Source organism: Bacteroides rodentium JCM 16496, from assembly GCF_000614125.1.
GTDB classification, from domain to species: domain Bacteria; phylum Bacteroidota; class Bacteroidia; order Bacteroidales; family Bacteroidaceae; genus Bacteroides; species Bacteroides rodentium.
The window spans coordinates 1-57,671 of the sequence record NZ_BAKJ01000002.1; the positions used below are offsets into that span (position 1 = coordinate 1).

The following is a 57,671-nucleotide window of genomic DNA, read 5'->3' on the forward strand; positions in this document are numbered from 1 at the left end:
CCCGAAGGGGAGGTGGTAGCGATACATATAGCATTGTTTTTTCATTACTTTGTATTCCCCTACCACCCCGCCCGTTGGGCACCCCTCCTCCTCGGAGGAGGGGAATTAAGTTACTCTCTATTTCACCTCTTTTCTTCGCAAGTCATTTCTGTTTGACTATAAAAGCCTGTTTAGTGATGATTAAAAATAAGTTGGTACAGATAAATGGGAATTTATACATTTATAATTAGGTGTTCGGAATGACAGCGCAGCTAAATTGTACATTGTACATTGTCTAATTGTAAATGAGCTGAATTATTATTTCCGTTCCAAGTTATTTTTTCATCGTTACTTAGCATTGCTTGGCGTTTCGTATATATTCACCCCCATAATCTTGCCGTGAAGCACTTGTCGAGGTATATTTTGGCTTTATAATTGCATTCTTAGAAAAGATTGTTTCATTGTTTTATATTCTAATGAAATAATTTTGCCTCGGGAAAAAATAGAAATTCGTTTAATGTTTAAATCTAATAGTAAGCCTATGATATAAAAAAGAACGATTTAATCAGCTTAAATTGCTTGTCGAGAAATTTTGCTTGCGAGACACAGTATTAATAAAAATGCGGAAGAGTAATCTTCCCTAATATTTCTAATCTAATATATAAAAACATGTCTAAGAAAATCTTATTTTTATTTTTTTGCGTGTTTGCACTTGCCGTACATTCTCAGAATGTAGTGATAAAAGGTAGTGTGACAGATGTGAATCAAGAGCCTCTGTTGGGTGTAAACATTAAAGTAAAGGGAACCACTACGGGAACCATTACCGATATTGACGGTAACTTTTCGATAAACGGGCCGAAAGGGGCTACGCTTGTCGTCTCTTACATCGGTATGGTGACTCAGGAAGTGCAGTACAAGGGACAACCGCTGAAGATTGTGTTGAAAGACGATGCACAGGCTTTGGAAGAAGTGGTGGTCGTAGGTTACGGTACGATGCGTAAGAAAGACTTACGGGTTCTGTGGTGCAGGTTCGTCCGGACAAGATTGCTAACGATAATCCTAAAACTGTACAGGATGTCTTGCGCGGTACACCGGGTTTGACTGTAGGATACGGTGAAGGTGATGCCGGTGCTAAAGGTGGTGGTGCAATGAAGATTCGTGGTCAACGTTCAGTTTATACCGACGGTGGACACAATGATCCGTTGCTTATTCTTGATGGAATGTTTTTCTATGGTGAGCTTTCTGAAATCAACCCAGATGACATTGCACAGATTGACGTTTTGAAGGATGCTTCTGCTGCTGCTGTTTATGGTGCACGTGCTGCGAATGGTGTTATCATTATCTCTACCAAAAAAGGAAAACAGGGTAAACCGACAATCAATTTTACAGCTAGTATCGGATTGACTCAAAAAGCAGCTTATCGTGACAGATGGCAGAACCCGGAGGACTATTTGCAACATTATGTAGACTGGAAAGAAAAGAATACATATGGTGTAAATGCTGAAACCGGTGAATATGCCGCTTACTCAAGACCGGGTAATGAATATACTTCAAAACCGGGTTATTTCCGTAATCCTAATGATTTGGACGGTGTGTCTTTGGAAACATGGAGAGCTTATACTACTAATGCTGAAGGGGAATCAGACCTGAGTATCTGGGCTAGACGTTTGGGCTTTAGAGCTAATACAGCTTTGATGGATAACCTCTTGGCGGGTAAAACAATGGATTGGCAGGATAAGGCATTCCGTTTGGGTTTCAACCAAGATTATAATGCTAGTATCAGTGGGGCAGGTGAAAAGATTGACTATTATATGTCACTAGGTTACTTGCGTAACGAAGGTGCTTTTGTAGATGATACCTATCGTTCTATCCGTGGTAATTTCAAATTGAATGCGAAGGTGACTGATTGGCTTGAATTGGGTGCTAATCTTAATTTCCAGGATCGTTCAGATGGTGAAATTGGTATGGATAAAGGTGGTTTCATGGAAAACAGCCCTTATGCAGTATTTAAGGATGAAGAGGGTAATTATGTACAAGACCCTTTGATGTTCCAGTATGACCGTAATAACTTGACAAACTGGTATTACGAAAAACAATATTTGGAGTTACAGAAAGGATATACCATATTCAATACGATTTTTAATGCGAAATTGAAATTGCCGTTTGGCATTACTTATACATTCAATGCTGCTCCGCGTTTTCAGTATTTCCATGACCGTTACTTCATGTCTGCTGAACGACCGAACTCTAAGCCGACTGACCGTGGTGTGAACCGTGAACAAGCTAAACGCTTCGACTGGTCTTTGAATAATACTATTACTTGGGATCATATTTTTGCCGATAAGCACCATGTTGTTTTGACGCTGGCGCAAGAAGCAGAAGAACGTCAGTATTGGTCAGATCGTATCGAAGCCCGTAATATCTTGCCATCTGATGTACTTGGATTCCACAATACGCAAAATGGTGATAAGTCGGCAAGTTCGTTTAGAAGTGATGACTCACATCAGACCGCCGATGGTTTAATGGCTCGTGTATTCTATTCTTATGATGACCGCTACATGGCTACTTTCACTATGCGTCGTGATGGTTACTCAGCTTTTGGTTCTTCTAATCCTTACGCTTACTTCCCGTCTGGTGGTTTGGCATGGACTTTCTCTAATGAAGAGTTCTTCCAGCCGTATTCTCACATAATGAGTACCGGTAAGTTGCGTGTATCTTTCGGTAAGAACGGTAACCGTTCGTTGTCTAATCCTTATGAAGCTCTTGCCAACCTTTATCCTGGTGGTGGAAAGATGCAGGGATATCTTACATCTTCCGGTGATTTGTATTTGCTGCGTTATTTGATGGCTCAGCGTATGGAAAATCCGCGCCTGCAGTGGGAGAAGACACAGTCTTGGAACTTTGCTTTGGACTTCGGCTTCTTGAATGACCGCATAACCGGTACATTGGAGTATTACCGCATGAGTACTAAAGATATGATTATGACACAGCGTTTACCAAACTTTACTGGTTTTGAAGGTATTACGACTAATTTGGGACAAGTTGATAACAACGGCCTTGAAATCGCTTTGAACACATTGAATATTGATAATAAAAATTTCCAATGGAATACAACATTCAGTCTCTCATATAATAAGAACCGTATAAAGCATCTGTATGGTGATTATGAAGATGTATTGGATGCTTCAGGCAATGTGATTGGTAAAAAAGAGGCTGACTACGTGGGTAATGGCTGGTTTATAGATAGACCTATCAGTGCAATCTGGGATTATAAAGTGACTGGTATTTGGCAGAAAGATGAAGTAGAGGAAGCAAAGAAATACGGTCAGGTTCCGGGTGATCCGAAGGTATGGAACAATCCAGCCAACGATGAATACGATGCCGATGGAAATTTGAAGAAGGTTATTTATAATAATGATGATAAAGTATTTCAAGGACAAACGGCAGCTCCTGTAACTTGGGCATTGCGTAATGACTTTACTCTGTGGAAAGATTTGACATTGTCTATCAATATATATTCTCGTATGGGTCATAAGAGCCTTGAAAGTATGTATCTGAACAATGACGATGATGGTGGTGGTATGACTTACCGTTTGGTGAATAAACCTGCTAAAGAGTATTGGACAGTAGATAATCCGAGCAATAAATATGCGCGTATTGAAGCACAAGGCCCTGAAGGCGCCAAAGGAGCTCGCAGACTTTATAACCGCTCTTTTGTTCGTTTGGAAAATATTTCAATAGGTTATACATTGCCCAGACAATGGACAAAGAAAGTAGATGTTGAACGTGCTAAGGTATATGCTACAGTTCGGAATGCGGCTGTATGGGGTTCTAAGGACTGGGAATATTATGGTGACCCGGAAACCGGTAATTATGCTTCTCGTATTTGGACACTGGGACTTAACTTAACATTCTAAATCTTTTAACTCAAGAATAAATATGAAAAACTATATTCAAAAATTTGTTTGCAAGGGATTTATCCTGATGGCCGGAGCTCAATGGTACTGACCGGTTGTAAAGAAAGCTTTTTGGAGCCTGATCCACAGACCATGTTCAAACCTAGCGAAGTGTTTACTACAGAAGCTGGTCTTAGGTCTGTACTGGCTATCTGTGATCGTCAATTGAAAAGAAACTATGTGAGTGAAGATTCTCGTGAGATGATGGCGTTACCTACAGAGTACACTTTCTCTGATTTGATGGTACCTGCTGCGACCGATAAATCGGGATTCCTTGATAACGTAGATAATATGCTACGTTCGAATAGCGATCAAAGTACAGAAAAAAACTTAGGTCGTACAAATAGTATATATTTCTTTTGGAGACAAGGTTATGAAGGTATTCGAAATGCTAATACATTGCTTTCGTTTATAGATGATGTCCCTATGGATGAGACTTTGAAGAAAGAGTATATTGGTCGTGCCTATTTCCATCGTGCTTATCGATATTATGCGTTGGTATTCCAGTTTGGACACGTACCTTTGCTTACCCAATTAACTTCTTCACCTAAATTGAATTATCGTTCTACTCATAGGGATGCAATTCTGGAAAAGATGGCTCTTGATATGGAGTATGCTGTTCAGTGGGTACCTGAACAGAAGGATATGCAATACGTTGGTATGGTGAATAAGGGAGCTTGCCGTATGTTGCTTTCCAAACTATATTTGGCTCTTGGCAAGTATGAGGATGCAAAGGCACAACTGGATATTTTGATTAATCAGTCAGGTTATTCGTTGATGACTAATACTTTCGGTACTTTCTTTGAAGGTGGCGAACCTGCTTCTTGGCCTATTACACGTAACGTGATTTGGGATTTACACCGTCCTGAAAACAAATTGATTGCGGCTAACAAGGAAGTTATTATGGGTATGCCTAATCGTGGTGCTGCAGCTGAGTCGTTTATCCCGATGCTGACTATGCGTATCATGTATCCTTTCTTCTTTGATGGTAGAATCAAGATGCCTGATGGCAAACAAGCGTTGTTTAATCTTGACCGTACTAATGGCAAATACCGTTTGGAATATGACTACATGCGTGGTTTGGGGCGTGGTATTGCTACTTTCCGTACCAGTACTTTTTATCAGGATGGATTGTGGGCTGTAAATGGCAAAATGGACAAAACGGATTTACGGCATAGTTCAGAAACTGGAAACTGGATGCACATGGAAAATTTGCGTTGTAATAATGTAGACTCCGAATTTTACGGGCAAAACATTATGCTTCATTCTGACAGAGATTTTTGGGGCAAAGATAAAGATGGAAACCCTGTGTTGGTTACAGCAAAAGGGCAATTACTGTGTTCCGATACAATCCGTCGCTGGTTTGATGTGCCTCATTACATCTTCTGCATGGATGATGTAGTCAACCAAGCTTTGATTAAAAACAATGGTCTTGAAGGAGCTACTGAAGGTAGTGTCGCAGACTGGTATCTTTATCGTTTGGCAGAAGCTTATTTGCTTCGTGCTGAAGCTAAATTCTACATTAATCCGAACGATCCGACTATCAAGGATGACCTGAATATCATCAGAGGACGTGCGCAATGCTCTGAGCTTTATACTGGCAATGTGACTATCGGCGATATCATGGATGAGCGTGCACGCGAACTTTTCTATGAAGAGTGGCGAAATGTAGAGTTGACTCGTGTATCTCTTTGTTTGGCTCGCAGTGGAAGACCTGATGAATGGGGAAATACCTATAATGTGGAAACTTTTGACACACAAACCGGCACAGATATGGAAGGAGGTAGCTATTGGTACCAACGTTGTGTACGCAAAGGTATGTACAACAAGGTATAACAATTCATGTTGATGCCACTAAGACAGACATCAATTTTATTATGGGTAAGCACAATATTTATTGGCCGATTCCTTATAATGCCATTGAGGCTAATAAAAATGCTAAGCTGTGGCAGAATATAGGTTATACAGAGTATGACCCTGCTACTCCTATTTGGAAAACTTGGCAAGAAGCCGTAGAAGATGAAGGCAAGTTGAACTAATCCACTGCTTTTGTCGCTGACATAAACCTTTATGGAGGTATATTTGGAGCAATATGAAAAAATATGCAGAATATACCTCCATTTTTCTATAAAAATGATTTGCTTTGCCGAAAAAAGTATAGACGTATGAAAAAAATAATGATTGCATTGACAGGACTGTTGCTGTGCGTATCGTCCTGTACTACGCAGCCGGTGGAGGAGAAAACGCTCTCCGGACTGAATCCGGCAGACTTTCGCACAGAGGTAAACGGCAAACAGACAGACCTGTTTGTCTTGAAAAACAAGAACGGTATGGAGGTGTGTATCACCAACTACGGCGGTCGCATTGTGTCGGTGATGGTGCCGGATAAAGATGGCAAGATGCGAGATGTGGTGTTAGGTTTTGACTCCATCCAAGACTACCTGAACATCCCCACCAACTTTGGTGCTACCATCGGTCGCTACGGAAACCGCATCAACCAAGGCAAGATTACGGTGGACGGCGTGGACTACCAGTTACCGCGCAACAACCACGGTCACTGCCTGCATGGCGGTCCGCAAGGGTTCGATGTACAGATGTTCGATGCCCGCCGGCTGAGCGAACAGGTTGTGGAGATGACCTATTTTTCGAAAGACGGTGAAGCCGGATTCCCCGGTAACCTGACTTGTAAGGTGACCTTCTCGTTGACTGATGACAATGCCCTGGACCTGCGCTACAGCGCCGAGACAGACCGCACTACGGTTGTCAACCTGACCAACCACTCTTATTTCAACCTGGATGGTGACGACTCTCCGAAGAATGCAGACCACCTGCTGACCATTAATGCCGATGGCTATACACCTGTGACAGTACCTTGATGACAACCGGTGAGATAGCTCCAGTGGAAGGAACTGTGATGGACTTCCGCCAACCCACCGCCATCGGTGCGCGCATCAACAACGACTTCATCCAGCTGCAATATGGCAAGGGATACGACCACAACTGGGTACTCAATACCCAGGGTGACATTTCGAAGGTGTGCACCACACTGGAATCGCCGAAGACAGGTATCGTGCTCGATGTATATACCAACGAACCGGGCATACAATTCTATGCAGGAAACTTCTTGGACGGCACCGTGAAAGGAAAGCGGGGCGTGGTGTACGGGCACCGTGCTTCCGTCTGCCTGGAGACACAGAAATACCCCGACACCCCGAACAAACCGGAGTGGCCCTCGGTGTTGCTGAAGCCGGGCGAGAAGTATGACAGCCACTGTATCTACAAGTTCTCTGTGAAGAAATAATCCGGAGTGCTTGGGCTGAAGATTGATAACAACTGAAAAACAAACAACCATGAAACAGAATTTACGTTCTCTTTGTATGTCGCTGATTGCCGCATTCGCCCTGGCGGGTACGGTCGTGGCACAAGACTATTTTGCAAATTTCCCCATAAAGGCAGACCCGAAGATTGTGGGCAAGCGTGTGAGCAGCCGCCTGCTGGAGACCAAACACCAGCTCTACGGCGACCGCGGCATCCACTATGCCGAAGTGTGCACCTGGTATGGCGCGCTCCGCTTTGCGAGATGACGAACGACCAGGATTTGATTAAGAAGCTGCGCAACCGCTTCGAACTCTTGTTCCATCTGGAGAAAGAGTTGCTTCCCCCGCCCATCCACGTGGACCAGAACATGTTTGGCTGCCTGCCCCTGAAGCTCTATCGCATGACGAAGGACGAACGCTACAAGGAGCTGGGCTTGCCCTATGCCGACACGCAATGGACCCTTCCGGAAAATGCCAAGGAGGGCGAGCGCAAATGGCACAAGAAGGGATACTCCTGGCAGACCCGCCTCTGGATTGACGACATGTATATGATTACCATCGTGCAGTCTGAAGCCTACAAGGTGACCGGAGATACCAAATACATCAACCGCGCCGCCAAGGAGATGGTGCTCTATCTGGACGAGCTGCAACACGACAACGGCCTCTTCTATCACGCACCCGACGTGCCCTACTATTGGGGACGTGGCGACGGCTGGATGGCTGTGGGCATGACAGAGCTGCTCTTCAACCTGCCGCAGAACGACCCGAACCGCGACCGCATCTTGAAGGGCTACCGCCTGATGATGACCAACCTGAAGAAGTATGTGAACGAAGACGGCCTGTGGAACCAGCTGATTACCGAAAAGGATTGCTGGACGGAGACTTCGGGCTCGGCCATGTTTGCCTATGCCATGATTCTTGGCGTGAAGAACGGCTGGCTGGACAAGGACGAATTCGGCCCCGTGGCCCGCAGAGCTTGGCTTGGCCTGTGCAACTACCTGGACGACAACAACGACTTGGTGGACGTCTGCATCGGTACCGGCAAGAAGAACAGCCACCAGTATTACCTGGATCGTCCCCGCATCACGGGCGACTATCATGGACAAGCTCCGATTATCTGGTGTGCATACGCACTGTTGAATGAATAAATAATTGAAAGAGGAGGGTGTGCCAAAACTCTTTTCACCACAGGGTAACACAGAGTATCTCAGAGTTTTTTGTTGATAATCAAGAGTTAAAAGTTATCTCTGTGTTACTCTGTGTCCTCTGTGGTGAATTATGACACACCCTCTCCTGTTTCCCACTTAAAAAGAAGTTATCCCATGAATATCAGCAGCCGTTGGGCAAATGCCCTAACCTTTGCTATCCTGTTGCTCGTAGCCACGGCAACAGCAGCCGGACAGATGCCGGTCAATGACGTCAGAGCTTCCGAACATATCTGGCTCGACTCGGATATCACCCACCAAGGAGGTTATCAATGGAAAATGAAGAAGGCAGGCGACGTGGCCGATGCCGGCGAGCAACTCTCCTTGCCCGACTACCCCACCACCGACTGGATGCCCGCTATTGTGCCCGGAACGGTGCTGAACTCTCTGGTTTACAATAAAATGTATCCAGAACCTTATTATGGAATCAACAACAAAATCGAATCCCACTTGATTCCCGACATTTCGGAAATCGGTCGCGACTTCTACACCTACTGGTTTAGGACAGAGTTTGAAGTGCCGGAATCGTTCAAAGGAAAACATATCTGGCTACAGCTGGACGGCATCAACTACCGTGCCGATGTGTGGGTGAACGGCTACCTGCTTAGCTCGATGAAGGGCATGTTCCTGCAAGACTACATCGACGTGACCAGCTTTGTGAAGATTGGCGGAAACAATGCACTGGCCATCAAGGTCTATCCGGTGGACGTGCCGGGCAGCACCAAGCCGAAGTCTTGGGGCGCGGTGGGCGAGTTCCACAACGGTGGAAACGGCAACATCGGGTGGAACACCACCATGTTGATGACTGTGGGATGGGATTTTACCTTTATGGACGGCATCCGCGACCGCAACACGGTATATGGAAAAACATTTCGCTCTATGCCACCGGCAAACTGGCCTTGCGCCATCCCTTCGTGAAATCGGAACTGCGGAAGCCCGGCTACGACCAGGCACGCGAATCGGTGTCGGTAGAGGTAGTGAATCCTACCACCGGATTCAACCCCATCCGCTGCACAGTAAAAGGGGAGATTGTGGGCGAAAACATCACGTTCGAAAAAGAACTGAAAGTCTTGCGTGGAGAAGAAAAACTTGTGACCTTCTCCCCGGAAGAGTTCCCGCAACTGGTGATGGACAATCCTCGCTTGTGGTGGCCTGTGAACAAAGGTCCCCAAAACCTGTATGAACTGAAACTGACCGTGGCCGTGGATGGAGTAGTGTGTGACTCGGTGAAGACGAAATTCGGCATTCGCGAGATTACTTCGGACACGAACACGCCTGATAAGTCGCGCGTCTTCTATGTCAATGGCAAACGCCTTTTTATCCGTGGAACGAACTGGATACCGGAGGCCATGCTGCGTACGTCTGACGAACGTACGTATGCCGAATTGAGGTATAGCCTTCAGTCCGGTGTCAATCTGTTGCGTATGTGGGGTGGCGGAATAGCCGAATCGGACTACTTCTTCCAACTTTGCGACGAGATGGGTCTGTTGGTGTGGCAGGAATTCTGGATGACGGGCGATACGCGTCACCCGCATGACAAGGGCAATTACCTGGACAACGTGGCTTCTACCGTGAAGCGCATCCGCAACCATCCTTCTCTGGCTTACTACGTCGCCTCCAACGAGAGTACGGAAGTGACCGGAACCCCTGAATTGCTGAACCGGTTGGACGGTACGCGCGGTTACCAGATGCAGTCGGAATGTGCCGGCGTGCACGACGGCAGCCCCTACAAGCAGGTGAACCCGATGCAGCACTACGAGAACACCGCTTCTCCGCGCGGAAGCCGTGTCGACGGTTTCAATCCGGAGTATGGTGCTCCTACGCTTCCCACAGTGGAAATCCTCCGTGAGATGATGGACGAGAAAGACCTTTGGCCCATCAACAAGGAGGTGTGGGACTATTTGGACGGTAACGGTTTCCACCTGATGACTACCATGTACACCGATTTGGTGAACAACTATGGGAAGTCGTCTTCGATTGACGAGTTTGCACAGAAAGGACAATTGTTGGGGGCTATCAACTCCAAGAGCATATGGGAGGTATGGAACTATAACAAACTGGACTATGGCGACCGCTTCTGTTCCGGTCTTCTGTTCTGGTATCACAACTGCTCCATGCGGCAGGTCTCTTCCCGCATGTGGGACTGGTCTTTGGAACCCACAGCCTCGCTGTATCATACCGCCAATTCGCTGGAACCGCTGCACGTGCAGTTCGATTATCTGAAGAATACGGTATCGGTAGTGAACGATTATTACCGGACTTTTACCGGTTATAAGGTAACTGCTCAAGTATACGATATCCATAGCAGGAAGGTTTTTGAGGCCGCTACTACCATCGACCTGCCCGAAGATGGTGTAGTGAACGACGTGCTGACCATCCGTTTCCCTGAAGACATCTCTCAAGTGCACTTCATCAAGTTGTGGCTGAAAGATGAAAAGGGCAAGGATGTCTCTTCCAATTTCTATTGGCGTTCAAACGATAAGTATGAAGGCAGCAAGACACTGACCGGGCCTGCTTCATCGGGCTTCGAGACGCTGAACCGGCTGAAAGCGGCCCAAGTGAAGCTCTCCTACAAGACGCGCCGCGCAAATGGTCGCTACTTCGTGGACATCGACCTGAAGAACGCTTCGCGCGAGATAGCCTTCTTCCAGCAGTTGCAACTGCTCGACTATCGGATGAGCCCGATACGTCCGTCGTTCTATTCGGACAACTTCTTCTCCCTGATTCCGGGCGAGAGGAAAACGGTGACCATAGAAACCGGTGAGGAGAAGCTGGGTGAGGAAACCGTTCTGGTGCTGAAAGGTTGGAACACGGATGCTAAGAAGTATAAACTAAAATAAGACTATAGCGTGAAAAGAATCTGCACTTTTACAACTCTTTTGCTACTTGCTTGGGGAGCATTTGCCCAACAGCATTTCGATGTGGTGATAGTGGGCGGTAATCCCGGAGGCATCATGGCAGCTATTGCGGCAGCCCGGCAGGGAAAGACTTCTGTGATTTTGGAACGTACCCGGCACATCGGTGGATTGCCTGCTAACGGGCTGGGAGCCACGGATATTGCCACCCGCCAGGCAACGACCGGCCTTTTCCTGGAATTTACTTCCAGGGTCAGGCAATATTATGCAGACCGTTATGGAGCAAATTCCCGCCAAGTGACGGATTGCAGCGACGGGTTCCACTTCGAACCCTCTGTGGCGGCAACTGTCTACCAAGATATGCTGGACGAGCACAAAGATAAGATAACAGTACTCCTGATGCGGCAATTTGATGCCGAACTTCCCAATATATCCGTCCGTTCTGGACGGATTGAAAGCATCCGCATCCTGAACCGTGAAAATGGAGAGCAGGAAACCTATCGGGGAAATGTTTTTGTAGACGCTACCTATGAAGGCGATTTGGGAGCTGCCGCCGGTGTGCCTTTCCGTATAGGGCGGGAAGGGAAGGCAGAGTTTGACGAACCCGGAGCCGGGCGCACCTACGAATACTGGAAAAGCCTGCCAGCCGAAGGCAGTACCGGTGAAGCGGACAATGCTGTTCAGGCATACAATTATCGCTTTGCCTGACCAACGACCCTGACAACCGCCTCCTTTTCCCGAAGCCGGTGTCTTATAATAGGGATGAGTATGTCTCGCTGATAGAAGACGTCTGGACCGGAAAGAATACTCAGCGCGCCATGCTGCAAGTGACAGAGGAGATGATGGAAGAGAACCGCTGCCACATTGCCGCCGGACATCCTACCCGGTTGGCCGGAGACAGCTGGGGAATCGGAAAGCTGAGCAACATGGTGAAACTGCCCAACCGGAAGACCGACGGCAACAACCAGCACGCTGCATTTATTTCCACCGATTTACCCGAAGAAAATTGGCCCTGGCCCACCTCGTCGTGGGAGTGGAGAGACCGGTTTGCCCAACGCCTGAAAGACTATACGCTTGGACTGTTCTGGTTTGCCCAGAACGATTCGGAGCTGCCGGAACACTTCCGCAAGGCCATGCTGGAGTGGGGGCTGGCAAAAGATGAATATCAGGATAACGGAAATTTTCCCCGGCAGGTTTATGTGCGCGAGGGAAGGCGTTTCGAGGGCGTTTACTTTTTTACAGCCAAGGATGCGCTGCCCACAGCACCAGGCAAACGCCCGCCTTTGCATGCCCATAGCGTGACATCCAGTCATTATGCACTCGATTCGCATGCTGCCAGAAAGAGGGAGACTGGACGAGCACACTTGGATGGTTTTGTCAGCTATCCTACAGCTGTCTATACGGTGCCATTGGGCGTGATGTTGCCCCGGAATGTAAAGAACCTGCTGTTGCCGGTTCCCGTATCCGGTTCGCACATCGGTTTTTCCACCTTGCGCATGGAGCCTTGCTGGATGGCGCTGGGGCAGGCGGCGGGCATTGCGGCTTCGCTGGCCATCGACAGCCAAGTGCCAGTGCAGGATGTAGACCTGTACAGGTTGCAAGATCTGTTGATAGGACAGAAGGCGACACTTGTCTATTATCGCGATGTGCGACCGGACGATACTCACTTCCGTTTGGTGCAGTACATGGGTCTTCGGGGATATCTGCCCGAGTGGAACGCCGATTTGCAAGGGACGGTCGATGAAGAGACGCTACACTGCTGGAGCGCATTGTGCGGTTTCTCCCTCAAAGCCATTCCCGGCAAGACATCACGGCTGGAAGTGCTGAGCATGATTTATGAGCGCTTTTGTAAATGAAACGATATTAATCATATGAAAGCAATGAATAGAATAAAACTTATGATAGGACTGGTGGGGGGACTGTTGCTCGGAAGCCTGCCTGCCTCGTCTTCTTCGGGCGATACGGATAAGAAGCAGCCTGAGGGTTGGGTAATAGGTCCCTTCCGGCGCCCCGAGGGTGTGAATCCGGTGTTGGTGCCGCAGCCTACCGCCTTCCATTGCCCCATGCGGAAAGAACAAGTGAAGTGGGAGGAGAGCGATGTCTTCAATCCGGCTGCCACCGTAAAGGACGGGAAGATAGTCGTCCTCTATCGTGCCGAAGACAATTCGGCACAAGGCATAGGCAAACGGACCTCCCGCATCGGTTATGCCGAGAGCAAGGATGGCATGACAATGAAGCGGATGGACAGTCCGGTGCTGTTTCCCGGCGGAGATGAATTTGAAGGCATCGAATGTCCGGGTGGGTGCGAAGACCCGCGCGTGGCAATGACCGAAGAGGGGCTCTACGTGATGCTCTACACGGCGTGGAATCGGAAGACACCCCGCTTGGCTGTGGCTACCTCGCGCGACCTGAAACACTGGACCAAACACGGCCTGGCGTTTGAGAAGGCATATGGCGGGAGGTTTGCCCGCATAGCCACGAAGTCGGCTTCCGTCCTGACAAAGGTGCAAGGTGGAAAGCTGGTCATCGACAAGGTGGAAGGCAAATATTTTATGTATTGGGGGGAATACGCCGTGCATGCCGCCATCTCCGACAATCTGACCGACTGGTATCCGGTGTTGGATGCGAACAATGAATTATTGAAGATTGCCCGTCCGCGCAATGGATACTTTGACAGCCAGATGACCGAATGTGGTCCTCCTGCTGTCCGCACCAAGCAAGGTATTGTATTGTTGTATAACGGGAAGAACGACAAGAAGAGAGGTGATGCCCGCTATCCGGCAGGTGCGTATTGTGCAGGCCAGCTGCTGCTCGACTCCAATGATCCCTATAAAGTGTTGGGGCGCCTGGATACTCCCTTCTTCCAACCCGAAGCTCCCTTCGAAAAAAGTGGGCAGTATAAGGACGGGACGGTCTTCATCGAGGGGCTGGTTTATTACAAGAAGAAGCTTTACCTCTATTACGGATGTGCAGACTCGCAGGTGTCGGTGGCCGTGTGCGACGACGTAGAGAAACTGCTGAAAGTGCAACGATAGTATCAAACATCTATTTATGCAATCATTTTAATTTTAAACGGATAGAACCAAATCATTATGTACAAGAAAGTATTTACCCTATTGCTGCTTTGCCTCTCAACCCAATTGTTGACAGCGCAGAAGAGTTTGTTGAAGAACTTCCCCGAAGGATACACCCCCGACGAAATAGGACGGCGCATCGCCTACCGCTTTGTCACCGAAAAACATGCCCTGCATGCCGGCAAGTGGATTGGCTATCCTGAAACCTTCTACTGGAACGGCTCCTTGAAATATGCTGCTGCCGCTAAGGACAAGACGCTCGTCAAGTTGCTGCAAGCCCGCTTCGAGCATCTCTTCACTACCGAGAAGGCTCTGTTGCCCATCAAGAACCACGTGGATTTGAACATGTTCGGCAGCCTGCCCTTGGAACTCTACTGGGTGACGAAGGACGAACGATACAAAGAGTTGGGATTGCCCTATGCCGACACCCAGTGGGAAGTGCCTGCCGATGCCAAACCGATCGAGAAGGAGTGGGCAGGGAAAGGCTACTCTTGGCAGACCCGCCTTTGGATTGACGACATGTATATGATTACCATCGTGCAGACGCATGCCTACAAGGTGACCGGCGACAGTAAGTACATAGACCGTGCTGCCCGCGAGATGACGATGTACCTGGACGAGTTGCAACGCCCCAACGGCCTTTTCTACCATGCGCCCGACGTTCCTTTCTACTGGGGTCGCGGTAATGGCTGGATGGCTGCCGGCATGACCGAACTGCTGCGCTACCTGCCTAAGAACCATAAGGACAGGCCGCGCATCCTGGAAGGCTACCTGACGATGATGAAGAGCCTGAAGGAGTTCCAGAATCCCGAAGGTCTATGGAACCAGCTTTTGGACGACCCTGCCTGCTGGACGGAGACATCGGGCTCGGCTATGTTTACCTTTGCCTTCATCACAGGTGTGAAGAACGGCTGGCTGAATGCCAAAGAGTATGCGCCCGCTGCCCGCAAAGCTTGGCTGGCGCTGGTGAACTATCTGACCGAGAAGAACCAGGTGCGCGAGATTTGCGTAGGCACCAACAAGAAGAACGACAAGCAATACTACTACGACCGTCCGCGCGTACCGGCGATTTCCATGCCCAAGGTCCTTACCTGTGGTGTGTGGCTGCGCTGATGGAATAAGGGCAGTTTTGAATCTATTGTTCTATATTTTGAAATAAAATGTCTATCGGAATTTTTATTAAGCGGATATATTTGCAACTGAAACCGGAAAAAGAGAATCGAACTGTTTATTAAAATTTTTGAAACATAGAAATACAGCATGAACATGAAAAATTATATATGTCTCTTGTTACTTTGCTTCTGTCTGGCTGGATGCGGGGAGAAAGCGAGACCTGTAGTAGTAGAAACCGCTTACTTGCCGATAGCAGACCCCTATGTGATGTCTTACGGAGGCAAGTATTATGCCTACGGCACTGGGGGCACGGTGGAAGGAGAGGGTTTTGCTTGCTTCTCGTCCGATGACTTGATAAACTGGAAGCGCGAAGGCCAGGCGCTGGCGGCTGTCGACTCTTACGGCACGTGGGGCTTTTGGGCTCCCGAAGTGTATTACATCGAGTCGAAGAAGAAGTTCTACCTCTTCTACTCGGTCGAGGAGCATATCTGCGTGGCGACGGCAGACACTCCCCAAGGTCCTTTCCGTCAGGAGGTGAAGCAGCCGATTTGGGACGAAAAGAGCATCGACACTTCTCTTTTCATTGACGATGACGGCACACCTTATCTCTACTTCGTGCGCTTCACCGGAGGAAACGTTATCTGGGTGGCCCGGGTGAACGACGATTTGACCTCCATCCGGCAGGAGACGCTGACGGAGTGTGTCAGGGTAGAGGAGCCTTGGGAACTTTCGCAAGACAAGCCTGCCCGAGTGGCCGAAGGGCCTTCGGTCTTGAAGAAAGACGGTACTTATTACCTCGTCTACTCTGCCAACCACTTTGAAAGCAAGAACTACGGGGTGGGGTATGCCACTGCAAGCAGTCCGATGGGACCGTGGAAGAAGTACGGAGGAAACCCCATCTTGCAGCGGGCAGACGGCTTGACGGGTACCGGACACGGCGCTCCTTTCTGCGGCAAGGATGGCAAGTGGAAGTATATCTTCCATGCACATTGGAATTCCGAGAAGGTGCAACCGCGCACTTCCTACATTAAGGATTTCACTTTTTCCGACTGTGGCACCATTGCCATTGGTGGTAGCTTAATAAGGCCGCAAGTGGTGAAGTAGCGTTCGTCCGGACTTCTGTCGGCTTGAAATCCATAATTCTCAAAAAATAAATAAAACGATATGAAAAAGTTTCTTGTATTATCCATTTCATGCGCTTTGATGGCATGTTCCTCTTCGGTTAAAAAAGAAAGCTTGCCGAACGAACAGTCGAAAAGCACGTACCACAATCCCGTGGTGGACTATAGTCTGCCCGACCCGTCTGTAATAAAAGGGGACGACGGTTACTTCTACTTGTATGCCACCGAAGACATACGCCATCTGCCGATTCACCGCTCCAAGAACCTGGTAGATTGGGAACTCGTGGGCACTGCCTTCACCAAGGAGACCCGCCCCACTTTTGAAAAGAAGGGTGGCTTGTGGGCGCCGGACATCAACAAGATTGGCGACAAGTATGTGCTTTACTACTCTATGTCGGTCTGGGGTGGTGAGTGGACCTGCGGTATCGGTTGCGCTACTGCCGACAAGCCCGAAGGACCTTTCACCGACCACGGGAAGCTGTTTCGCAGCAACGAAATCAATGTGCAGAACTCCATCGACCCCTTCTATATGGAAGACGGGGGGAAGAAGTATCTCTTTTGGGGCAGTTTTCGCGGAATCTATGCCATAGAGCTGGCCGACGACGGTCTTTCGCTGAAGGAGGGTGTCGCGCCGCAGCAGGTGGCAGGAACGGCCTACGAGGGCACTTACATCCACAAGAAGGACGGACACTACTACTTCTTTGCCTCTGTAGGCAGCTGCTGCGAGGGCTTGAAGAGTACTTACACTACCGTGGTGGGACGCTCGGACAAACTTTTCGGTCCCTATCTGGACAAGCAGGGTGGCAGTATGATGGACAATCGGCACGAAGTGCTGATTCATAAAAGCGATGCCTTTGTGGGTACCGGTCACAACTCGGAAATCGTGACGGACAATGCCGGCAACGATTGGTTCTTCTACCATGCGGTCAGCGTGAAGCATCCCGAAGGCCGTGTGTTGATGTTGGATAAAATCTGTTGGGAAGACGGATGGCCTACGGTAAAGGGTTCCGTGGCATCCGAAGAGGCAGAAGCACCGGAGTTTTAATGCCTGTGGGTATGTCCGCTTGTGAAGTATCCTTTTGATTGTTGTAGATAACCTCTGATTATTAACTTTTAATGCCATCTTTACATGATGAAACTGAAAACAATATTTTTGGGAGCGTTGCTTGCCGTCGGCGTTGTGCGTGCGGGGGCAGTCGGACATGCTCCGGAAAACATCTCTGCTTCCATTTCCTTGAAAGTGCCGGGGAACGGTGCCAAGTCCTACTCGCTGGCCTTGCAGAAGATGCAGAATGGTGTGTACAGCTGCCGGGCTTCGGAGAAGTTGCCGCTGGACATCACCCGCCGGGTGGTGGACAAGGATGGAAAACAGCGTATTACCGTCACACTCAAGGCACTGGAGAATGTGTATTTCAACTACGGGGAACAGATAAAGACCGGTTACAAGCATTCGGACTGCCAGTTCTACATGCCGGGCTTCTGGTATCGCCGCAACCTGCGTTCGCCGAAGGAAGCGCCTTCTTTCCATACATCGGACAGCTGGCTGGTGCGTGAGGACCGTTTGAGCACTCCGCTGACGGCAGCTTTCAATCCGGCAAGCGGTAAGTCCATGTCGGTTATCCGTATAGACAAGTTCGACAAGGAAGCTTTGACCACCCACAAGGAAGGGGAGGTCATCTTGTCCGGCGAGACTTCTATCGGGTATACCGGTTTCCAGAATGTGGACGGCATGACTGTCTTGGCATACGGTTTTCCTTATAAGGAAGCACCGAAGACATATATCCGCAAATTGACGCTGGCTCCTGCCGTTGAGGCTTTCCAGCTGCTTCGCAAGGGAGACAGCATCTCCATGACCTGGGAATTGTCCGAAAGGGATGCGGCTGATTTCTCGGAATGCGTGCAGCGCACCTGGGAGTATTGCTACGACACCAACCGCCCGAAACCGGTTGACACGCCTTACACGGTGGACCGTATGAAGGAAGTGATGAGCAACTTCTTCGTGGAAAGCTATGTCAGCAACACACCCACTCATTATTACTCTGGTGTAGAGTTGGAGACTGCCACTTGTGCCAATACGGATGTTGCCGAAGTGGGCTTTGTGGGGCGTACGTTGCTGAATGCCTTCAACGCTCTGGAATACGGCAAGCAGCAGAATCGCCAAGATTTGGTGAACAACGCCAACAGCATCTTCGATACTTATCTTCAGAACGGTTTCTCGCCTGCCGGTTTCTTCAACGAAGTGGTGCACTACAACCGCGGCTTCAAGGAAACCAGACATAGCATCCGCCGTCAGTCCGAAGGTGTGTATGCTGTTCTGAACTATCTGAACTACGAGAAGCAGCAGAAGCGCAAGCACCCCGAATGGGAGAAACGCATCAAGGGCATGCTGGACAGTTTCCTCAAGTTGCAGAACGAGGACGGCAGCTTCCCGCGCAAGTTCAAGGATGATTTCTCTATCGTGGATGCCAGCGGCGGTAGCACGCCTTCGGCAACATTGCCTTTGGTGATGGCGTCCAAGTATTTCAAAGACAAGCGTTATCTGGCAAGCGCCAAGCGTACGGTAGACTATCTGGAGAAGGAACTGATATCCAAAGCCGATTATTTCTCTTCTACGCTGGATGCCAACTGCGAGGACAAGGAAGCCTCCTTGTATGCTGCTACGGCTGCTTATTATCTGGCTTTGGTTACCAAAGGAGAAGAGCGTGCACACTATGCCGGTCTGGCAAAGAAAGCCGCTTATTTTGCCTTGTCGTGGTATTATACTTGGGATGTTCCTTTTGCCGAAGGTCAGATGCTGGGAGATATCGGCTTGAAAACCCGTGGTTGGGGAAATGTGTCGGTAGAGAATAACCATATCGATGTATTCATCTTCGAATTTGCCGATGTGCTGCATTGGCTCTCCAAGGAGTACAACGAGCCGCGCTTCTCTGACTTTGCCGAGGTGATATCCACTTCCATGCGCCAGTTACTGCCGTATGAAGGACACATGTGTGGCATTGCCAAAGTAGGCTATTACCCGGAAGTGGTGCAGCATACCAATTGGGATTACGGACGTAACGGAAAAGGATATTACAACAATATCTTCGCTCCGGGCTGGACGGTTGCTTCTTTGTGGGAGTTGTTCACTCCGGGACGTGCGGAGCAGTTCTTGTTGAAAAAGTGATGTACTGACATTTGCAACGACCTTTGCCTCATAGTGTAACGCCTTTTATCACAGTGTGTAGAAAGCCTTACGCTATGAGGTAAAGGTATCTTGCTTTATTTTCAAACTAATTTTAATTGCTACTTTTATGAATAAGATGATGACTTTGTTGGCAAGCGTGATGCTATTGGCATCTGCCTGCACGGGCAAGCAGGCGAGTGAAAAGACTGCTTCCGGACTGGAACCTGCGAACTTCCGTACGGAAGTGGATGGCAAGCAGACAGACTTGTTTGTTTTGGAGAATAAGAATGGTATGGAAGTTTGTATTACGAATTTCGGTGGACGTATTGTATCAGTGATGGTGCCGGACAAGGATGGCGTTATGCGTGATGTGGTGCTGGGCTTCGATTCCATTCAGGACTACATCAAGTTCCCTTCGGATTTCGGCGCTACCATCGGACGTTATGCCAACCGCATCAACCAGGGTAAGATTACAGTGGATGGGGTAGAGTATCAGCTGCCGCGCAACAATTACGGTCATTGCCTGCATGGAGGTCCCAAGGGATACCAATATCAAGTGTTCGATGCCCGCCAGTTGAGCAATCAGGTTTTGGAACTGACTTATCTGTCGAAAGACGGAGAGGAGGGCTTTCCGGGTAACCTGACCTGCAAGGTCACTTTCTCGCTGACAGATGACGATGCCATCGACATTCGTTACAGTGCCGAGACAGACCGTACCACTGTTGTCAATATGACGAACCATTCTTACTTTAACCTGGACGGTGACCCCTCCAAGTCCAATTCGGATTATCTGCTCACTATCGATGCAGATGCTTATACCCCCGTGGACAGTACCTTCATGACTACCGGTGAGATTGTTTCCGTAGAAGGTACGGATATGGATTTCCGCACTCCTACTGCTGTTGGCGCCCGTATTGACAATGACTTTGAGCAGTTGAAGAACGGCAAGGGCTATGACCACAACTGGGTACTCAATACGAAGGGTGACGTCACCGCCCGTGTGCCACCCTCGAATCTCCCTCAACGGGTATTGTGCTTGATGTCTATACCAACGAACCAGGCATTCAGATTTATGCCGGTAACTTCCTGGATGGCACACTGACCGGAAAGAAAGGTGTCGTGTACGGTCATCGTGCTTCTGTCTGTCTGGAGACTCAAAAGTATCCCGATACGCCCAACAAGCCGGAATGGCCTTCTGCATTGCTGAAGCCGGGAGAGAAGTATGACAGTCATTGCATCTATCGCTTCTCGGTGAAAAAATAAATAAGAAGGTGTGTCATCTGTGTGCTTTCCCGCATTTTGACACACCTCTTATTGTATATCCTCTTTAGTATTTACCGACATTGCAATTCCAATATTAATTCATCTACAATATATAGGTCGCCCATTAAATATAGGTAATCTTTAGGATCGTGAAGGCGCTCACAGGTTTTTGATGAATAGAATATGTCAAAGGCGCGTTCAGGAGCTATGTTCAGTTGCTTCGCTGTTTGAGTAATGATGCGGCCTATCTTGTTCCATAATAATAAATCGCTGAGCATAAGCAAATCCGTTTTAAAGTTTAACAGTTCCTATAAATGTCAGGCATTCATCTGCCAATTGCTGGTTGATGATACATAGTTGATTATTGGGGGTAAGATGAATCAGACGATTTATTGCTTGTTCTTCGGTGATATATCCACCTGTGAAAAGTTCTACTGTATCTATTACACGGTCGTCAGCCACACCACCTTCTGCACATCATATGCTTTCCAGTCATCTTTGCCTCCTCGGTTATTGATAATGAAATGTAACCACTCATTGTTGTATCGCTCGAATTTCTTATGACGGTACTTGGCAGAAATTATCTCTAGATTTAACTCATATTTGTTGATGACAGGCTCTTTACCACGATACGAAGACATTCGCTCTGCCCATGTCTTAGCTTGTTCCAGTATATTGGTGACGTAGAAGCCTTTTCCGAAATCGAGTTTGTCTCGGCCAATACCTACTAACGGGTGTTCTATTATTTCTGTTCCGGCATGATAGACAATCATTCTGCAGCAACCTCCTTTCTTGGTTTACGCTTTTCCCAATTGTGTAGGCAACCGATAATGTTTTCAGTCACGTGCTCACGGCTTTCACTATGAATGGCTTCATAGTGTTTCAAAATATAGCCGTTAATCAGGTTTACACGCTTCATCCGGTTGTACATGTCTTTGGAGGACATGCCCAATGCGCGTGCCGCACTCTCCACGCAGGAAGCGGCAAATATCATTTGGTCTTCAATCTTACGTTCTGTCATCTTTGCACATCTTTGTACAAAGTTATCAAATCTAATGGATTCACCCAACTATCTTGTGTTAAAGGTGCGAATATCAAGAAGATTACCTCATCGCCAGCGCCTTATTCTCCGCCTCCTCCATAATCTCCCGTTCTCCCGGCCCTTTGTCATTGATGCCGCAAAGGTGGAGGATGCCGTGGATGATGACCCGGTAAAGCTCACGTTCGTAGTCGTTTCCCGCGAACTGTTCCGCATTGGTGCGTACGGTATCGAGGCTGATGAAGAGGTCGCCGCTGAGGCGGTTGCCTTCACAGTAGTCGAAAGTGATGATATCTGTGTAATAATCGTGTTGCAGATATTGGCGGTTCACTTCAAGTATCTTCTCGTCCGAGCAGAAGATATAGGCTATTTCACCGACTCTTTTTCCGTAAGTGGCGGCTACGGATTTTATCCATTCCGTTGTTTCACGCTTCTTGATGGAGGGCATTTCAACGCCGTCTGTCTGATAACTAATCATTTTATTTACGATTTTACGATTTACGATTGAAATTACATTCCCGTGATTAAGACTGTTTCTTTAGAAGAAGAACATATAACTGATAATAATCGCTGCAATGATGCCGGAGAAATCGGCAATCAGCCCACACGTCACGGCATTCCTCGTTTTGGTGATACCTACGCTGCCGAAATACACAGCAAGGATATAGAACGTAGTATCCGAAGCACCACGTGCCACGCAGCTCATACGGCTGACGAATGAATCGGGACCATATTGCTTCATGGTGTCAATCATCAGTCCGTTGGCACCGCTACCGCTCAGTGACTTCATCAAGGCAGTGGGCAGGGCACCTACAAAACTGGTATCTACGCCGAACAGTCCTACCACATAACCAATGCCGTTTACCAGTACATCCATGGCGCCGGAAGTGCGGAAAACGGCGATTCCAACGAGAAAAGCAACCAGATAAGGGATAATGCGTACGGCAGTGGTAAAGCCTTCTTTGGCTCCTTCTATAAAGGCATCGTATACATTGATTTTCTTCCACAGCCCCCAGAGGATGAACAGCAGGATGATGGAGAACAGCAGTATGTTGGCAATCAGTGTGGAATATACGCCCATTTCATCGCGGCTTATTTGCGTGAACAGATAAATGAGCGCGGCAAAGAAAAGGCTGATGCAGCCGATCAGAATCAGTATGGGCTTGTTCAGCAGGTTGATGCGCTGTGCTATGCTCACAGCAATCACTCCTACGACCGTTGAGACGGCAGTCGTTATCAGTGTGGGGATAAAGATGTCCGTGGGTTGTGCAGCGCCCATCTGCGAACGGTACATCATGATGCTGACAGGGATAAGTATCAGTCCCGAAGTGTTGAGTACAAGGAACATTACCATCGGATTGGTGGCAGTATCCTTTTTCGGGTTCAGTTCCTGGAGTTCCTTCATGGCTTTCAGTCCCATCGGGGTAGCGGCATTGTCCAGCCCCAGCATGTTGGCAGAGAGATTCATGAAAATGGAGCCCATGGCAGGATGTCCTTTGGGTATTTCGGGGAAAAGGCGGCAGAATACCGGACTCAACCAACGGGAGAGGGCGTTAATCATACCGCTGTTTTCGCCTATCTTCATCACACCGAGCCAGAGGGCAAGTATTCCCGTCAGTCCCAGGGATATTTCAAAAGCTGTTTTGGAAGAGGAGAAGGTGGAGTTGACGAGTTCTGTGAATATCTCCACATCACCCATAAAGATGAGTTTGCAGAGAGCCACGATGAATGCGATGACGAAGAAAGCTACCCAGATGTAATTTAAAACCATGTATCGTTACTTTGTTTCTAGTGGATTAATATTTGTTTTTGTTGGCAAGATTCCAGGCGTTGAGGAAAGCTGCTTTGGTTATTTCTATCATTTTCTCCCAGTTCAGCCGGTCGGTGTGGTCCGAAGGCTGGTGATAATCGGGATGTCCGTCTGTGTGGTACCAGATGATGGGGATGTTGCACAGGGCAAAAGAAGCATTGTCACTTCCTCCCGTGGGACGGTCCCAGGCGCGGTAGTCCGGTTGCAGGCGCAAGCTGTAGCGTGCAATGTCCTGCTTCAGCCAGTCGCCGAATACGGGGTGGGCGGCGGTGTAGAAGTAGACAACGTGTTGAGGCTGCTCGGGCTTATTGTTACGGCCTATCATGTCGAAATTGAGATAACCTTTCACCTGGCTGATGAAAGGACAGCTTTGTACAAAGTATTTTGAGCCGAGCAATCCCTTTTCTTCTCCATCCCAAAAGGCAAAGATGACCGTGCGCAGAGGCTTCTGTCCGGTGGCAAGAAATGCACGGGCTATCTGCAGGACGGCAGAGACACCGGAGGCATTGTCGTCCGCACCGTTGTATATCCGGTCGTTTGCCAGCGTCTCGTCCACACCCAGATGGTCGAAGTGGGCACCTACGATGACATATTCATCCGGTCGTTCTCCCGGGATGGTTCCCAATACATTACTCATCTGCAGGATGCGGTGGACGCCTTGTTTAAGGATGGCGATGGAGTCGGGATGCACTTGCCACCGTCCCCGTTGTTGGCGTTCCTTGTTGTAAGCCTCGAAGGGTTGGTAATAACTGTCCTTTTCCAGCGGGGCAATGCCGGCTTCTTTCAGGCAGGATGCCAGATAGCGGGCAGCCAGTCGTGAACCGTGCATGCCTGCTTCGCGTCCTTGCAGCTCATCGTCGGCCAGAAAGCCGACAATAGCCTCGGCCGAAGTGTGGCTGATGCTTTGCAACCCCTTTTCTTGTGGAGATTGTGCATGTAAGGATAGTGCGAAAGAAAGGCAGCAGATTGCTCCCAAAACAGTTTTATACATGTCGTACGGTTTTAAGGATTGGACATACCGGTTGCAAAATTAAAGATAACTTTCCATAGTTTCTATATAAATGTTGTATTTTTGTCCATTGGCGGATGAATTCAAATCCGTGTAAATCAAATGAGAGAAGGATGAAAAAGAAGGCAGAAGAAGTGGCGTGCGTCTCGGCACAAATTCAGCAGGAGTTGGAGGCGTATATCGACCCGGTGAAAAGGGAGTATCTGCCCCGTTTCTTCAAGACCGGAAAGGGGCAGTATGGCGAGGGGGATAAGTTTCTGGGAGTAGTTGTGCCGAACACCCGGCAGGTGGCCAGGCAGCACAAGCACGAACCTTTCGGGGTAATGGCAGCCTTGCTTCAGAGTGAATGGCACGAGTGTCGCCTTTGTGCCTTGCTGATGCTGGTGGAGCGATTCAAAAAGAGCGATGAAAAGGGGAAAAAGGAGATTTATGACTTCTACCTTTCGCAAACGGGCCGTATCAATAATTGGGATTTGGTCGATTTGTCTGCCCCCGGCATTGTGGGCGAATATTTGAAAGACAAACCTCGCGAAGACCTCTACCGGCTGGCAGATAGTCCGCTGCTTTGGGACCAGCGCATTGCCGTGGTATCTACCTATACACTTATCAAAAATGGTGATTTCATCGACATATTAGCCCTTTCGGAACGGCTGCTCCATCATAAGCATGACTTGATGCAAAAGGCGGTAGGATGGATGCTCCGGGAGATGGGTAAGCGGGACAAGGACTTGCTGGTACAATTCTTGGAGAAGTATTGCAGGACGATGCCGCGAACGATGTTGCGCTATGCCATAGAGAAGTTTCCGGAGGAGGAGCGCAAGGAGTTTATGAAGCGCTGATGGGGAATGAAAATCGTTAAACTGTATTTTGCTCTTCTTGCCAACAAGTTGACAAGTTTTTGCCACCTTATTGGCAAGACTTTGCCACCGCGTTGGCAAACTTTTGCCATAGGCATGGCAAACTTTTGCCAAAGGTGAGGCAAGGGGTTGGCAAAATTAGTCTCTGATGGTCAGTGCGTTACCAAAGGTAGCCTTCTACGTAGCTATCAAACTCTGGGGTCGTGCCGGCATCCAGATGTCTGAAGACGTTCAGTACGGATTCCTGCTCCTCGGGGAGCAGCAGGCGTTCGCCTTTGCGGGCGCGGTAGTAGGTGCGCTGGCCGAAGCCGGCTATCAGGTTGGCGATGGCGATTCCCCGCTTGTTGTAGGGCAGGCTGTTCAGCATGTTCATGAAGCCTTTGGCGTAGCGCGCCTTCTGACTGGAGCGGTAGAAGGGGCATTCCCCCTTGACGGTGGCAAGGCGTTTGGGGCTGATGATTTTCCAGTAATCCTTTTCGGCAGGCATGCTCTGCATGGTGAGCTGGCGGAGGCAGGTGGCGGCTTTGGGGCATTGGTTGTCGAGGCACAAGGGGTAGTCGAAGGGGACTTGGGTAAAGGGGATTTCTTCTTTCATAAGTAGCGTGTTCTATGCATTGTGCTTTCAGCAGGGGGAGAGATTCGGCTTGCTGTCAGTAAATGGCTGGTTATTCTGCACAAATGTAGGAAGAAAGTGTGAGCCTGCAAATGTTTGGGCAGAGGAATTTGGGGTAAAAGTGGCAGGAGGGGGAGAGAAGGTACGGATTACGTGAGTTCGACGAATTTAAAGTTACTCTGTGAATTCGTCGAACTCATGTTAAAATATAGCATAATGAAAGTACTCGCATACTTTTGACAGCTTCTTCAATTTAGTTGTTTGTTTTTGTATAGACTACATTGGCGGCTTTCAAGGCTTCTGCATTACTTACATTAGGGGTAACTTCTTTGGCGAGTATACCGTTCATATTGACGTCGATGGTGCAATTGCTCATGTGGACGAATTCGCACCGATTTTTCACATCATTTGGACTACCATTCTCACTGCTGGCACCCAAAGCGCCGACAGTCCAACCACCCTTGGCATGGGACGTAATGTTGCCGCCGGTGATTGTGATTCCTTGACAATTAGCGTGATTGCCACAACCAATACCTGCTGCCTTCTCACCTTCGGCATAAATGGTTCCGCTGCGGATAATGATTTGACCGCATGACCTTTCATTAATTCCGCCGATGCCGGCAGCTTTGAGCGCTCCGATTGCATCCAATTTACCGTTACCTTCAATAGTAAGTGTGGTATTCTCTTTCACATAGATACCGGCTTTTCCATCCCCGTAGCCTTCTACGCGGTTTTCTCCCTCTAAAAGAAGAGTGGAGCTACCCGATTCGATGGTAATGGCAGATTCTTCTGTAGAGGGCTTGATATTGACACCTTGCAGGGTTACTTTGGCATTGCCTTTAATGATAATGTGTCCCGTGGTTTGCGTTGTGCCGTTTCCTTTGATAATATACGTACCGTCTCCCTCGATGGTGAGGACTTCATTGCTTGCCGTGTAGGCTTTATACTGTATGCTTTTCACTGTGTACACTATAGTCCGTCCCTCCTTACCGGCGAGGAAGAGCATCAGATTGGTACTTCCTATCCCGGGTGCTTCCAGTTCCACCTGGCTATTGCTTACGGCAGCCACTTTCCAGTCGCCATTATCAGTCACGGCAGATACGCTGGCATTCGCGGCATCGTTGCCTCCTATGCTATATCCGATGGTTATCTTTGAGTTGTACGACTCTATGCCGTTCGTCAGAATACCCGGGTCGGTAAAGGTAAGCTTTAAATCCTGGTAAAGGGGAATCTTGAAAGAGCCTTTGCTTTCTGCCAAGGTAAACTCTACATATCCCTTTTCGCTGTTGACGGTTACACCGTCTTTGGCAAAAACCGCATCGCCTTGCGGACCCTGCGGACCGGTGGCTCCTTGTCCGCCGGCAGCTCCCGTGGAGCCGGTGTCGCCTTTGTCTCCCTTATCTCCTTTCACGTTTCCCAATGTGGTCCATGTGCCACCTTTATCGAAGCTGTATTGCAGGTTGCCATCGTCCGTCAGCCGGAAGTCGGGTGTCTTTCCGCTTTCGCCGGTAGCGCCTTGTGCTCCGGTGGCGTTTATGTGGGTGTCTGTACCGTTAATCCACCAGGTGCCCCCCTTGATTTCTACGGTAGGGGTGAGGCCGCTGTCTCCTTTATCGCCGGTGGCTCCGGTTTCTCCCTTCTCGCCATCCTTGCCGTTGACGATGGTCACGGTTTGTGCCGCTCCTTGGTCGTCTAGCAAATGGACGGTGTAGCCGCCCGGGGTTCCGGCAATCTCTTCCACGGAGGTGATGTATTGCTTGCCGCTCACCAGTGCTTGCAGGGTTCGCACGTTGGTATTCAGGGCGTTTACTTTCTCTTCCCAGGCGTTGGCCCATTGGGCGGTGGGCAGTACTATCTCGGTGCCGTCGGTCAGTACGAATGTCACGTAGTAGCCTTCGCTGTCCGTCTTCACCTCTTTGAAGAAGGCATCGCCCTTTTCACCCTTTTCGCCCTGCTCCCCGGTAGCGCCGGTTTCTCCCTTGTCGCCCGTTTCTCCTTTATCTCCCGTTTCTCCTTTGTTGCCGGAGACTTTCGTCCAGGTTCTTCCACCGTCCACGCTCAGGTATACGGCATCGGGTGTTATTGTTCCGCCATTGGTCACCACGGCTCCTTCGGGCAGTTGGCTGCCGGTCAGTATTTGCGGAGTGGGGGCGGCAGCTCCCGGTTTTCCGTCTTGCCCGGGCTTTCCGTCTTGGCCGTTTTCTCCGTCCTTTCCGTCTTCCCCGTCTTGTCCGTTTTGTCCGTTGGCGCGGATGGGATTGCCTTCGGCATCGGTCATCAGTTCACCGTTCAGCGTCCAATACCAGTTGCCGTCTTCCTGCTGCACCAGACAGATTTGCGGAGTGTCGCCCGGGTCGCCCTTGGCTCCGTTGTAGAGGGTGATGGAGGGAGAGTTCTTGAACTCGATGGTGTAGCCCACGGTCTGTCCGTCGAGCACCACTGGTGTCACTTTGGTGATGTAGTCGTTCTGGTTCACCAGCTGTTGCAGAGAGGCGAGGTTGTTGTTCACCACTTGTTGCCAGTTTTCGAGCGCTTCGATGCGCGTTTCTTGTTCATTGATTTTCTCCCACAAATCGGTGTGGTCACAATCGTCTCCGCAGGATGCCAGTGTAAAGGCGCAGGTTGCAAGGGCTAAAAGCTTTGTTCTCATAGCATTAAAATGTGTGTATGGTCTTTCCCAGCTCCTCAAAGACCCTTGTTTTTATATACACAGAAGCGTGAACTGCAGATGCCACGTTCTGAATTGGAGGTCCTGAGAAAACCTATACACACGAATGTAGAATAGCAGCCCACGCTATAGCGTGAGAACCACTATGCCATCCTTGTGTGTAATTATGAAATTTCTCAGGTTTCCAATTCACAAGATAAGCATAACGCTTCTTTCTTTTTAAATATGTCTTTGGATAGGACACCTCCTTTCCAATGGCAAAGCTAATATATTTCAAGCATATATCTTTCTATTTCTATCGTTTTTTTCTGTAATTTGCCTCCGGGCAGGATAATGTCCCGTTGTATGGAGTGTGCCTAGGCATGCCATACACCCTTTACTTGTGTGAAAAAAGAAAGGGGATGAGTGCTATCTCAAAATAAATTAGTTATTTTGCAGAAAACAAAGGAATCTGGAATGGAACAAGAAGATTTTGATATACGCAACCAGCAACCCATCAGCAGCAAGGAACGCGATTTTGAGAACGCTCTCCGTCCGTTGAATTTTGAGGATTTCAGCGGGCAGGACAAAGTGGTTGATAACTTGCGCATTTTCGTGAAAGCGGCCCGCCTTCGAGGTGAGGCGCTGGACCATGTGTTGCTTCACGGTCCTCCGGGACTGGGAAAGACGACACTTTCCAATATCATTGCCAACGAACTGGGAGTAGGTTTCAAGATAACTTCCGGTCCGGTGCTCGACAAGCCGGGGGATTTGGCGGGAGTGCTTACCAGCCTGGAGCCCAATGATGTACTTTTCATCGACGAAATACACCGGTTGAGCCCCGTAGTGGAAGAATATCTGTACTCAGCCATGGAGGACTACCGCATCGACATCATGATAGACAAAGGCCCTTCCGCCCGAAGCATACAGATTGATTTGAATCCTTTCACGCTGGTGGGAGCTACCACGCGTAGCGGTCTGTTGACAGCTCCGCTGCGTGCCCGTTTCGGTATCAACCTGCATCTGGAATATTACGATGATGATGTGTTGAGCGGCATTATCCGTCGTTCGTCCGGCATCCTCGATGTGCCTTGCTCCGTAAGGGCTGCCGCCGAGATTGCGAGCCGCAGCCGTGGCACACCGCGTATTGCCAATGCATTGCTGCGGCGTGTACGCGATTTTGCCCAAGTGAAAGGTTCGGGAAGCATCGATACGGAAATCGCACAGTTTGCTCTCGAAGCCCTGAATATCGACAAATATGGTCTGGATGAGATAGACAACAAGATACTTTGCACCATCATCGACAAGTTCAAAGGAGGCCCGGTGGGACTGACCACCATTGCCACCGCTTTGGGCGAAGATGCCGGCACGATAGAGGAAGTCTATGAACCGTTCTTGATAAAAGAAGGTTTCCTGAAACGTACCCCCCGTGGGCGTGAAGTGACGGAGCTTGCCTACAAGCATTTGGGGCGGAGTCTCTATAGTAGCCAGCGTACCTTGTTTGGCGACGAGTGATTCATTAATCATTAATCACTAACCATTAATCATTAAAAAGAAGTGGCCGGATTAAAATCATTGGCAAAAGAAACTGCCATTTATGGGCTGAGCAGTATTGTGGGGCGTTTCCTCAATTACCTGCTGGTGCCCGTATATACCATGGCGATGTCCGCACAGAGTGGCGGCTATGGCGTAGTGACGAATGTATATGCGTGGGTGGCCTCATGCTGGTATTATTGACGTGCGGCATGGAAACCGGTTTCTTCCGCTTTGCCAATAAAGGGGAGGATGACCCGATGCGGGTGTACTCCACGACATTGCTCAGCGTGAGTATGGGGGCGCTTACCTTCCTTGCGTTGGGGTTGCTGTTTCTCGACCCTATTGCCGGATGGATGGAGTACAGTGAGCATCCCTGGTACGTGGGCATGATGATGATTGTGGTGGCGATGGATGCCATTCAAAGCATTCCTTTCGCTTATTTGCGCTACAAGAAGCGTCCCATTAAGTTTGCGGCACTCAAACTGCTGTTTATCTTCCTGAATATAGCACTGAATCTGGTCTATTATGTAGGGATGAAAGGGGATGACGTGGGCTATGCCTTCCTTTTCAATCTGATATGCACCTCTACCATTATGCTTTGCATGATTCCGGAGCTACGCGGGTTTGCTTATGTGCTGGATAAAAAACTGCTGAAGCGGATGCTTGCTTACAGTCTGCCGTTACTGGTACTTGGCTTGGCGGGTATCTTGAATCAGGTGGCCGATAAGATTATTTTTCCTTTTGTCTATCCGGATGAGGCGGAAGCTACCGTGCAGTTGGGTATTTATGGGGCTGCCAGCAAAATTGCTATGGTGATGGCGATGCTTACACAAGCTTTCCGCTATGCATACGAGCCTTTTGTCTTCGGAAAGAGCCGGGACAAAGACAATAAGCAGGTATATGCGCAGGCCATGAAGTTTTTCATCATCTTTACACTGCTGGCATTCCTGGCTGTCATGTTCTATCTGGATATTTTGCGCTATATCATCGGCCCTGATTACTGGCCGGGATTGCGGGTAGTGCCTATCGTGATGGCTGCCGAAATCTTTATGGGTATCTATTTCAATCTTTCCTTCTGGTACAAGCTGATTGACGAAACGCGTTGGGGAGCTTATTTCTCCTTGATAGGTTGCACGGTGCTGGTAGTGATGAACATACTTCTGATTCCCCGATACAGTTATATGGCTTGTGCCTGGGCAGGATTCTGTGGCTATGGCATCGCCATGCTTCTGTCCTATTTCGTAGGGCAGAAGAAGTATCCCATTCAGTATGACCTGAAGGCAATCGGCGCATACGTACTGTTGGCGGTGGTGCTCTATGTGGCGGCAGAATATGTGCCCATAGATAATATCTACCTCCGTATGACGTACCGTACCGTCTTGTTGCTGGTCTTCATCGGCTACATTGTGAAGCGCGATTTGCCGTTGAGGCAGATTCCGTTCATCGGCAGGCTGGTGAAGAGGGGTTAGAGAAGGTAAAGTTAGATTGATAAACATTCTCTTTTATCTTTGGGTATTTCGCAATTCTGTCAAGAAAAGCATTATTTTTGCACTATTATTAACAATGAAATGGCACAATGGACAGAAAAACCAATTGCATAAAGATTGTTTTGTAATCAAGGACTGTGCAGAAGAGTAAACAATAAATTCAGAATCAAGGATGATTAAATCAGAAGAAATACAAAATCTTCTCGCAAGATTTGAATCCATTGCATGCGAATACGAAGGCGTGGAGTGCTGGAGTGCTCGCGAATTATATCCCATTTTAGGCTATGCCAAATGGCAAACGTTTGAGAATGTTTTGGGCAAAGCACAAGAGGCCTGCCGAAATGCCGGTGTAGAGACGAATGACCATTTTACCGACGTCAGTAAAATGGTCGCATTAGGTAGTGGTTCCGAGCGTCCCGTTGAAGATGTTATGCTTACTCGCTATGCTTGTTATCTTGTAGCTCAGAATGGCGATTCTCGTAAATCAGAAGTGGCTTTTGCTCAGAACTATTTTGCCGTACAGACACGTGTGGCAGAGGTAATAGAACAACGTCTTCTTGATTATGACCGTGTACAGGCACGTCACAAGTTGGCTGAAACTGAGAAGCGGCTATCGGGCGTTCTTTATGAGCGTGGAGTGGATGATAAAGGTTTCGGTATTATTCGTAGTAAGGGTGACCAAGCTCTTTTCCGCATGAACACTTCTGCGCTCAAGCGTAAGCTCGGAGCACCGGAGAAATGCGCTTTGGCTGATTTTTTGCCAACCCTCGGCATCAAGGCAAAGGATTTTGCTGCCGAGATGACTAGCGTTAATGTCCAGCAGAAAGACTTGAATGGAGTAACAAGTATCGAACGTGAGCATGTGGACAACAATCTTGCTGTACGTAAGATGCTTCTGGATCGAGGTATCATACCAGAGGATATGCCAGCCGAAGAAGATATTAAGAAGGTAGAACGTAGATTGGCATCCGAAGAAAAGAGGATTCTGCCAAAGAAAAAATAGTGTTTTACGAGGCGTTCCATGATTTGAGAGGAATAGGAAGTGAACTCGCAAAATGTTTTTACCCCATCGTAATTGAGGGGCTTAGATGCATAGATATGATTGAAAAATATTCAATAGAAAATAAACTTTTAGCAAGAAGTGTACAGATGAGAGATGGTAGTATTACCAAAAGTTATATCATCTCGGACACCTTTAAGTATTCTTGTAGTCCTGAGGATTACGATAAAGCTTGGTTAACGAGCAAAAAGGTACCTGTGATTACAGATATTCGTAAATCTATTAGAATGGTTGATTTGTTCTCGGGTGCAGGTCTTATGACTTTAGGAGTGATTGAGGCGGGAAGGGCAACGGGAGTAAATGTTGAACCTGTCTTTGCTATTGATTTTGAGAAAAATGCGGCATATAATTATGCGTTGAATTTTCCTGATTGCCATGTTGTAAATGATGACATTCTGAAATTCGTTGATGGGGAATTAGGAACAGATATTACTGAAGCGGAAAAGAACACATTAAGGCTCGTAGGTAATATTGATATGGTAATTGGGGGGCCTCCTTGTCAAGGTCATAGTGATTTGAATAATCATACGAGGCGAGATGATCCACGAAATCAATTGATTTTTAGAGTTATAAGATTTGTGGAATTGACAAAGCCTAAGTTTGTTGTAATTGAAAACGTACAAGGTATAAGGCATGATAAAAATCATGTTCTTCAAACGGCAGAGGAATATTTGCGCCAATTGGGATATCATCTCCACGAGAATTTATTAATGGCATCAAAGTTTGGAGTGGCGCAAAATAGACGTCGTTTTATCTTAGTCGCAACACTTCACGATATTCCGTTTGATCTTTCTCCCTATCAACGTGAGAATGTCAATGGAGTATGGTGGGCAATTGACGATCTCAGAAATACTTCTTCGAATGAAACATTCGATACATCTGCGAAACATTCTAAACTTAATCAAGAAAGAATAGAATACCTCTTTGAACATAATCTTTATGAACTACCAAATCAGTTAAGGCCAAAATGTCAGCAAAGAGAAGATAATAGATATACATCTGTTTATAGCCGAATGTATGCAGATAATCCCGCACCCACTATTACCAGTGGTTTCGGAAGCATAGGTCAAGGGCGTTTTGGACATCCGTATGAAAAAAGAACGCTTACCCCACATGAAGCTGCAAGAGTTCAGTTTATTCCTGATTATTTCAAGTTTGACTCAGCTCTTACAAGAGTCGCTTTACAAAAAATGATAGGAAATGCAGTTCCTCCAAAGTTAACATATATTATCGGATTAGAATTATTTAGATGAATACAATTGGATTATTTGCAGGAATAGGTGGCATAGAACATGGCCTTGCCCAAGGTGGTATGGCTACAGTACAATTATGTGAGATTATGCCAGAGGCGAGATGTGTTTTACAATCTCATTATCCCAATATCCATATTGATGGAGATGTTACTCAACTCCTGGATTTGGCTCCCGCTGATTTATTGGCAGGAGGGTTTCCTTGTCAAAATCTAAGTATCGCTGGAAATAAAAGAGGAATTACAGGTGAGCAATCTTCATTGGTGAACGAAATCTTTAGATTGATTGAAAACAATCGTCGTCCGCACTTTATATTAATTGAAAATGTAGCTAATATTCTTTCATTGAATAAAGGAGAGGCTATCTCTTTAATTACACAGAGATTGTCAGGTTATGGATATCAATGGGCATACCGCTTAATTGACCCTCGCTCTTTTGGAATTCCACAGCGGAGACCTCGTTTTATTTTTCTTGCTTCAAATATCATACATCCAAAAGATATTTTATTTCCTATAGATGAAGATGTCAATGCAACAATAAGTGACAAGTTGGGCACAGATGAATTAGAAGCTGATGCTTATGGATTTTATTGGACAGAGGGTAAAATAGGAATAGGATGGGCAAAAGATTCTATCCCGCCACTAAAATGTGGGTCATCTTTAGGATTGCCATCTTCGCCTGCTATTTGGGATATTCATAATAATTTCTTTGGTACACCTACAATAGAGGATGCAGAAAGACTGCAAGGCTTCCCAGAAGGATGGACGAATGTACTTCAAAGAAATGGATACAAAGATAGTAAGAGGTGGAAATTGGTTGGAAATGCCGTAAATACGACAGTGTCACATTGGATTGGTAACAGAATCGAGCATGCTATATTAGAACCATTAAACGAGAACAGACTATTTCGGACAAACCTAAGACCTTGGCCGAAAGCAGCAATCAGTCATAACGGTCAAATAATGGGAGTTCATGCAAGTTTCTATCCTTTAGGCATTAATTATGTACCGATATTGAACTTCTTAAACCATCCTCTTAAACCACTTTCTTTGAAGGCGACATTAGGATTTGAGAAGAGAGTGTTGGATAGTACATTAATAAAGTACCCTCAATTATTTAAGGATTCAATTAGTATTTACTTACAAAACCAATATGGATATGTTAGATAAGATTAACGATTTATATAAGCAAATGTTGGAGAAATATGACGGAGGATTGAGTAATACTTCAACAAAGAAATTCGATGATATCACAAAAGCCGTTTCGGATTTGCTTGAAATAGATAATATTGAAATATATGCGACTGGTTCTGGCTCTCGTCCAGGGAATTTGGAAGTACGATTGTCTCAAGGTGTAAGAGCAACAATACACACCACCGTTGGTTTGGGATTTATTATTGACGAGAAGAATGATATAGATAATGTCAACAAATTGACTAATAGTGCGCTTGTTACATGTAGAAAATTCCTTGGCAGAGGAAAGGCTCATTATGACAATATAATAATCTTTGTAGAGAGTAAAGGTGAGCTTTTAGCGTCAGGGATAATTTGCCAAAAGAAATCTTCTATTACAGATAAGCTTATCGAAGCATTTCATATTTCCAATGTTCAAGAAATTTCTTTGTCAGAAAATGAACTGGACTTATCGAATTTTGCCGACAATGATATGAAATACCTCACCGCCATCCGTACCAAGCCCTTCCTTCTTCTTGCCGGCATCTCCGGTACGGGTAAGAGCCGAATAGTCCGTGAGTTGGCATTCAAGTCATGCCCTAAGTATCTGCAAGATAAAGATGAGACTACTCCGGGTAACTATTGCATGATAGAGGTGAAGCCAAACTGGCATGATTCTACCGAGCTGCTTGGATATTACAGCAATTTGAGTAAGAGCTACCAATTCAAGAAGTTCGTGAAGTTTTTGGTTAAGGCAAAGATGTTCCCCGATGTGCCATTCTTTGTGTGCCTTGACGAGATGAACCTTGCTCCGGTAGAGCAGTACTTTGCTGAGATACTGAGCGTGCTTGAAACACGTAAGCATCCTAAAAATGAAGCAGGTGAGGTTGATATGAGCTTGATAAAAACCGGGGTTATCATAGAATCTGAGTATTTCAAGGCTCTTGGTAAGATGGGCGATTTCAATCCAAACTTCACGGATCGTGACATCTATATGAGGCTGCATGATATTGATACCGAAAGTGATATTGCAGAGGAAATTGGTTCACGTACAGACTTAACCACAGAAGGTCTCACTTTACCTGACAATGTTATTATTATCGGTACCGTCAATATGGATGACACCACGCACCAATTCTCACGCAAGGTGATAGACCGTGCCATGACAATAGAGATGAATGGTGGCAGGCTGAAGAATATGTTTGGTGGAAGCAACGACCTTGTTTATCTTAAAGAAAAAGAGCAGCGAAAGTGGCAAACTGCTTTTAAACAAAAGTATGTGAATGCCGATGAAGTGCTGAAAGCTCATGCAGATAAGGCAGATGAAATAGTGAACCTGCTGCCTGAGAAACTGGAGGCTATCAATGCGGCATTGAAGGGTACTCCATTTGAGGTAAGCTATCGCGTGCTGAATGAGCTGACCATCATGGTGGGTGTGATGCTTGACAATGCTCCGGAAGAAGAGTTGGAGACCATTGTCAACAATGCCCTTGACCGCATTCTGCTGATGAAGATTCTGCCTCGTATTGAGGGTGATAGCGATATGTTTAACTTGAAAGAACCGTTGCAGGTGGGCGATGCGACTTGCCGCAATCGCCTTGAATGGTTGAGTGAACTGGCTCCAGCCATTGCCATCCATGATGATGAAGGCAAAAATCATCAGCAAACAGCAAAGGAGAAGATTAAGGAAATGATAGAGCGACTGGAGGATCAAGAGTTCACACGTTTTTGGCCTTAATAAACTGTAAATCATAATATGCAGACAGAAGTACTACGTTTTATTCACAAGGAAGGCGACTATGAGGTTGTTGTCCGCACACAGGACATCGGCTATTCATGGCAACGTTTCAAAGGGCGCATAGACTACACAAGGAGGACAAATTCTGAAGTCTGTGCGCCAAGGGAATATTGTGAATATACCTGTTTGGACGACTGCAAACTGCAATTAGGCAAGCCCTTTACCGGCGAGCTTACGGAACGTGAAGCAGCAGAACTGGATAAGACAGGAAGCAAGTGGACAGAACTGTGGCCGGTAATGTATGAGACCTGCAAGTACCAAATCAATGTGTTGTTTTATGGCGTGGAGGGTGTGCCCGAAATATGCCATGTAAGAAAAGACATTGAGGATAGTTTCTTTTATCAGGGAGAAACTTATGACAAGACCGGTCATACGGTAAGAGCTTATAGCGGAAACATAGACTTTGTGAATGAACCAGGACGATTCAGACTGGAGTTCAGCTATCGGAAAGGGGGAAAGAGCAGAAGCACATTCGTTACCTTCGATGTGGTTTCGCCAAAGCTTGACACGAAGAGTGACTACAAGTCTTTACTGAAAGAGGTAAACGATGAATATACGGATGTGATTTACCGTTACCTCAGCATTACACTGCAGCAGTTCAGCCGTGGTCATGTAAATAATGATGCCACATGGATGAGTGCTTTCCAAAGTGTAGTGGACAACTATGTGAAGAATGTGAAGCGGGTAATGCAGAATCCCCACTCACGGATTATCAACTACAAGGCATCGCGCAAAGCTGAACAGATAAAGCATTGGACACCAACCATGGAGGAACGATATGGAGAGGTTGAGAAAGAGGGCAAACTGGAAGAATACTATTTCAGTTACGATGAGTCGTGCTCTACCCACGATACTCTGGAGAACCGCTTTGTAAAGCATACACTGCATAGCATCGGTAGGAGGCTGAACGCGTAATTCGTACGGTGCTGGCTACCACACAGGAAGAATTGTCGGAAAAGCACCGTCTGGTGTGGATAGGATATAGCGACACCATCAGGAAATTATCAAAGCATCCATTCTTCAAGGCCATTGGCCGATTTGACGGGCTGAGGCAGGAAAGCCTTGTGTTACAAAGTCGATCGGGCTATCAACAGATTTATAAAGATTGGCTGAAACTGAAACGAGGCATTGACTTATACAATGGCGCCGCCAATATAGGAACGCTACAGATTTGGGAAATCTACGAACTGTGGTGCTTCATCAAGATGAAGAAGATGGTGGCTGAGGTAATGGGCATCAAGCGTGACAGACCCGACTTTGAGTCGCTGGTGACAGAGCCAAAGGGAACCTTGCTCAATCCATTTACAGATTCTACTTTGGAGCATGTGGTGGAGTATCACTATCCGGTAGCAACGGAAGAGGACAGTGACGAACGCAAGACAATGCTTCGTGCCCACGAAGGGGATGTGGTGACGCTGCATTATCAGCACACATTCAATCGGAGGAGCGGCAATGATGCGTATGGCATGGGTATAAATACTGCCACAACAGAGCAGCGTCCCGATATTGTATTGAACATTCGTAAGGCTTCGGGCGAGATAGTGCTGACCTATCTTTACGATGCTAAGTATCGTGTAATAAACGATAAGAATTTGGATAAAGACTTTGAGGCAGAGGATATTGCGGAGTCGGAGCGACTGGCAGGCGGCGATTATCCGCCTACCGATGCCATCAATCAGATGCATCGCTACCGGGATGCCATATACTATAGCAAGGAGCATGAGCCTTATCGCTCAAAGGAAATCATTGGTGGTTACATACTCTTTCCCGGTCGTGGAGAAGACGAGAACATCTTGAAGCGTTACTATAGTGCCAGTGTGGAAAGTGTCAATATCGGGGCTTTTCCCTTGTTGCCGTCTGTCGATAAAAGCAAGGAAGGAAGTATTCTTCGGACACACCTCACCTCAATTCTGATGGAGAAACTCAGTATAGAGAGTCATGTGGAAAAAGCGAAGCCACAGCGTATGCTGGCATACGTTACAGAAGAGGAAAAAGCGGGAATGCTGCCTGATGATTTGGTTATGGTTGCCTTGGCAGGATCCGCAGAGAAGCGCCAGTGGACATTGGATAAGCAATGGTATAACATCCCTCTGGATAAGATTGCAGATTCACCATGGATGAAAGCCAAGTATTTGCTACTTCACATCAAGGGCGAGCAATGGACAGGAGGCATCCGCAAGATAGTAAAGTCTAATCACGATGTGTGGACGGCAGACAGGCTTACAGATGAAGGCTATCCTTCAAGTCCGAGTAGCTCTACTTATTTTATGATACGCATCCACAAGGAAAGTGGCACAGATATTGAACTGAGGACATTGGCATTTGATGTGAAGCACATCCCGCCAGAAGCGGTTTATTGGGGTAACCCCAAGATGCCGTTCATGCTTGTGAAATTGAGAGACATAAATAGCCTAATTTTGGATGGGAAAATTGAAAACTGATAATTGATAATGGAAGAAAAGACGACCGACAACAGAAATACCTTCGCTATCAAGACTTTTCTGAAAGACTATCTTGATTTACGCAAAGACAAGGACAATGAACTGGAAACTGTAGATTCCATCCGTAAGGGAGTAGAATTCAAAGGAGCCAATCTTTGGATTCTGATATTCGCCATATTCATGGCCTCGTTGGGATTGAATGTAAACTCCACAGCCGTGATTATCGGTGCCATGCTCATCTCACCACTGATGGGGCCTATCATGGGTGTGGGGCTTTCTGTGGGGTTGAATGATTTTGAATTGATGAAGCGGTCTTTGAAGAGCTTCTTGATAACTACCTTGTTCAGTGTGACCACTGCTACCATTTTCTTTCTGGTGAGTCCCGTTGCCGAAGGGCAGTCGGAATTGCTGGCACGTACGTCACCCACCATTTATGACGTATTCATCGCTTGATGGGCGGCTTGGCAGGTGTGACGGCGCTCTCTACCAAAGAGAAAGGAAATGTGATTCCGGGTGTTGCCATTGCCACGGCTTTGATGCCGCCTCTCTGTACGGCAGGCTACGGGCTGGCAACGGGTAACTTGATTTATTTCCTTGGTGCATTCTATCTTTATTTCATCAATTCCGTGTTTATCAGTCTTGCCACTTTCCTGGGCGTGCGCGTGATGCACTTCCAGCGCAAGGAGTTTGTGGATAAGAACCGGGAGAAGAAAGTACGTAAATATATCGTCTTGATTGCTATCCTGACCATGTGTCCCGCTGTTTATCTGACGGTAGGTATCGTCCAGGATACCTTCTTTGAGAGTGCTGCCAACCGTTTTGTCAACGAGCAGCTCTCCTTTGAGAATACGCAGGTGCTGGACAAGAAAATCCATCACGAGGGCAAGGGCCACGAAATACGTGTCGTGCTGATTGGGCAGGAGGTACCCGAAGCTTCTATCGCCATTGCCCGCAGCAAGATGAAAGACTATAAGCTAGACAATACCAAGCTGATAGTCCTCCAAGGCATGAACAATGAAGCGGTGGATATTTCTTCCATCCGTGCCATGGTGATGGAAGACTTCTACAAGAACAGTGAGCAGCGTCTGGTAGAACAGAAACAGAAGATTGCCACACTGGAACAGAATCTGGAAAGATACAAAACCTTCGATGAATTAGGCAAGAAAATTATCCCGGAGCTGAAAGTACTTTACCCGTCGGTAAAAACCGTATCGATATCTCATGCGATTGAACTGGCGGTAGATTCTGCACGGTGGATACTGTGACCCTTGCCGTTTTGAAATTCGGCAAACATCCGGGTGCACACGAGAAGGAAAAGATTGCGGAGTGGCTCAAGGCGCGTACGGGTGCCAAGCAATTGAGGCTGATTACTGAATAATACAAGAATTGACGGAATGAAAATAAGATTTATACTGATAGCTGTCTGCTTCCTACTTTCTCTGCCGGGACAAGCGGATGAAGGGATGTGGATGCTGGGAAATATGAACAAGCAGACACGCCAGACCATGAAAGAGTTGGGCTTGCAGATGTCTGTCAACAAGCTATACAATACGAAACGCCCGTCGCTGAAGGATGCGGTAGTCAGCTTTGGAGGCTTTTGTTCCGGAGTGGTGGTGTCCGGGGACGGGCTGGTGTTTACCAATCATCACTGCGGCTTCAGCAGCATACAGCAGCATTCGTCCGTGGAGCACGACTATCTGAAAGACGGATTTGTGGCACGCAACCTTAGTGAAGAACTGCCTAATCCGGAACTTTACGTCCGTTTCCTCTTGCACCAGCAAGACGTGACCCGTCGGGTACTTGGAGCAGTAAAACCGGATATGAACGAATCTGAGCGTACAAATGTAGTAGATTCGGTGATGCTGGTCATTGGCGAAGAGGTTTCCCGTAAAGACTCCACGCTGATAGGCATTGTGGATGCTTACTATGGAGGCAATGAATTCTGGCTTTCCGTTTATCGCGACTACAATGATGTGCGTCTGGTATTTGCACCGCCTTCCTCAGTGGGCAAGTTCGGCTGGGACACTGACAACTGGGTATGGCCGCGCCATACGGGTGACTTCGCCGTATTCCGTATCTATGCCGGCAAAGACAACCGTCCTGCCGACTATTCTCCCGACAATGTTCCCTACCATCCGAATACGTGGCTCCGATATCCCTGGACGGCTATCGCGAAGGTTCTTTCTGCATGACGATGGGCTATCCGGGCAGTACGGAACGCTACCTTTCCTCTTTCGGCATCGAAGAGATGATGACCACCACCAACCAGGCTCAGATAGATGTCCGTGGTGTGAAGCAGGCCATCTGGAAGCGTGAAATGGATAGCCGTGACAGCATCCGCATCAAGTACGCCTCCAAATACGACGAAAGTTCCAATTATTGGAAGAACAGTATAGGAGTGAACCGCACCATCAAGAAACTGTATGTGCTGGATAAGAAGCGTGCCATGGAGACCGAACTCCGTCGCTGGATACAGCAGGCACCGGAGGAACGGGAACATCTGCTGCATCTTTTTTCCGACCTGGAGCTGAACTACAAGAGCCGCCGTGATGCTTATCGTGCCAGAGCTTACTTTGCCGAATCTTTCCTGAACGGTCCGGAACTGGTGCAGCTTGCTTTGTCCATCCTCAACTTCGACTTTGAGGGGGAGGAGAAAACGGTGGTTGCCAATTTGAAAGCTATCGTTGAGAAATATGCCAATCTGGACTTGGGCATTGACAAGGAAGTGTTTACAGCACTGTTGAAAGAATATCGTTCCCAAGTAGATTCCACCTATTTGCCCGAGCTCTACCAGACGATTGCGACAGAATACGGAGGCAACGAGCGTACCTATGTGGATAGTCTTTATGCCCGCTCGGAGCTGACTACCCCCCGTGGATTGAAGCGTTTCCTGGAGCAGGACACCACCTATCAGATATATAACGACCCTGCCATCAGCTTGGGCATCGACCTCATCACGAAGCTATTCGAGATGAATATGCAGGTACAGCAGGCTTCCGGTGAAATCGAGCGGAATGAACGTTTGTTCAACTCTGCCGTGCGACGGATGTACGCATCCCGTAACTTCTATCCCGACGCCAACTCCACCATGCGTTTGAGTTTTGGCACTGTCTGCGGTTATGCCCCCTTCGACGGAGCGAAGTATGATTACTATACCACTACAAAAGGTGTTTTAGAGAAAGTCAGAGCCCATGCAGGCGATGTGGATTTTGAAGTACAACCGGAGTTGATATCCCTTCTTTCCTCCGGTGATTTCGGCAGATATGCCGATGAAAAGGGCGAAATGAACGTCTGTTTCATCTCTAATAATGACATCACGGGAGGTAATTCCGGCAGTGCTATGTTCAATGACAAAGGAGAACTTTTAGGGCTTGCCTTCGATGGGAACTGGGAAGCCATGAGCAGCGATATCCTCTATGAACCAAAAATGCAGCGCACCATCGGAGTGGATGTGCGCTACATGCTGTTTATGATTGAGAAGTATGGGAAGGCAGGAAATCTGATTCAAGAGCTGAAGCTTGCCAATCCTTAACGTGTGCCCCCTGCTTATACTTCTTTATGGGTGATATTTTCTAAATCACTTCTCGTATCCGGTCATCGAATGCCGAAAGTGCTGCCTTTGCCCCTTCGCCCATGGCAATAACTATCTGCTTGTAGGGAACATTCGACACATCCCCTGCCGCATATACCCCCGGAAGTGTGGTACGGCAGAAGGCATCAATCTTAATCTCCCCGGCCGGAGTCGTTTCCAGCTTGTCGCGGAAAGGAGCGCTGTTGGCTGCCAGACCGATTTGCACGAAGATGCCGTCTAACGGGAAGTCGCGTTCTTCGTCGGTAAGGCGGTCTTTGATGCGGATGGAAGTTACTTTTTCCCCGTTTCCATCGACTTTTATGGTCTGTGACGAGGTGAAGATTTCCACATTCGGCAGGCTCCGGGCTTTCTCTTGCAGCACTTGGTCGGCTTTCAGTGTATCGGCAAATTCAAACACCGTTACCTTACGGCAGATGCCTGCCAGGTCGATGGCAGCTTCAATGCCCGAGTTACCTCCACCGATAACTGCTACATGCTTGCCTTGATAGAACGGACCGTCGCAATGCGGACAGAATGCTACGCCGCGTCCTATGTATTCAGCTTCGCCCTCCACATTCAGTTTGCGCCAGCTTGCTCCTGTGGCAATGATTACTGCCGGTGCATGGAACACTTCGCCGCCTACGGTGGAGACACTTTTCGCTGCTCCTTGCAACTCTACTTTTTCTATCTTCCGCTCCTCGAAAATCTCTATCGGATAGTGCTCTATATGCGTGCGGAGTGCGTAGGTAAGCTCTGCTCCGGTAGTCTGCGGCACGGAGATAAGGTTTTCTATGCCTACCGTCTCCTTCACCTGTCCGCCTATGCGCTCGGCAACAATCGCCACCCGTAGCCCCTTGCGTGCAGAGTAGATGGCTGCGGAAGCTCCGGCTGGTCCACCGCCCAGTACCAGCACGTCGAAATCTCTCTCTATCGGCGCTTCGTTCTCCTGCGGGGCACTGCCGAAGGCTTCTTCCAGCTTTTGCAGAAGCTCTCCTAAGGAACCGCGACCTACGTGAAGCAGCTTGCCATTGGCGTAGACCGACGGCACGGCTTGTATTTTCAGCGCATCCACTTCCTCTTGATTGAGCGCCCCGTCCACCATCTCGTGGGTGACGTGCGGATTCAGCAATGCGATGATGTTCAGTGCCTGCACCACATCCGGACAGTTGGTGCAAGTAAGCGACACATACGTTTGCAGGCTGATGCTGCCTTGCAACGCCCGGATGCGGCGGCGAATAGCTTCGTCCGGCAGATTTTTCCCCTTTCCATCGGCATTCAGCACGGCAAGCAGGAGGGAAGTGAACTCGTGTCCGCCGGGGATGCCGCGGAACTTGATGCCGGTTTCCACATCGTCTTTCAGCAATGTGAACTCCAACACGGGCTTCTCTGTCTCGCTCATCCGGCAGGAGAGCTTGTCGGAACAGCTTGCCACATCCTTCAGGTATCCGATAAGCTCTTGTGCCTGCTCGTGACCCGGATGATAGGTGATGTGAAAGACGTAGCGGGCTTCCAAATGCTGGAATACGCTCCGCACCTGGTCTAATATAGTTGTTTCTAACATGATTAATAGGGTGTTTGGGGTGAGGAAATTGTCTTTTAATATCTCTGATATGGAGCGGTTGCAGTACTTCTATACAAGTACTGCGGACATCTTAAAGGAAAACGGACGTCTTTCTATGGTGAAAGCGCCCGCTCCTCCTATTACTTATCAAATCTTTCCTACAAGGTCGATGCTCGGCTTCAAGGTTGCGGCTCCCTTTTTCCACTTGGCAGGACAAACTTCTCCGTCGTGTGTGGCTACGAATTGCGCAGCTTCCACTTTACGCAGCAGCTCGTCTGCATTGCGTCCGATGTTGTTGTCCTGTATCTCGGCAATCTTGATTTTGCCTCGGGATTTACGAGGAATGTGCCACGATATGCCATACCTTCCTCTTCAATCATCACACCGAATGCGCGGCTCAGTACACCCGTGGGGTCGGCAAGCATGGGGTACTTAATCTTGCGGATGCTTTCGGAAGCATCGTGCCATGCCTTGTGCACGAAGTGTGAGTCTGTACTAACAGAATATACTTCTACGCCCATTGCCTGGAATTGGTCGTATTTCTCGGCTATGTCCACCAGCTCGGTAGGGCATACAAAGGTAAAGTCTGCTGGATAGAAGAAGAAAATGGCCCATTTGCCTTTTACGTCTTCGTGGGATACTGTTTTGAAACTTCCGTTCTGGAAAGCCTGAACTTTGAATTCAGGGAGTTGTGAGTTGATAATCGGTTCCATAATTTTTCTCTTTTAATAGGTTTAGTTTTTTGTTTTACCAATGCGAAGATTGTGCAGACAGAATGTAGAAGTCTGTTTGCTTGATGGTGCTGAGGTGCAGCCGATCTTCGCTTTTTCTGCTTGCAAAAATATAGCATTTTTCTCCGATAGAACAAAAAATCCGATTGAAAGGTTTTATGGAGCGATAGATAAAATCTATAATTGCTGCATGTCTTCATCTCCTTTGAGGGCCAGGTCAGCCTTTACATCTTCTTTTGCGGGAGTGATGACCACTACCAAAGGTGGATAAATCAGTTTGACCAGCCGTTCCAGGTCCTCGTTGTGCATGCGGATACACCCTTCGGAGGCACGGGTACCGATACTTTCGGGCAGGTGGGTGCCGTGGATGCCTATGCCTTTTTGTCCCGGTACGGACAGGCGGATGAAATGATTGCCGTATGCTCCGCTGATTTCTCCTTTGCCGTCACCGAAGTCGTGCATCCAGCCGGAGGCGTCTTGAATGTCACTTACCTGAAAGACTCCTTCGGGGGTTCGCATGTCTCCCTTTTTCCGTTTGTTGCCGTAGTTCTTGCCGGTGGCCACCGGGGCGCAGAGCAGTTCGTTTCCTCTGTAGTCAATCAGCCGCAACTTCATCTCTTGCTTGGAGATGAGGATGATGCGCGCATTCTCTACCCGTTGCATCTCTTGGCGGTGGGCATGTCCGGCATATGCTATGTAAAGCCCCATTCCTCCTATTATCAGGAGGAACAGGGAATATAGGTGTATGTGCTTCATTTTAGAAATTTACATTTAGTCCGGCACCTGTGTCAAATACGATTCTTGCACCTGCATAGCTGCTTTGCACGCTTCGGATATAGCCGTCGGCGGGGGCGGCAGTGTCAAAGCGGAAGATGGGGCGTTCGGTTTCGTCTTCGAAGGAATAGCAGGCAAGTGTCCGTTCTCCGGTCGCGTTGTTCTTTACAATAAAGATGAAGTCCGTAAACTTGCTGTCCTTGTTGTAGAGGCGGGGATAGAACACGGTGTTGGGCTTCTGGTCTTTCTGCTTCGTGTAGATTTGCCAGCCGGTGCTTCCGCTGCTCAGGGCGTGGCTCTTGTAGTAGTCCAGGATGGCAAGGCGGCATTTGGAAGAGATGATGCAGTCGCGTGCGTCCATATTGCCCCATGCACCGTGCATCAGGTTGAAGTCTGCCGGGTTCAGCAGGTAGGCCGATGCCACATATCCGGTGGTTCCGTTGGCTTTTACCTCTGCCCATTCGCCGGAGATGCTGTAGGTTATCAGTTCGCTTCCATAGGGAAGCTTGTTCAATACGTTGTATTCCACACCGGCCACTTGCGAGGAGCGCAGGAACACGTTGGTGGCCACCACGTAGGTGCGCAGTGCGTCGCGGTCTTTGGCGTAGGGCACGTACCAGGTGAAGTAGCCGGCGATGAGGCCGATGACGATGACAGCTGCCGCGGCAATCCCTATCGCCATGCCGTTGCTCTTCTTTGTTTGCACCGGAGGCAGGAGAGCAGAAACGCTCTGCCGGCTTTGATACGGCGGTTGGCTTGGGACTGGCTGTGATGCCGGTGCCGGCGGTGCCACTGTTTCCGTTTGGGGTGGCGTTTGCACCGGAGGGCAGGTGGCGGTGCTTGATTGCGGCTGTTGGGGAACCTCTGCCTGTATGGCTGCCGGCGGCAGGAGTGTGGTTCCCTCTTGCACCGGTTGTTCGATAATAGGCTCCTGCTCCTCGTTCAGGCATTGTTCGATATAAGCTAGTGTGTCTTCCGCCTCCTTGATTTGCTTTCCGCTTTTTGCGAACTTTATCAGGTTGCTGAAGAAGGTAAAGACGGCACATATAGGAGCCAGTGCGATGATGAATACCAGTTTGAACAAGAGACGGAACGCCCAACCGAACATCAGGTCTATCATGTCGCTCTTGCGGCTATCGTTGAAATCATCTATGAGACGCTGTTCGCGGCTGCGGCGTGAACCCTTGAAAGCTGTCGGGATGCCTGCCACGCCGGCTATAATCCATACGTTCATAATGTCTGCCCCGCTGGAATAGGCTATCAGTCCTATCCCAAGGAACAAACCGCTGAAGATGAACTTGACCAACGACCACAGCCGGGCTTTCCGGGCATCGTTCAGTTCTTCTTCGGCCATTGGCTTGCTACAGTTCATACATACAACTTTCCCGTTGTATGTGTATATGGCTTTATCCATACACTCCCGGCACAGTCCCACTCCGCACTTCTCGCATTGTATCACTGCCGGCTTGTTTTCGTGAAAAAAGCAATTCATGATAATAAATTGTTAGGTTTGACTGATGATTATTGTCTGGCATCATAGATGCTTTTTATCTCGGCTGCCGAGAGACGTCGGGTGTCGTAGACGCGGAAATTGTCTACAGTCATATTGGTTCCGTTCAAGGTACTGGTGTACAGCTTGGCACTGCCACCCAAGACGAACTTGATTCCTGAGCCGTAGCTGTTGCTGCCTGTTTCGCCTTCAGTGAACGGATTGGCGTCTTCCGTCACGACATCCACAAGCTGACCGTCCACATAGAGATTGGTTGTAATAGTGGCATACGTTGTTTTATTGAAGTCCGAAGTCAGTGCCACGTGATGCCACTTGCCGTCCGTAAGCGTGGGGTGCATGAATGTACCGGTCTTTGAATACTGGTAGTTGTTATTGTAAAGTGTGACGATGAACTTCAATGCACCATCCATCATGCTGAGCGTAAACATTGATTGGTTTTGATGGGAAGACACCATATAGAAGATGTTGCCGTCACCGAAGTCCTTTCCCCAGAAGCTGATGGTCATGTCTCGGGAGTCGATGATGGGCTTGGCTACCACGAACGAGCTGTTGTCGGTACGGTTGAACTTCACGGCTTTAGAACCTGCCGCAACCCCTTCGACAAATGTCGGGGAATTAGCACCGAAGCCGTGGACTGCATTCTCGGTAGCATCGTTGAAGTCGTCATCGAACTTGTAGTAGACGTACATCCCTTCGGGAACCACCGTACCGGCTATGGCACTGCCTTTCGCGGCGGTCACTGCCACTTTTTCTTCTTGTGTTCCGTCCGAAACCGTAATGGTGGCATTCAGTGTTTGCGGCATGGTGGAGCGGTTCAGTGTCACTGTTACTTCCGAAGAACCTTGTACCGGCACTTTGCCGGAAGTGGCAGAAACGGAGAGACATCCGTCAGACACATTGGTGATGTTCCAACTTAGTTCCGCATTGCCCGTGTTACCGATGTTCAGTTTCATCTCTGTCTGCTCTTCTCCGAAGTCCAGGTTTTTCGGAGAGATGGAGAGTACGGCTTTTGCCTTGACTGCTTTCACGGTGACGGCTTCTTCTTTCGTGCCGTCCGAGACGATGAAGGAAGTGCTCAGGTCACCGGTCATCTTGCTTCTGTCCAGCTTCACCTGCACTACTTTATTGCCTGCAGGGGCTACTGTACCTTCGTTTTCGGAGACGGTGATGCAGTCCGAAGTGATGCCTTCAATCTTCCAGTTGAGGTTGGCCTCGCCCGTGTTCTTTATCTCCAGAGTCTGCTCTTGTGCGCTGTCGCCAAAGTCCAGCGTGGTGGGAGATACGCCCATTTCGGGCTTTTTGCCGTCTTTGGGTGAGCAGGAGACGGAGATGGGGAACGAGTTGCCGAAAGCGGAGAGATTCACCACGACAGACTTCGATTCTCCCAGCTTGTCGCGATTGACGGAGAAGACGATGCTCTGCGTCTTGTTGCTGCCAATTCGCCCGGCTTTGGGGTTGGCCGACAGCCAGCTGTTGCTGCCTAACTCCAGTGTCCATTCCGTTTCCGTATTTCCGTTGTTGGTGATGGTGACGGACATCTCTTCCTGCGTGCTCCCGAAGTTCAGCGAAGAGGGGGTTATCGTAATCTCTGCATCCTTCTTTTCGGGTGTGAGCCGCATGTCGCCGGAGGCGGCTTGCCCCACTAGTACGTTCACCGACTTGGTATTCGTCACATATTCAGCTTTCTGCGCCTGCACCTGATACTGCTGCGCTTTGAGGTCAAGGAATTCATACGTACCGTCGCTGCCTGTAGTGCGCGACAGTCCACTGGGTATCAATGTGATAGTCACTCCTTGTAGTACTTCGCCATTTTTGTTGTCAGTCACTTTTCCGTAGATGGAACCGGTTGTCTCTTCTTCACTGCTTGTACATGCTCCTACAGCCAATAGGAGGAGCATTATTCCTGCTTTTACAATAAGTTTGTTCATCATTATTTTTGTTTTGGTTGATATTACTATTCCATTGCTGGGTAGACTTTTCCTTCGCTGTTTTTCTTATAAATCCATTTCCGGTAGAGGGTGGGATTATTGTCGTTTACCCATTCATTGAGAGCATCAACAAGATCTATGTTGTTTAGTTGGAATAAAAAACAAGAGACAGAGTTGCGTGTGAAGTAACTATCAGTTTCTTTTTTACTATTGTTACCATATCCCTTTTCGTTTCCAATGTTTTGCACAATATCATTCAGCCAATAGTTGTGATTGTAACTAATATAATTATCGCTATATCCAATTATCCCACCGGCATATTTGTCAGCTTTAGCTGTGGCATAATTGACATTGTTGATGACATTGAGCGAACCGTAAATATGTTCAGTCCCATCTCCCACAATTCCACCGGAATAAAAAGTACTGCTAATCGTTCCCATGTTGATATTATTGATAATAATTATATTTTGAGATTGACCGGCAAATATTCTTCCTACAATACCTCCACAACGAGAAGTATTTCCTGTTACGTTACACTTGTTGGTACAGTTGGTTATGCTGCTGGAATTGTAATCTAATTCGCCGCATATACCTCCGTCGTAACTGCCGCCATCTACTTTGCCTTCGGTTGTGATGCGGTTGATTGTTCCGTACCCTTTACCAACCAGCAATCCTGCCCTGTCAGATCCTTTTACTTGTCCTTGCAAATACAAGTTTGTAAGTGTTGCTCCAGATATAGTGCCAAACAACCCTGCCACTCCACTGTTCACTTTTAGACCTTCAATTTTATTTCCATTTCCGTCAAAGTTCCCGCTGAAGTTTACTATCGGAGTCCACGCTTTTTCATTTAGATTAATACTGGAAATCAGTTTGAAGTACACCCCACTGTACCTTGTTCCAGAATTCACTTTGTCTGCCAAAAGTTTTAGTTGTGCCGCTGTTTCTATTAAGATTGGGTCACTCTCCGTACCCGAACCACCGGCAAATTTCGTATCCACAGAGACGCCGTCCCATACATCGACTTCACTGTTGGTAGTTGTAAACGAAACTTCGTTGCTATAAGCAATGCCTTTGGCGTTCTGCGCATAAACCCGCAAATAGTAGGTTGTGGTTCCCTGCAATCCGGTTACTTGCGTTGAGATTGAGTTTCCATTTTGGCAAACTAACTTTTCATCATAAACGGAGGATTCAGGGTGGGTAGCCCAGCATACTCCCATTTCCGTAATTTCTGCATTTCCATTGGAAGTCAATGCGGCGGAAACATTTACGCGAGTACGCCCAATGTTCAAAACAGAGGCTGTACCCCATACCGGAACGGTGATGGCTGTAGTGGTGAATTCGGCTTGTTCACTATATCCGGTTCCCATTGTGTTGGTGGCATAGGCACGTACATAATATTTCGTACCGTCTTTCAATCCGCTAAGTTTCGCCCCGAAGGCAGCACCGGCTGTTTCGCAAGCCACGGTCTCATTTTCGATGGTAGGATTTGCATTTGTGCTCCAACAGAAACCACAAGACGTAATGGTACTGTTGCCCTTGTCTGTCATCGAACTTTGCAACGTTGCTCCTTGCGTGTCTATACCGGTGATTGTCACCTTGGCAATGGAGGGCAGTTTCACTTCTTGTGTAGTGGTGAACTTGCGTATCGGGCCATAGAACAGTGCCCCATCCGTGGCTTGTACATAAACTCGTGCATAATAATTGGTTTCTTTGGTCAGCCCTTCCAAGCGGCAGTTCCACTTGTCTTTTTCCAGTTTACCTGTAACTTTCCAGTCGCTTGTGCTGACTGCCTCTTCTTTCAGACTCCAGCAAACGCCGCATTCTTTCACGGTACGTCCACCGTAGTTGGTGATTGTGCCGCCGCAAGTGGCCGCATTATGAATAATGTCCGTCACTTCGTTTGTTGTAAGCACCATGTCTGCAGCCGATGTAGTAAATTGTATGGTTTCTCCATATGCTGTTCCTTTTTCATTGGTGGCATATGCGCAAACATAATATTTCTGGTTGGGTTCTAAGTCGGTTATCTCGCTACTGAAAGAGGTCGGTTCTTCCAGCTTGCCCAGTTCTGTTTTTGTTGTCGCACTAACTTCCAGTTTCTCAGAAGTTCCCCAGATATGTCCGTGCTGACTGATAATCGTAACATTACCCAAGCTGGAAAGGAATCCGCCGGCCGATACCGTATTGCTTTTTATATTTGTTATCTCTTTGGTTTGTACGGTAGGGATGACGGGGACTCCGGCAGTTGTGAATGTTTCCTCGTTACTGTAAGAAATGCCTTCGTTATTTTCGGCATAAGCTCTCACGTAGTACTTCGTGTTGGCGGCTAAGTCTGTAATAGTCCCTTCAAAGCTCATCGGGATGGAGCAGTCTCTCATGTTGGAGAAAGCATCATCCACAGTAGGCTCTGTATGTTGTGCCCAGCAAAAACCATAGCGGGTAATCTTGGTGTTGCCTACAGATACAATTGTGCCGTTCAAGACAGCTCCATTGTATGCTACATTTTTCACGGCATCGAAGCTGACCACGGGGCGTGACTTGGCGGAAATAATCAGTTTGATAGGTATGACTATTGTTTCTTCTCCTACTATAAAAGTTATCTGCCCGCTATATTCACCGGCGGCGAGGCTGCCTCGATTGACGGTGACCGTCACGTAGTCCGTCGTAGACACCTTACCGGAAGTTTTGCTGAGGCCAATCCAGTCGTTCGAGGGCTTTATTTCATAGTTTACTGAACCGTTACCCTTGTTGGTCAAGGTCAGTTTCGTAGAGCTTTCAGTTTCTTCTAAATCAATTTCTTGCGGAGACACTTTCAGCGCACATCCGCTGACTGACATATTTGCTGTGATAACGGCACTTCCACCGTTGGACGAGATGGCAAATGTGCGCGAATACTCGCCCTTTAGCCAGCCTTCGCGTGATATGGTAACGACTACGGAAGAGATTTCCTTCTCGGTTTTTCCCACCAGCGGCTTGCATTCCAGCCACTCGATGTCTTCTGCTATTTGCCATTCCAATACACCTTTGCCGGTATTGGTAATGTCGAGCGTAAGGGTGGTGTTCTCTTCTCCAAACTCAAGGGTTTCCGCAGAAACCGTTAACTTTGGGCGAAGCGGAGTGAGTACCATGTCTACTTTACTGCTTATTCCCGCTTCTATCTTCACTTTTTTGGTGTCCGGCTCATATCCGTCTCGTTTATAAGAAACAGTATATTCGGTAGGTGGCAGTTCCAGAAATGTATATGCGCCATCGCTTCCCGTTACTTTTGTCTCACCTTGCGGAGTGATGGATACGGAAACGCCACTCAAAGGCTGTTTAGTATCTGCATCTGTAACAATACCCGAGAAGCTTCCGTATAAATCTTCTTCTGAACTGGTGCAACTCATCAATAATCCTATCAATGAAAAAATGCAGATCATTTTGCTGTGCAGAATCACGTTCTTCATAATTGAGTGCTTTTTAGAATAATTTTTTCATTATTATTTCAGTTTAATAATTTCTATCGGCATATTCATCAGTTGTGGCATTCCCATCCCCAAACTGGCACCGATGTATGTGGGGTCGCAAAGCAGATACTTCGTACCGCCCACAGTGACGTAGTCGCCCGTTGTGTCGGGATTGCTGAAACGGACGGCGGTTGCCAGATGTTTGCCCGGATAATAGACAAGGACTACCGGCATCTTCAGCAGATGGCGCACCAGCTGGGCAAACAAGATGGAGCGGTCTTCGCAATCGGAGTAAGAGGAAGCGATGGTCTCTTCGGCGAAGAACCATTTCTCGTAGCCGAACTGTTCTTCGTCCGTCTTGTATTGAAACGCATATTGCACGAAGTGCAGCAGATGGTTGATGGCGGTTTCCTGCGTCATGCCTTGCAGGGCAGGTGCTAATTGCCGCTCCACGCTTTCCAGAAATACGGGGTCCGGGGCAGCTTGCCCATAGACAGCAAAGCTGACGCAAGGCAGCGTGGCGTAAAAGTCCACCAAGTTCTTGTTGTATGCCAGGCGGTAATCGCTCCGGCGGTCGTTCAGTGTCTTGGTGCGCACGTCGGTGGCCAGGCGCGGAGATTCCGGCAGGGAAACATCTGCCGGTCGTCGGGCAATGGCATGGTTCAGCGCATAGCATTTCACCGATGAAAGGGAGCGGTGCTTCCGGTCGATGACCGAATAGCGGATGCCTTGTTCCGTAGGGAAGGTGAAGTAGAGGGCATTGTATGCCTCGCTGCCGAAGGCTATCAGAGGAAGCAATTCTTGTTCCGTCCGTCCGGTCTTGGCTTTGCAGCCCAATTGGTTGAGAGTAAATACGGAAAATACGGTCTGTTCGTTCTCGCTGCCTTGCGGACAATAAGCCTTGAAAACATCACCGATGAGCAGGTACAGCCCCCAGTCGTTCAGTCCCAATAGTGATTTCAGCTTTCCAATGTGGGTGGTCCACACCTCGTAGGGCATGGCGGAGAGCGCGTTCCAGTAAGCGGCGACGTGCGGCTCGTCTGCACCGGCCAAGCGGGGAAAGCGTGCCGTAATCTTGGGCAATAGGATGGCAGTCCCGAAAAAAGAAGCTTCCACTTCCATTCCTTTACTGTCTTGGAAGGGCTTCTGCGGCAGGGGCGGTTTCTTGTCGGCATCCGGCAGCGGAAGAGGAGCCGGAGGGACTTCGGTTTCCCCCTTTACCGGCTGCTTCGTCGGGGCAGGCCGTTGCTTGGTAGGATCAAAAGTCTCGGGCGGAACGGGGTTCTTGATGGGCTGCTCGGGCTTCGTCAAGGGACAGTCCGACCACGCTTCCGCCAAGTAACGTCCGAACTCCCGGTTGACGGAATCGGAATAGGCTTTGAAATCTGCTTCGTCCTTATCCGAATAAGCCTTGAATGCCGTTTCTTGTTCACGGGCATATCGTTCAAAGTCATCCTGCCCGCAGATGCCGCTCCAGGCGGGGAGCAGCATTGCCAGCAGATAGAATGTTTTTTTCATGACTTTTGTGTTAGGTGTTAAACTTGGTTTAGAAACGGATTGCCAGGGCGATGCCTCCGCTTTGGGGAGATGCGTAGGGAGCCATGCGTAGTTGGGCATCTCCTAAGCTAATTCCTTTCTTCTTGCCTTTGGCGGCGATACCGTCTATCACATTCCACACGTAGAGCACGGCGGCACCGGCGATGAATCCGTTACGCACGTTGGCACAGTTGTCGCGTTTGTCGGCATAATTGCGGATTTTCCCGGCATCGTGCGTGGACTTCAGCTTGGAATCGTAGGAGGCGCGCATGCACTCCGTTGCCACGATTCCGCCCACGCAGGCGGCTTCGCCTATGATGAAGAAAAGTCCCTTTCCCGTACTGCCTTTGTGCAGTTGTGCCATGCCGGGCACAAAGACACGGGCTGAGAAAGGATAGCGTCCGGTGAGCTGGGCATTATAGCCCTTCATCTGCTTGTCGAACGAGGTGTCTTTGAAGCTTGCGCTGTTCAGCGAATAGAAGTCGTCCGTGCCGTTCACGTTGCGCTGCACTTGTATCAGTATGTATATCTTCACCCGGTTGGCAGATAGGGCGATGGTTCTGTAGAGGTTACGATACGCCGCTTCATGCGGTTGAACTTCACTACGGCATTGATGCCGTTCGTTGCCACGGCATTGATGTCTTGTGCCGTGATGCCCACCACGCCCAGCTCGTGCAGGGACTTCTGTAGGGCATCTGCCCAGGCCATATTGGTGGCTTCTGTCTCTGTGCGGCCTTCGCCCACACCCCAGTTTACAAAGTAATTGGCTTCTGCGGGCGTTTGGGGCACTTGTCTTGCCCAAAAAGGACGAAGTTCTGTTACGGCTTGGGGAAAGGCATCCATGCAGATAAGCATAAGTGCTATGAGGAATATAAGTTTTTTCATTCTTCTTCTTTATTTGTTGTACAGTTAAATGATTTGAAAGCCGGAGGTGTATGTACGTCATTGGCTACCTGGCACAGTACATAAACCCGATAGCCGCGCCGGGTGACGAGCGATTCGGTATATTGGCATACTTTGTTGATGGGAATCTTCACGTAACGGGAGGTCTCCGCTAAGAGGCTGTCACCTTGTATCTTTTCCAGCTTCCTCATGTCTACGGGGATTCCTATGGCGAAAGCACTCTCCATGATGGCCATGACGAAAGCTTTCCGTCCGGCCTCTTCCTCCGTCAGCCCTGTCCCTTGAGACACTCTGTAATAATAGGTCTGCGTGCGCGAGGGAGGTGATTGTACCCAATCGGGAAGATGCTGGGCAAAGCCATTTCCGACTATGCCCAGCAACAATATAAAGAGCGGATAGCGTTTCATTGTCCTGACATTATTTCATTGCATCCACTTCTTCTTTCTGCTTGGCTGCACCGGCTGCCAATTCCTGGTCCATCTTCTCGAAGAACTTCTTCTTGTCGTAATCTACTTTGCGGACTTCCAACTCTTCAGCCAGCCCTTTCTTGGCATCTTCCAGCAGTATGTGCACTGCTACATAGCCCACGTACCCTCCGGTAGCGCTTTGCGTGAACTTACGGCATACGGCATTGGCATATTTGTCTATCACTTTAGTGCCTATGGCCTTGGCACCGCCTTCCAGGGAGCTTTCGTACATTTTTTTGCCTGCGGGCACGTTGGTGTCCTTGCTGTAGTCCTCCAATGCATTCTTTATCATGCCCACGTAGCGGGATGCGATGTCGGCAATGGCTACGCGGTTGGCATCGGTGATGGCCCTTGCACGGTCTGGGCGGTCTTCGGCAATGCCGAGGCCTGCCATATATTCGCCCGGTTTGTCGTAGGCGTCGTCAATGCAGAATGTGGTAAGCTCTATTTCGCCATTAGGAAGTTTGGGAGTGGCAGCGGCAACGGGCTCCTGGGCAGGTACATATACCTTTTTCGTACAAGAAGTCATGGAGATTGCCAAAGCGCAGGCGCAGCATGCAATTGCAGGAAGTAAACTGTTGTTTTTCATCTTTTCCGGGGTTTTAAGTCCACCCTTTTGTAGACTGTCTTGATAAATGTGTTCAGAGCTTATAGACTCCCCGGATTCAGCAATACATAAAAAAAAGCGTGGGAATCTGTACTTCTGCTTATCCCAAGCTCAGGCTCTCGCATTGCCCACCTTCAAGGATAAGCAACGCAGCTAGCCCACGCCAAGATGAATATACAGAACACCACGCACAGCGCAATGTTAGATAACACATCTTTAGTGGACGCTCCCGTTGCCGTATCATCTTGAAGGTTTCAAATTTGCGAGATTCGAGCTTAGACGATAACGTTTGGTAAACGCCTTTTTCTTAATATCAAGATCCCGCTAAACCCCACCGGGCCAGCTGGATGCTGCAAATATAGTATAATTTTCTTTAAGGTATATGGAAAAGTCCTTTTTTTGTTGACAAATCTACGGATAAGGCCGATTCCTGGTTTTCTCCGGCACCGAGGAAGGCGGGGTTCCCCGGTGCCGGAGGGGGTGTTCCCCGGTGCCGAACCTCTTGCTCCCCGGTGTCGGAGAAATACCCTGTTCAGAAGATGTTTTGGAGTGGGGTGGGGAATGTCCGGAGTGGCTTGAATTAATGTTTACACACCTTTTCTTTTGGCGGCAGGTTGTGCGGGACTACACCAAGGTCTGCACCGCTTTCAGCTTTTGCATCTCTCCGGGCACGGCATTCTGTATCTCCTTTGTCAGAGCGTTCAGCAATGTGTGGCGGATGAAATTCTTGTTGGTTAGCATCACGATTTGCCGCGTGGGGCAGGGGATGGCGAAGGGGCGTACCAGCTCTTTTTGCGCCTCGCCCAGTTGCAGGACGGCCAGTTCGGGGATGAAGGTCACGCCTTTGCCGCTTTCTACCATGCGCATAAAGGTTT

General features: G+C 48.3%; 31 protein-coding genes and 12 pseudogenes (1 of these 43 running past the window's edge). 23 read left to right on the forward strand and 20 right to left on the reverse strand.

Features of this window, described 5'->3' with window-relative positions; genetic code table 11:
• The first annotated feature begins 648 nt into the window (after positions 1–648).
• The 12 genes and pseudogenes from JCM16496_RS00825 (at position 649) to JCM16496_RS00880 (ending at position 21,046) form a co-directional block, all read left to right on the forward strand.
• Positions 649–3,896: pseudogene (locus JCM16496_RS00825) on the forward strand (SusC/RagA family TonB-linked outer membrane protein).
• Positions 3,897–3,918: 22 nt separating this feature from the next.
• Positions 3,919–5,974, forward strand: a pseudogene (locus JCM16496_RS00830) (RagB/SusD family nutrient uptake outer membrane protein).
• A gap of 126 nt (positions 5,975–6,100) precedes the next feature.
• Positions 6,101–7,236, forward strand: a pseudogene (locus JCM16496_RS00835) (aldose epimerase family protein).
• A 76-nt stretch (positions 7,237–7,312) separates the two neighbouring features.
• Positions 7,313–8,400: pseudogene (locus JCM16496_RS00840) on the forward strand (glycoside hydrolase family 88/105 protein).
• Between the two features lie 174 nt (positions 8,401–8,574).
• Positions 8,575–11,297, forward strand: a pseudogene (locus JCM16496_RS00845) (glycoside hydrolase family 2 protein).
• A gap of 9 nt (positions 11,298–11,306) precedes the next feature.
• Positions 11,307–13,168, forward strand: a pseudogene (locus JCM16496_RS00850) (FAD-dependent oxidoreductase).
• 24 nt (positions 13,169–13,192) lie between these two features.
• Complete coding sequence (locus tag JCM16496_RS00855) at positions 13,193–14,347, forward strand: beta-1,2-mannosidase (RefSeq protein WP_025831655.1); 1,155 nt, start codon at positions 13,193–13,195, stop codon at positions 14,345–14,347.
• A 57-nt stretch (positions 14,348–14,404) separates the two neighbouring features.
• Positions 14,405–15,507 (forward strand): annotated as a pseudogene (locus JCM16496_RS00860) (glycoside hydrolase family 88/105 protein).
• 139 nt (positions 15,508–15,646) lie between these two features.
• Entirely contained in the window at positions 15,647–16,603 is a 957-nt protein-coding gene (locus tag JCM16496_RS00865; RefSeq protein ID WP_025831657.1) for a glycoside hydrolase family 43 protein, read from the forward strand.
• Positions 16,604–16,663: 60 nt separating this feature from the next.
• Positions 16,664–17,665 (forward strand): family 43 glycosylhydrolase, encoded by a 1,002-nt coding sequence (locus JCM16496_RS00870; protein WP_025831659.1) that lies wholly within the window; start codon positions 16,664–16,666, stop codon positions 17,663–17,665.
• 87 nt (positions 17,666–17,752) lie between these two features.
• Positions 17,753–19,783, forward strand: coding sequence for a hypothetical protein (locus JCM16496_RS00875; protein WP_025831661.1), 2,031 nt, complete (start codon positions 17,753–17,755; stop codon positions 19,781–19,783).
• Positions 19,784–19,910: 127 nt separating this feature from the next.
• Positions 19,911–21,046, forward strand: a pseudogene (locus JCM16496_RS00880) (aldose epimerase family protein).
• A gap of 291 nt (positions 21,047–21,337) precedes the next feature.
• Here JCM16496_RS00880 and JCM16496_RS24820 read toward each other — a convergent pair.
• From JCM16496_RS24820 to JCM16496_RS00910, 6 genes are all read right to left on the reverse strand, one after another.
• Entirely contained in the window at positions 21,338–21,508 is a 171-nt protein-coding gene (locus tag JCM16496_RS24820) for a hypothetical protein (protein WP_369346646.1), read from the reverse strand.
• The gene (locus JCM16496_RS00890; RefSeq protein WP_244440173.1) at positions 21,490–21,819 is read right to left on the reverse strand and encodes a DUF3990 domain-containing protein; all 330 of its coding nucleotides are present in this window, start codon (positions 21,817–21,819) and stop codon (positions 21,490–21,492) included. The genes JCM16496_RS24820 and JCM16496_RS00890 overlap by 19 nt, the downstream gene beginning before the upstream one ends.
• Positions 21,816–22,067: a DUF3791 domain-containing protein gene (locus tag JCM16496_RS00895; protein ID WP_025831666.1), complete on the reverse strand. Its 252-nt coding sequence runs from the start codon at positions 22,065–22,067 to the stop codon at positions 21,816–21,818. The genes JCM16496_RS00890 and JCM16496_RS00895 overlap by 4 nt, the downstream gene beginning before the upstream one ends.
• Before the next feature lie 82 nt (positions 22,068–22,149).
• Complete coding sequence (gene ybeY / locus JCM16496_RS00900) at positions 22,150–22,563, reverse strand: rRNA maturation RNase YbeY (protein WP_025831668.1); 414 nt, start codon at positions 22,561–22,563, stop codon at positions 22,150–22,152.
• A gap of 60 nt (positions 22,564–22,623) precedes the next feature.
• Positions 22,624–23,856, reverse strand: coding sequence for a nucleoside recognition domain-containing protein (locus JCM16496_RS00905; RefSeq protein ID WP_025831670.1), 1,233 nt, complete (start codon positions 23,854–23,856; stop codon positions 22,624–22,626).
• A 25-nt stretch (positions 23,857–23,881) separates the two neighbouring features.
• Positions 23,882–24,886 carry a M28 family metallopeptidase gene (locus JCM16496_RS00910; protein ID WP_025831672.1) on the reverse strand — a complete coding sequence of 335 codons (1,005 nt, stop codon included), beginning with the start codon at positions 24,884–24,886 and terminating at the stop codon, positions 23,882–23,884.
• 131 nt (positions 24,887–25,017) lie between these two features.
• Here JCM16496_RS00910 and JCM16496_RS00915 point away from each other — a divergent pair, with 131 nt between their 5' ends.
• Positions 25,018–25,743 carry a DNA alkylation repair protein gene (locus JCM16496_RS00915; protein ID WP_025831674.1) on the forward strand — a complete coding sequence of 242 codons (726 nt, stop codon included), beginning with the start codon at positions 25,018–25,020 and terminating at the stop codon, positions 25,741–25,743.
• Positions 25,744–25,921: 178 nt separating this feature from the next.
• Here JCM16496_RS00915 and JCM16496_RS00920 read toward each other — a convergent pair whose 3' ends face one another.
• Both JCM16496_RS00920 and JCM16496_RS21220 read right to left on the reverse strand, forming a co-directional pair.
• Complete coding sequence (locus tag JCM16496_RS00920) at positions 25,922–26,356, reverse strand: DUF6078 family protein (protein WP_025831676.1); 435 nt, start codon at positions 26,354–26,356, stop codon at positions 25,922–25,924.
• Positions 26,357–26,627: 271 nt separating this feature from the next.
• On the reverse strand, positions 26,628–29,024 hold the full coding sequence (locus JCM16496_RS21220) for a PL29 family lyase N-terminal domain-containing protein (RefSeq protein WP_128809376.1): 2,397 nt from the start codon (positions 29,022–29,024) through the stop codon (positions 26,628–26,630).
• A gap of 474 nt (positions 29,025–29,498) precedes the next feature.
• Here JCM16496_RS21220 and ruvB point away from each other — a divergent pair, with 474 nt between their 5' ends.
• From ruvB to JCM16496_RS00975, 10 genes and pseudogenes are all read left to right on the forward strand, one after another.
• Complete coding sequence (gene ruvB, locus JCM16496_RS00935) at positions 29,499–30,536, forward strand: Holliday junction branch migration DNA helicase RuvB (protein WP_025831678.1); 1,038 nt, start codon at positions 29,499–29,501, stop codon at positions 30,534–30,536.
• Positions 30,537–30,578: 42 nt separating this feature from the next.
• Positions 30,579–32,026, forward strand: a pseudogene (locus JCM16496_RS00940) (lipopolysaccharide biosynthesis protein).
• Between the two features lie 193 nt (positions 32,027–32,219).
• A complete protein-coding gene (dinD, locus tag JCM16496_RS00945) occupies positions 32,220–33,047 on the forward strand; it encodes a DNA damage-inducible protein D (RefSeq protein WP_025831680.1) in 828 nt (275 codons plus the stop codon).
• Between the two features lie 95 nt (positions 33,048–33,142).
• Positions 33,143–34,357, forward strand: a complete 1,215-nt coding sequence (locus JCM16496_RS00950) for a DNA cytosine methyltransferase (protein WP_128809377.1) — start codon at positions 33,143–33,145, stop codon at positions 34,355–34,357.
• Positions 34,354–35,523 carry a DNA cytosine methyltransferase gene (locus JCM16496_RS00955; RefSeq protein WP_025831684.1) on the forward strand — a complete coding sequence of 390 codons (1,170 nt, stop codon included), beginning with the start codon at positions 34,354–34,356 and terminating at the stop codon, positions 35,521–35,523. Before JCM16496_RS00950 ends, JCM16496_RS00955 begins: the two co-directional genes overlap by 4 nt.
• Positions 35,524–35,974: 451 nt before the next feature.
• Positions 35,975–37,264, forward strand: coding sequence for an McrB family protein (locus JCM16496_RS00960; protein WP_209441588.1), 1,290 nt, complete (start codon positions 35,975–35,977; stop codon positions 37,262–37,264).
• Positions 37,265–37,282: 18 nt separating this feature from the next.
• Positions 37,283–38,239, forward strand: coding sequence for a DUF2357 domain-containing protein (locus JCM16496_RS23220; RefSeq protein WP_262482734.1), 957 nt, complete (start codon positions 37,283–37,285; stop codon positions 38,237–38,239).
• 8 nt (positions 38,240–38,247) lie between these two features.
• Entirely contained in the window at positions 38,248–39,765 is a 1,518-nt protein-coding gene (locus tag JCM16496_RS23225) for a DUF2357 domain-containing protein (RefSeq protein ID WP_262482735.1), read from the forward strand.
• A gap of 9 nt (positions 39,766–39,774) precedes the next feature.
• Positions 39,775–41,143 (forward strand): annotated as a pseudogene (locus JCM16496_RS00970) (TIGR00341 family protein).
• A gap of 16 nt (positions 41,144–41,159) precedes the next feature.
• Positions 41,160–43,297, forward strand: a pseudogene (locus JCM16496_RS00975) (S46 family peptidase).
• 40 nt (positions 43,298–43,337) lie between these two features.
• On the opposite strand, the gene ahpF reads toward JCM16496_RS00975, so the two are convergent.
• The 12 genes and pseudogenes from ahpF to JCM16496_RS01035 form a co-directional block, all read right to left on the reverse strand.
• On the reverse strand, positions 43,338–44,897 hold the full coding sequence (ahpF, locus tag JCM16496_RS00980) for an alkyl hydroperoxide reductase subunit F (RefSeq protein ID WP_025831688.1): 1,560 nt from the start codon (positions 44,895–44,897) through the stop codon (positions 43,338–43,340).
• Between the two features lie 147 nt (positions 44,898–45,044).
• Positions 45,045–45,610, reverse strand: a pseudogene (ahpC, locus tag JCM16496_RS00985) (alkyl hydroperoxide reductase subunit C).
• A 195-nt stretch (positions 45,611–45,805) separates the two neighbouring features.
• Positions 45,806–46,384 carry a L,D-transpeptidase gene (locus tag JCM16496_RS00990; protein ID WP_025831690.1) on the reverse strand — a complete coding sequence of 193 codons (579 nt, stop codon included), beginning with the start codon at positions 46,382–46,384 and terminating at the stop codon, positions 45,806–45,808.
• Between the two features lies 1 nt (position 46,385).
• Positions 46,386–47,894 (reverse strand): SH3 domain-containing protein, encoded by a 1,509-nt coding sequence (locus JCM16496_RS00995; protein WP_025831693.1) that lies wholly within the window; start codon positions 47,892–47,894, stop codon positions 46,386–46,388.
• Between the two features lie 29 nt (positions 47,895–47,923).
• The gene (locus JCM16496_RS01000) at positions 47,924–49,843 is read right to left on the reverse strand and encodes a BACON domain-containing protein (RefSeq protein WP_244440174.1); all 1,920 of its coding nucleotides are present in this window, start codon (positions 49,841–49,843) and stop codon (positions 47,924–47,926) included.
• Between the two features lie 23 nt (positions 49,844–49,866).
• Positions 49,867–53,283 (reverse strand): BACON domain-containing protein, encoded by a 3,417-nt coding sequence (locus JCM16496_RS23230; RefSeq protein WP_025831695.1) that lies wholly within the window; start codon positions 53,281–53,283, stop codon positions 49,867–49,869.
• 33 nt (positions 53,284–53,316) lie between these two features.
• Positions 53,317–54,801, reverse strand: a complete 1,485-nt coding sequence (locus JCM16496_RS01015; protein ID WP_025831697.1) for a hypothetical protein — start codon at positions 54,799–54,801, stop codon at positions 53,317–53,319.
• Between the two features lie 28 nt (positions 54,802–54,829).
• Positions 54,830–55,354, reverse strand: a complete 525-nt coding sequence (locus tag JCM16496_RS23235; protein WP_244440175.1) for a hypothetical protein — start codon at positions 55,352–55,354, stop codon at positions 54,830–54,832.
• Complete coding sequence (locus JCM16496_RS23240) at positions 55,351–55,704, reverse strand: hypothetical protein (protein ID WP_244440176.1); 354 nt, start codon at positions 55,702–55,704, stop codon at positions 55,351–55,353. The genes JCM16496_RS23235 and JCM16496_RS23240 overlap by 4 nt, the downstream gene beginning before the upstream one ends.
• Positions 55,701–56,129 (reverse strand): hypothetical protein, encoded by a 429-nt coding sequence (locus JCM16496_RS01025; protein ID WP_025831699.1) that lies wholly within the window; start codon positions 56,127–56,129, stop codon positions 55,701–55,703. The genes JCM16496_RS23240 and JCM16496_RS01025 overlap by 4 nt, the downstream gene beginning before the upstream one ends.
• 10 nt (positions 56,130–56,139) lie before the next feature.
• Complete coding sequence (locus tag JCM16496_RS01030; protein ID WP_025831701.1) at positions 56,140–56,778, reverse strand: hypothetical protein; 639 nt, start codon at positions 56,776–56,778, stop codon at positions 56,140–56,142.
• Positions 56,779–57,420: 642 nt separating this feature from the next.
• On the reverse strand, positions 57,421–57,671 hold the 3' portion of the coding sequence (locus JCM16496_RS01035) for a hydrogen peroxide-inducible genes activator (protein ID WP_025831703.1). The gene runs 676 nt beyond the window's last position; 251 of the gene's 927 nt are visible here — the last part of the coding sequence; its start codon lies beyond the right edge, outside the window; the stop codon is at positions 57,421–57,423.

What these genes read in the sequence shown, in the direction of transcription:
- JCM16496_RS00855 (WP_025831655.1), top strand. Translation starts at nt 13,193, where the DNA reads ATGAATAGAATAAAACTTATGATAGGACTGGTGGGGGGACTGTTGCTC.
- JCM16496_RS00865 (WP_025831657.1), top strand. Translation starts at nt 15,647, where the DNA reads ATGAACATGAAAAATTATATATGTCTCTTGTTACTTTGCTTCTGTCTG.
- JCM16496_RS00870 (WP_025831659.1), top strand. Translation starts at nt 16,664, where the DNA reads ATGAAAAAGTTTCTTGTATTATCCATTTCATGCGCTTTGATGGCATGT.
- JCM16496_RS00875 (WP_025831661.1), top strand. Translation starts at nt 17,753, where the DNA reads ATGAAACTGAAAACAATATTTTTGGGAGCGTTGCTTGCCGTCGGCGTT.
- JCM16496_RS00890 (WP_244440173.1), bottom strand. Translation starts at nt 21,819, where the DNA reads ATGATTGTCTATCATGCCGGAACAGAAATAATAGAACACCCGTTAGTA.
- JCM16496_RS00895 (WP_025831666.1), bottom strand. Translation starts at nt 22,067, where the DNA reads ATGACAGAACGTAAGATTGAAGACCAAATGATATTTGCCGCTTCCTGC.
- ybeY (WP_025831668.1), bottom strand. Translation starts at nt 22,563, where the DNA reads ATGATTAGTTATCAGACAGACGGCGTTGAAATGCCCTCCATCAAGAAG.
- JCM16496_RS00905 (WP_025831670.1), bottom strand. Translation starts at nt 23,856, where the DNA reads ATGGTTTTAAATTACATCTGGGTAGCTTTCTTCGTCATCGCATTCATC.
- JCM16496_RS00910 (WP_025831672.1), bottom strand. Translation starts at nt 24,886, where the DNA reads ATGTATAAAACTGTTTTGGGAGCAATCTGCTGCCTTTCTTTCGCACTA.
- JCM16496_RS00915 (WP_025831674.1), top strand. Translation starts at nt 25,018, where the DNA reads ATGAAAAAGAAGGCAGAAGAAGTGGCGTGCGTCTCGGCACAAATTCAG.
- JCM16496_RS00920 (WP_025831676.1), bottom strand. Translation starts at nt 26,356, where the DNA reads ATGAAAGAAGAAATCCCCTTTACCCAAGTCCCCTTCGACTACCCCTTG.
- JCM16496_RS21220 (WP_128809376.1), bottom strand. Translation starts at nt 29,024, where the DNA reads ATGAGAACAAAGCTTTTAGCCCTTGCAACCTGCGCCTTTACACTGGCA.
- ruvB (WP_025831678.1), top strand. Translation starts at nt 29,499, where the DNA reads ATGGAACAAGAAGATTTTGATATACGCAACCAGCAACCCATCAGCAGC.
- JCM16496_RS00950 (WP_128809377.1), top strand. Translation starts at nt 33,143, where the DNA reads ATGATTGAAAAATATTCAATAGAAAATAAACTTTTAGCAAGAAGTGTA.
- JCM16496_RS00955 (WP_025831684.1), top strand. Translation starts at nt 34,354, where the DNA reads ATGAATACAATTGGATTATTTGCAGGAATAGGTGGCATAGAACATGGC.
- JCM16496_RS23220 (WP_262482734.1), top strand. Translation starts at nt 37,283, where the DNA reads ATGCAGACAGAAGTACTACGTTTTATTCACAAGGAAGGCGACTATGAG.
- ahpF (WP_025831688.1), bottom strand. Translation starts at nt 44,897, where the DNA reads ATGTTAGAAACAACTATATTAGACCAGGTGCGGAGCGTATTCCAGCAT.
- JCM16496_RS00990 (WP_025831690.1), bottom strand. Translation starts at nt 46,384, where the DNA reads ATGAAGCACATACACCTATATTCCCTGTTCCTCCTGATAATAGGAGGA.
- JCM16496_RS00995 (WP_025831693.1), bottom strand. Translation starts at nt 47,894, where the DNA reads ATGAATTGCTTTTTTCACGAAAACAAGCCGGCAGTGATACAATGCGAG.
- JCM16496_RS01000 (WP_244440174.1), bottom strand. Translation starts at nt 49,843, where the DNA reads ATGATGAACAAACTTATTGTAAAAGCAGGAATAATGCTCCTCCTATTG.
- JCM16496_RS23230 (WP_025831695.1), bottom strand. Translation starts at nt 53,283, where the DNA reads ATGAAGAACGTGATTCTGCACAGCAAAATGATCTGCATTTTTTCATTG.
- JCM16496_RS01015 (WP_025831697.1), bottom strand. Translation starts at nt 54,801, where the DNA reads ATGAAAAAAACATTCTATCTGCTGGCAATGCTGCTCCCCGCCTGGAGC.
- JCM16496_RS23240 (WP_244440176.1), bottom strand. Translation starts at nt 55,704, where the DNA reads ATGAAAAAACTTATATTCCTCATAGCACTTATGCTTATCTGCATGGAT.
- JCM16496_RS01025 (WP_025831699.1), bottom strand. Translation starts at nt 56,129, where the DNA reads ATGAAACGCTATCCGCTCTTTATATTGTTGCTGGGCATAGTCGGAAAT.
- JCM16496_RS01030 (WP_025831701.1), bottom strand. Translation starts at nt 56,778, where the DNA reads ATGAAAAACAACAGTTTACTTCCTGCAATTGCATGCTGCGCCTGCGCT.